This window comes from Microtetraspora fusca, from assembly GCF_001570365.1.
GTDB classification, from domain to species: Bacteria; Actinomycetota; Actinomycetes; order Streptosporangiales; family Streptosporangiaceae; genus Microtetraspora; species Microtetraspora fusca.
In genome coordinates, this window is the sequence record NZ_BBYK01000058.1 from 53,623 (window position 1) to 108,367 (window position 54,745).

58 protein-coding genes, 2 pseudogenes and 1 riboswitch (2 of these 61 running past the window's edge) are annotated in these 54,745 nt (G+C 70.8%); of the genes and pseudogenes, 34 read left to right on the forward strand and 26 right to left on the reverse strand.

All coding sequences use genetic code 11. The features are described 5' to 3' along the window. The 8 genes from AWQ68_RS26740 to AWQ68_RS26775 all read left to right on the forward strand — a co-directional run. Positions 1-293 carry the 3' portion of a GNAT family N-acetyltransferase gene (locus tag AWQ68_RS26740; protein ID WP_218007046.1) on the forward strand. 220 nt of this gene lie to the left of the window's left edge, so only the last 293 of its 513 coding nucleotides appear in the window; its start codon lies off the left edge, out of view; its stop codon occupies positions 291-293. 67 nt (positions 294-360) lie between these two features. Next, positions 361-540 carry a hypothetical protein gene (locus tag AWQ68_RS26745; RefSeq protein WP_066944928.1) on the forward strand — a complete coding sequence of 60 codons (180 nt, stop codon included), beginning with the start codon at positions 361-363 and terminating at the stop codon, positions 538-540. Between the two features lie 85 nt (positions 541-625). Beyond that, entirely contained in the window at positions 626-1,552 is a 927-nt protein-coding gene (locus tag AWQ68_RS26750; protein ID WP_218007047.1) for an ABC transporter ATP-binding protein, read from the forward strand. Next, on the forward strand, positions 1,549-2,334 hold the full coding sequence (locus AWQ68_RS26755; RefSeq protein WP_066944930.1) for an ABC transporter permease: 786 nt from the start codon (positions 1,549-1,551) through the stop codon (positions 2,332-2,334). Before AWQ68_RS26750 ends, AWQ68_RS26755 begins: the two co-directional genes overlap by 4 nt. Beyond that, a complete protein-coding gene (locus AWQ68_RS26760; protein WP_218007048.1) occupies positions 2,327-3,127 on the forward strand; it encodes an ABC transporter permease in 801 nt (266 codons plus the stop codon). The genes AWQ68_RS26755 and AWQ68_RS26760 overlap by 8 nt, the downstream gene beginning before the upstream one ends. A gap of 63 nt (positions 3,128-3,190) precedes the next feature. Then, positions 3,191-3,679: a MarR family winged helix-turn-helix transcriptional regulator gene (locus AWQ68_RS26765; protein WP_066944932.1), complete on the forward strand. Its 489-nt coding sequence runs from the start codon at positions 3,191-3,193 to the stop codon at positions 3,677-3,679. A 77-nt stretch (positions 3,680-3,756) separates the two neighbouring features. Further along, complete coding sequence (locus AWQ68_RS26770) at positions 3,757-5,217, forward strand: MFS transporter (RefSeq protein WP_066944935.1); 1,461 nt, start codon at positions 3,757-3,759, stop codon at positions 5,215-5,217. A gap of 32 nt (positions 5,218-5,249) precedes the next feature. Then, positions 5,250-5,732: a PPOX class F420-dependent oxidoreductase gene (locus tag AWQ68_RS26775; RefSeq protein ID WP_066944937.1), complete on the forward strand. Its 483-nt coding sequence runs from the start codon at positions 5,250-5,252 to the stop codon at positions 5,730-5,732. A gap of 128 nt (positions 5,733-5,860) precedes the next feature. On the opposite strand, the gene AWQ68_RS26780 is transcribed toward AWQ68_RS26775, so the two are convergent. Next, positions 5,861-7,066, reverse strand: a complete 1,206-nt coding sequence (locus AWQ68_RS26780; RefSeq protein ID WP_066944940.1) for a L,D-transpeptidase — start codon at positions 7,064-7,066, stop codon at positions 5,861-5,863. Between the two features lie 240 nt (positions 7,067-7,306). On the opposite strand from AWQ68_RS26780, the gene AWQ68_RS26785 reads away from it, so the two are divergent. After that, complete coding sequence (locus tag AWQ68_RS26785; protein WP_245656110.1) at positions 7,307-8,035, forward strand: ArsR/SmtB family transcription factor; 729 nt, start codon at positions 7,307-7,309, stop codon at positions 8,033-8,035. A gap of 9 nt (positions 8,036-8,044) precedes the next feature. Here AWQ68_RS26785 and recD2 read toward each other — a convergent pair whose 3' ends face one another. From recD2 to AWQ68_RS26800, 3 genes are all read right to left on the reverse strand, one after another. Then, positions 8,045-10,228, reverse strand: a complete 2,184-nt coding sequence (gene recD2, locus AWQ68_RS26790; RefSeq protein ID WP_066944945.1) for an SF1B family DNA helicase RecD2 — start codon at positions 10,226-10,228, stop codon at positions 8,045-8,047. Between the two features lie 351 nt (positions 10,229-10,579). Next, positions 10,580-11,047: an RICIN domain-containing protein gene (locus AWQ68_RS26795; protein ID WP_066944947.1), complete on the reverse strand. Its 468-nt coding sequence runs from the start codon at positions 11,045-11,047 to the stop codon at positions 10,580-10,582. 363 nt (positions 11,048-11,410) lie between these two features. After that, positions 11,411-12,307, reverse strand: coding sequence for an LLM class F420-dependent oxidoreductase (locus tag AWQ68_RS26800; RefSeq protein ID WP_066944950.1), 897 nt, complete (start codon positions 12,305-12,307; stop codon positions 11,411-11,413). Between the two features lie 98 nt (positions 12,308-12,405). Here AWQ68_RS26800 and AWQ68_RS41330 point away from each other — a divergent pair, with 98 nt between their 5' ends. After that, positions 12,406-12,801, forward strand: a complete 396-nt coding sequence (locus AWQ68_RS41330; protein ID WP_245656112.1) for an ArsR/SmtB family transcription factor — start codon at positions 12,406-12,408, stop codon at positions 12,799-12,801. 73 nt (positions 12,802-12,874) lie between these two features. Continuing rightward, complete coding sequence (locus tag AWQ68_RS26810; protein WP_066944953.1) at positions 12,875-14,224, forward strand: serine hydrolase domain-containing protein; 1,350 nt, start codon at positions 12,875-12,877, stop codon at positions 14,222-14,224. Between the two features lie 60 nt (positions 14,225-14,284). On the opposite strand, the gene AWQ68_RS26815 is transcribed toward AWQ68_RS26810, so the two are convergent. Further along, positions 14,285-15,418 (reverse strand): methyltransferase, encoded by a 1,134-nt coding sequence (locus AWQ68_RS26815; protein WP_066944955.1) that lies wholly within the window; start codon positions 15,416-15,418, stop codon positions 14,285-14,287. Positions 15,419-15,668: 250 nt separating this feature from the next. Continuing rightward, positions 15,669-16,253 carry a TetR/AcrR family transcriptional regulator gene (locus AWQ68_RS26820; protein ID WP_066944958.1) on the reverse strand — a complete coding sequence of 195 codons (585 nt, stop codon included), beginning with the start codon at positions 16,251-16,253 and terminating at the stop codon, positions 15,669-15,671. Between the two features lie 149 nt (positions 16,254-16,402). Here AWQ68_RS26820 and AWQ68_RS26825 point away from each other — a divergent pair, with 149 nt between their 5' ends. Beyond that, positions 16,403-17,542, forward strand: a complete 1,140-nt coding sequence (locus tag AWQ68_RS26825) for a zinc-dependent alcohol dehydrogenase (protein ID WP_218007049.1) — start codon at positions 16,403-16,405, stop codon at positions 17,540-17,542. Here AWQ68_RS26825 and AWQ68_RS26830 read toward each other — a convergent pair. Genes AWQ68_RS26830 through AWQ68_RS26840 form a run of 3 tightly spaced genes read right to left on the reverse strand, consistent with a single transcriptional unit; the run spans position 17,522 to position 20,768 of the window. Beyond that, positions 17,522-18,298, reverse strand: coding sequence for an ABC transporter permease (locus tag AWQ68_RS26830; protein WP_066944962.1), 777 nt, complete (start codon positions 18,296-18,298; stop codon positions 17,522-17,524). The genes AWQ68_RS26825 and AWQ68_RS26830 overlap by 21 nt on opposite strands. Next, positions 18,295-19,842 carry a DUF1349 domain-containing protein gene (locus AWQ68_RS26835; RefSeq protein ID WP_066944965.1) on the reverse strand — a complete coding sequence of 516 codons (1,548 nt, stop codon included), beginning with the start codon at positions 19,840-19,842 and terminating at the stop codon, positions 18,295-18,297. Before AWQ68_RS26835 ends, AWQ68_RS26830 begins: the two co-directional genes overlap by 4 nt. Continuing rightward, the gene (locus AWQ68_RS26840) at positions 19,839-20,768 is read right to left on the reverse strand and encodes an ATP-binding cassette domain-containing protein (RefSeq protein WP_066944968.1); all 930 of its coding nucleotides are present in this window, start codon (positions 20,766-20,768) and stop codon (positions 19,839-19,841) included. Before AWQ68_RS26840 ends, AWQ68_RS26835 begins: the two co-directional genes overlap by 4 nt. 110 nt (positions 20,769-20,878) lie before the next feature. Here AWQ68_RS26840 and AWQ68_RS26845 point away from each other — a divergent pair, with 110 nt between their 5' ends. Further along, the gene (locus AWQ68_RS26845; protein WP_066944970.1) at positions 20,879-22,072 is read left to right on the forward strand and encodes a sensor histidine kinase; all 1,194 of its coding nucleotides are present in this window, start codon (positions 20,879-20,881) and stop codon (positions 22,070-22,072) included. Next, positions 22,069-22,758, forward strand: coding sequence for a response regulator transcription factor (locus AWQ68_RS26850; RefSeq protein WP_084464438.1), 690 nt, complete (start codon positions 22,069-22,071; stop codon positions 22,756-22,758). Before AWQ68_RS26845 ends, AWQ68_RS26850 begins: the two co-directional genes overlap by 4 nt. Positions 22,759-23,021: 263 nt before the next feature. Here the strand turns inward: AWQ68_RS26850 and AWQ68_RS26855 are convergent, their stop codons facing one another. After that, positions 23,022-23,693: a hypothetical protein gene (locus AWQ68_RS26855; RefSeq protein WP_066944973.1), complete on the reverse strand. Its 672-nt coding sequence runs from the start codon at positions 23,691-23,693 to the stop codon at positions 23,022-23,024. A 151-nt stretch (positions 23,694-23,844) separates the two neighbouring features. On the opposite strand from AWQ68_RS26855, the gene AWQ68_RS26860 reads away from it, so the two are divergent. From AWQ68_RS26860 to AWQ68_RS26875, 4 genes are all read left to right on the forward strand, one after another. After that, positions 23,845-25,833, forward strand: a complete 1,989-nt coding sequence (locus AWQ68_RS26860; protein ID WP_157545758.1) for a sensor histidine kinase — start codon at positions 23,845-23,847, stop codon at positions 25,831-25,833. A 1-nt stretch (position 25,834) separates the two neighbouring features. After that, positions 25,835-26,494: a response regulator transcription factor gene (locus AWQ68_RS26865; RefSeq protein WP_066944978.1), complete on the forward strand. Its 660-nt coding sequence runs from the start codon at positions 25,835-25,837 to the stop codon at positions 26,492-26,494. Further along, positions 26,491-26,931 carry a glycine-rich domain-containing protein gene (locus tag AWQ68_RS26870; protein WP_066944981.1) on the forward strand — a complete coding sequence of 147 codons (441 nt, stop codon included), beginning with the start codon at positions 26,491-26,493 and terminating at the stop codon, positions 26,929-26,931. The genes AWQ68_RS26865 and AWQ68_RS26870 overlap by 4 nt, the downstream gene beginning before the upstream one ends. Before the next feature lie 149 nt (positions 26,932-27,080). Continuing rightward, a complete protein-coding gene (locus tag AWQ68_RS26875; RefSeq protein ID WP_066944984.1) occupies positions 27,081-27,335 on the forward strand; it encodes a hypothetical protein in 255 nt (84 codons plus the stop codon). A gap of 126 nt (positions 27,336-27,461) precedes the next feature. Here the strand turns inward: AWQ68_RS26875 and AWQ68_RS26880 are convergent, their stop codons facing one another. Then, positions 27,462-28,241, reverse strand: a complete 780-nt coding sequence (locus tag AWQ68_RS26880) for an NAD(P)H-dependent oxidoreductase (protein WP_066944987.1) — start codon at positions 28,239-28,241, stop codon at positions 27,462-27,464. A gap of 138 nt (positions 28,242-28,379) precedes the next feature. Here AWQ68_RS26880 and AWQ68_RS26885 point away from each other — a divergent pair, with 138 nt between their 5' ends. Beyond that, on the forward strand, positions 28,380-29,228 hold the full coding sequence (locus AWQ68_RS26885) for a helix-turn-helix transcriptional regulator (RefSeq protein ID WP_066944990.1): 849 nt from the start codon (positions 28,380-28,382) through the stop codon (positions 29,226-29,228). 128 nt (positions 29,229-29,356) lie between these two features. Here AWQ68_RS26885 and AWQ68_RS26890 read toward each other — a convergent pair whose 3' ends face one another. Continuing rightward, entirely contained in the window at positions 29,357-30,226 is an 870-nt protein-coding gene (locus AWQ68_RS26890; protein WP_066945153.1) for a GNAT family N-acetyltransferase, read from the reverse strand. Between the two features lie 164 nt (positions 30,227-30,390). Between AWQ68_RS26890 and AWQ68_RS42770 the strand changes: the two genes are divergently transcribed. Further along, a complete protein-coding gene (locus AWQ68_RS42770) occupies positions 30,391-30,552 on the forward strand; it encodes a hypothetical protein (RefSeq protein WP_157545760.1) in 162 nt (53 codons plus the stop codon). A gap of 199 nt (positions 30,553-30,751) precedes the next feature. Here the strand turns inward: AWQ68_RS42770 and AWQ68_RS26900 are convergent, their stop codons facing one another. Both AWQ68_RS26900 and AWQ68_RS26905 read right to left on the reverse strand, forming a co-directional pair. Next, positions 30,752-31,165, reverse strand: a complete 414-nt coding sequence (locus AWQ68_RS26900) for a glutaredoxin domain-containing protein (protein WP_218007050.1) — start codon at positions 31,163-31,165, stop codon at positions 30,752-30,754. 210 nt (positions 31,166-31,375) lie between these two features. Next, complete coding sequence (locus AWQ68_RS26905) at positions 31,376-31,747, reverse strand: TetR-like C-terminal domain-containing protein (protein ID WP_066945001.1); 372 nt, start codon at positions 31,745-31,747, stop codon at positions 31,376-31,378. A gap of 89 nt (positions 31,748-31,836) precedes the next feature. Here AWQ68_RS26905 and AWQ68_RS26910 point away from each other — a divergent pair. Both AWQ68_RS26910 and AWQ68_RS26915 read left to right on the forward strand, forming a co-directional pair. Further along, positions 31,837-32,148 (forward strand): annotated as a pseudogene (locus AWQ68_RS26910) (DUF4158 domain-containing protein); the annotation flags it as partial. A 148-nt stretch (positions 32,149-32,296) separates the two neighbouring features. Further along, positions 32,297-33,304, forward strand: a complete 1,008-nt coding sequence (locus AWQ68_RS26915) for an RNA polymerase subunit sigma-70 (RefSeq protein WP_066945004.1) — start codon at positions 32,297-32,299, stop codon at positions 33,302-33,304. A gap of 325 nt (positions 33,305-33,629) precedes the next feature. On the opposite strand, the gene AWQ68_RS26920 is transcribed toward AWQ68_RS26915, so the two are convergent. The 3 genes from AWQ68_RS26920 to AWQ68_RS26930 form a co-directional block, all read right to left on the reverse strand. Beyond that, positions 33,630-34,214, reverse strand: a complete 585-nt coding sequence (locus AWQ68_RS26920; RefSeq protein ID WP_066945007.1) for a dihydrofolate reductase family protein — start codon at positions 34,212-34,214, stop codon at positions 33,630-33,632. Between the two features lie 156 nt (positions 34,215-34,370). Beyond that, positions 34,371-35,054 carry a site-specific integrase gene (locus AWQ68_RS26925; RefSeq protein ID WP_174554150.1) on the reverse strand — a complete coding sequence of 228 codons (684 nt, stop codon included), beginning with the start codon at positions 35,052-35,054 and terminating at the stop codon, positions 34,371-34,373. A gap of 199 nt (positions 35,055-35,253) precedes the next feature. After that, a complete protein-coding gene (locus AWQ68_RS26930; protein ID WP_218007052.1) occupies positions 35,254-36,138 on the reverse strand; it encodes a DMT family transporter in 885 nt (294 codons plus the stop codon). A 31-nt stretch (positions 36,139-36,169) separates the two neighbouring features. Here AWQ68_RS26930 and AWQ68_RS26935 point away from each other — a divergent pair, with 31 nt between their 5' ends. Then, on the forward strand, positions 36,170-37,555 hold the full coding sequence (locus AWQ68_RS26935) for an aminotransferase-like domain-containing protein (protein ID WP_066945012.1): 1,386 nt from the start codon (positions 36,170-36,172) through the stop codon (positions 37,553-37,555). Between the two features lie 51 nt (positions 37,556-37,606). Further along, positions 37,607-38,005: a cupin domain-containing protein gene (locus AWQ68_RS26940; RefSeq protein ID WP_066945014.1), complete on the forward strand. Its 399-nt coding sequence runs from the start codon at positions 37,607-37,609 to the stop codon at positions 38,003-38,005. An 89-nt stretch (positions 38,006-38,094) separates the two neighbouring features. Here the strand turns inward: AWQ68_RS26940 and AWQ68_RS26945 are convergent, their stop codons facing one another. Further along, a complete protein-coding gene (locus AWQ68_RS26945) occupies positions 38,095-39,594 on the reverse strand; it encodes an MFS transporter (protein ID WP_066945016.1) in 1,500 nt (499 codons plus the stop codon). Positions 39,595-39,846: 252 nt separating this feature from the next. Here AWQ68_RS26945 and AWQ68_RS26950 point away from each other — a divergent pair, with 252 nt between their 5' ends. The 3 genes from AWQ68_RS26950 (at position 39,847) to AWQ68_RS26960 (ending at position 42,667) form a co-directional block, all read left to right on the forward strand. Then, positions 39,847-40,218: a YciI family protein gene (locus AWQ68_RS26950; protein WP_066945017.1), complete on the forward strand. Its 372-nt coding sequence runs from the start codon at positions 39,847-39,849 to the stop codon at positions 40,216-40,218. Next, on the forward strand, positions 40,215-41,426 hold the full coding sequence (locus AWQ68_RS26955) for an RNA polymerase sigma factor (protein ID WP_066945019.1): 1,212 nt from the start codon (positions 40,215-40,217) through the stop codon (positions 41,424-41,426). Before AWQ68_RS26950 ends, AWQ68_RS26955 begins: the two co-directional genes overlap by 4 nt. A gap of 424 nt (positions 41,427-41,850) precedes the next feature. Then, positions 41,851-41,989: riboswitch (cyclic di-AMP (ydaO/yuaA leader) on the forward strand. A gap of 15 nt (positions 41,990-42,004) precedes the next feature. Next, positions 42,005-42,667: a CHAP domain-containing protein gene (locus AWQ68_RS26960; RefSeq protein ID WP_066945021.1), complete on the forward strand. Its 663-nt coding sequence runs from the start codon at positions 42,005-42,007 to the stop codon at positions 42,665-42,667. A 188-nt stretch (positions 42,668-42,855) separates the two neighbouring features. Here the strand turns inward: AWQ68_RS26960 and AWQ68_RS26965 are convergent, their stop codons facing one another. Together AWQ68_RS26965 and bla are read right to left on the reverse strand one after the other, a co-directional pair. Beyond that, on the reverse strand, positions 42,856-43,827 hold the full coding sequence (locus AWQ68_RS26965; protein ID WP_084464440.1) for an alpha/beta fold hydrolase: 972 nt from the start codon (positions 43,825-43,827) through the stop codon (positions 42,856-42,858). 361 nt (positions 43,828-44,188) lie between these two features. Next, positions 44,189-45,154: a class A beta-lactamase gene (gene bla / locus AWQ68_RS26970; RefSeq protein ID WP_066945024.1), complete on the reverse strand. Its 966-nt coding sequence runs from the start codon at positions 45,152-45,154 to the stop codon at positions 44,189-44,191. Positions 45,155-45,450: 296 nt separating this feature from the next. Between bla and AWQ68_RS26975 the strand changes: the two genes are divergently transcribed. Continuing rightward, positions 45,451-45,681, forward strand: a complete 231-nt coding sequence (locus AWQ68_RS26975) for a hypothetical protein (RefSeq protein WP_066945028.1) — start codon at positions 45,451-45,453, stop codon at positions 45,679-45,681. A gap of 184 nt (positions 45,682-45,865) precedes the next feature. Then, entirely contained in the window at positions 45,866-46,780 is a 915-nt protein-coding gene (locus AWQ68_RS26980) for an SDR family oxidoreductase (RefSeq protein WP_084464441.1), read from the forward strand. Positions 46,781-47,082: 302 nt separating this feature from the next. Here AWQ68_RS26980 and AWQ68_RS45250 read toward each other — a convergent pair. Continuing rightward, positions 47,083-48,069 (reverse strand): annotated as a pseudogene (locus tag AWQ68_RS45250) (MFS transporter); the annotation flags it as partial. A gap of 274 nt (positions 48,070-48,343) precedes the next feature. Next, entirely contained in the window at positions 48,344-48,619 is a 276-nt protein-coding gene (locus AWQ68_RS45255; RefSeq protein WP_245656114.1) for an ArsR/SmtB family transcription factor, read from the reverse strand. 137 nt (positions 48,620-48,756) lie between these two features. On the opposite strand from AWQ68_RS45255, the gene AWQ68_RS45260 reads away from it, so the two are divergent. Beyond that, complete coding sequence (locus AWQ68_RS45260; protein WP_245656116.1) at positions 48,757-49,299, forward strand: hypothetical protein; 543 nt, start codon at positions 48,757-48,759, stop codon at positions 49,297-49,299. Here the strand turns inward: AWQ68_RS45260 and AWQ68_RS26995 are convergent. Beyond that, positions 49,238-49,624: a VOC family protein gene (locus AWQ68_RS26995; RefSeq protein WP_066945032.1), complete on the reverse strand. Its 387-nt coding sequence runs from the start codon at positions 49,622-49,624 to the stop codon at positions 49,238-49,240. The two genes, AWQ68_RS45260 and AWQ68_RS26995, sit on opposite strands and share 62 nt — an antisense overlap. Beyond that, on the reverse strand, positions 49,624-49,911 hold the full coding sequence (locus tag AWQ68_RS27000; RefSeq protein ID WP_066945034.1) for an ArsR/SmtB family transcription factor: 288 nt from the start codon (positions 49,909-49,911) through the stop codon (positions 49,624-49,626). Before AWQ68_RS27000 ends, AWQ68_RS26995 begins: the two co-directional genes overlap by 1 nt. A 566-nt stretch (positions 49,912-50,477) precedes the next feature. On the opposite strand from AWQ68_RS27000, the gene AWQ68_RS41340 reads away from it, so the two are divergent. The 4 genes from AWQ68_RS41340 to AWQ68_RS27015 all read left to right on the forward strand — a co-directional run bounded on the left by AWQ68_RS41340 (position 50,478) and on the right by AWQ68_RS27015 (position 52,990). Beyond that, complete coding sequence (locus tag AWQ68_RS41340; protein ID WP_084464442.1) at positions 50,478-51,080, forward strand: hypothetical protein; 603 nt, start codon at positions 50,478-50,480, stop codon at positions 51,078-51,080. Between the two features lie 255 nt (positions 51,081-51,335). Beyond that, positions 51,336-51,524, forward strand: a complete 189-nt coding sequence (locus tag AWQ68_RS43725; RefSeq protein WP_169808999.1) for a hypothetical protein — start codon at positions 51,336-51,338, stop codon at positions 51,522-51,524. After that, complete coding sequence (locus AWQ68_RS27010) at positions 51,509-52,051, forward strand: MFS transporter (RefSeq protein ID WP_066945035.1); 543 nt, start codon at positions 51,509-51,511, stop codon at positions 52,049-52,051. The genes AWQ68_RS43725 and AWQ68_RS27010 overlap by 16 nt, the downstream gene beginning before the upstream one ends. 102 nt (positions 52,052-52,153) lie before the next feature. Next, the gene (locus tag AWQ68_RS27015) at positions 52,154-52,990 is read left to right on the forward strand and encodes an SDR family oxidoreductase (protein ID WP_066945037.1); all 837 of its coding nucleotides are present in this window, start codon (positions 52,154-52,156) and stop codon (positions 52,988-52,990) included. Between the two features lie 114 nt (positions 52,991-53,104). Here the strand turns inward: AWQ68_RS27015 and AWQ68_RS27020 are convergent, their stop codons facing one another. Both AWQ68_RS27020 and AWQ68_RS27025 read right to left on the reverse strand, forming a co-directional pair. After that, complete coding sequence (locus AWQ68_RS27020) at positions 53,105-53,794, reverse strand: class I SAM-dependent methyltransferase (protein ID WP_245656118.1); 690 nt, start codon at positions 53,792-53,794, stop codon at positions 53,105-53,107. A 267-nt stretch (positions 53,795-54,061) separates the two neighbouring features. After that, positions 54,062-54,745 carry the 3' portion of an NADP-dependent oxidoreductase gene (locus tag AWQ68_RS27025; RefSeq protein WP_174554151.1) on the reverse strand. 339 nt of this gene lie beyond the right edge of the window, so the window shows 684 of its 1,023 coding nt (coding positions 340-1,023); the start codon falls outside the window, past its right edge; the stop codon is at positions 54,062-54,064.

The window sequence follows — 54,745 nt, forward strand, 5'->3', positions numbered from 1 at the left end:
GCGCCGCCATGCCGTACGTGGCTCCCGCGCCGGAGCCGGAGCTGTACGTGCAGAGCCTCGTGATCGACCGCCGGTTCTCCGGCCGGGGGGTGGGCTCCGCCCTGCTCGGCTGGGCCCGCGAGGAGGCGGCCCGGCGCGGCGTGGGCCTGCTGCGGGTCGACTGCTACGCCGGCGACGACGGCAGGCTCGTCCGGTACTACGAGAGCGTGGGGTTCTCCCGGACCGTCGAGTTCACCGTCGGGGAGTGGCCCGGCCAGGTCCTGGAGATGCGGATCTCCCCCGGGGACTCCTGAGCGTCGCACCCTCCGTGGTGCGGCGCCGGAGGGGCGACCGGCGGGAACACGGACTAGCCTGGACGGCATGTTCCGCCGCAAACCACTCGAAGAGCGCATCGCCGAGCGGGTCGCCAAGCGCCCGCCGCTCAAGGAGGGCAAGCACTTCGAGCACCGTCCGGCGCTGATCGTGTTCTGCGTCGTCGTCGCGATCGCACTGGTGAAGATCGTCGGCGCGTTCTTCCTGATGAAGTCCGGCCTCCGCTAACCGCTCGCGGGCGGGCCGGCCGACGAAAGGAACGACCGGAAGAAAACGGTTGCCGCTCGACATCCCTGGCATGAAGGATGTCTCCATGATCAGGGTCGAGTCGCTGACGAAGGTCTTCCGCCGCCCGCACGCCTTTTCTGGTCCCCTCGGGCCCCTGCGCACCCTCCTGACCCGCCGGTACGACGAGCGGACCGCCGTGGACGGCGTCAGCTTCGAGATCTCCGCGGGCGAGATCGTCGGCTATCTCGGCCCGAACGGCGCGGGCAAGTCCACCACGGTGAAGATGCTGACCGGCATCCTCACCCCCACCAGCGGCCTGATCGAGGTGGACGGCCGGGTCCCGTGGCGGGACCGGGAGGCCAACGCCAGAGCGGTCGGCGTGGTCTTCGGCCAGCGCAGCCAGCTCTGGTGGGACCTGCCCCTGATCGACTCGCTGCGCCTGGTCGGCGATCTGTACGACGTGCCCGCCGCCCGATTCACCGGATCGCTGCGCCGCATGCGCGACCTGCTCTGGCTCGACGACTTCCTGAACACCCCGGTCCGCCAGCTCAGCCTCGGCCAGCGGATGCGCGGCGACCTGGCGGCGGCGATGTTGTACGACCCGCCCATCCTCTACCTGGACGAGCCGACCGTCGGCCTCGACGTCATGGCGAAGCAGGCGGTGCGGGAGTTCATCGCCGAGACCAACCGGCTCGGCCGCACCACCGTCGTGCTGACCACGCACGACCTGGCCGACGTCGAGGCTCTGTGCGAGCGGATCATCCTCATCGACAAGGGCCGGGTGCTGTACGACGGCGGCATCGACGATCTCGTCACCGCCTATGCGCCGCCGCGGCGGCTGGTGGTCGAGCTGGCCGACGACGAGACCCGCACGTTCGAGATCGCCGCCGGGCAGTCGATCCCCGAGCTGATCGCCCAGGTCACCGCCGAGCACCCGATCCGCGATCTGTCCATCCGGGAGCCCGACCTGGAGAGCGTGATCACCCGCATCTACGCCGAGAGCGGGCGATGATCCGCCCGCTGGCCGGGATGGCCCGCGTCGGGCTGCGCTTCCAGCTCGCCTACCGCAGCGACGTGATCATGAGTGTGGTGGCGCTGGTCGCGCAGGTGTTCCTGCTGCGCATGATCTGGACGGCGCTGTACGGCGGCCGGGAGCACGACCCGCAGGGGCTCACCCTGGAAGCGCTGCTGGCCTACCTGAGCCTGGCCAACCTCCAGGCGTTCGCCACCACCCCGATCATCCCGAGGATCGCCCATTTCCGGATCCGCACCGGCATGGTGTTCTTCGACCTGTCCCGGCCGACCGGCTACCTGCCCCAGATGGCCGCGTTCCAGGCCGGGCACACCGCCGGAGGGCTGCTGATGCTCGCCCCGGCCGTCCCGGTGGTGCTGCTGGTCGGCACGATCACCCCCACCGAGCACCCGATCGGCTACGCGGCGACGCTGGCGCTCGGCTACGTCATCTCGGTGATGATGTCGCTGCTCATCTGCGTGATCGGCTTCTGGACGCTGGAGACGGCGGCGATCTCCATGCTGTACCGGCTGGTCAGCCACTTCTTCGCCGGGACGATGGTGCCGCTGTCGTTCTTCCCCGGGGCGCTCGGCGTCCTGGCCGACGCCCTGCCGTTCAAATACATGGGCTACGTCCCGGCGGCGGTCTACGTGGGGCACCTCTCGGGCGGGCAGATCGGCCAGGCGGTGGCCGTCGAGGTCGGATGGATCGCGGCGCTGGCGGCGCTGCTGTGGGCGATGTGGCGGCGGGCCCACCGCAGGGTGGTGATCCAGGGTGGCTGAGGTCGTGCGCACGCTGCGCCTGTACTGGCGGTTGCAGCGCGCCGCCATGCGCGGTGCGCTGCAGTACCGGCTGAATCTGGTGATCGGCGTCGCCACCGGGGTGGCCTACCAGGGCAGCGGCTTCGCCTTCGTGTGGGTCGTCATGCACACGTTCCCGGCCATCGGCGGCTGGAGCCTGCGGGAGATCGCGTTCCTGTACGGCCTGCGCCTGACCGCGCACGCGCTCTACGTCCTGCCGTTCAGCAGTCTCATCGGCCTGGACTGGCTGGTCCGCGAGGGAGAGCTGGACCGGGTGCTGCTGCGCCCGCTCAACCCGCTGGTCCAGATCATGGCCAAGCGCCTGGGCGTGGGGCAGCTCGGCGACCTGCTGGCGGGGCTGGTCCTCCTGGTGGTGGCGCTGCCGCCGCTGGGGCCGGCCTCGGCCCTGTTCTGCCTGGCGGCCGTCGTGGGCGGGGCGCTGGTGGAGACGGCCGTCTCGCTGGCCCTCGCGTCGCTGTCGCTGCGCACGTGGAACACGATCGCGGTGCGGGTGTTCGCCGACGACCTGTTCAGCAAGTTCGGGTCGTATCCCATGAGCGTCTTCGGCGGCGCCGCCCAGTGGGCGCTGACGTTCGTGCTGCCGGTGGCGTTCGTGGCGTACGTGCCGGCGAGCGTGCTGCTGGACCGGACCGGCGAGCTGAACGTGCCCGCGCCGGTGGCGTACGCGAGTCCGCTGCTGGGCGTGGCGCTGTTCGCTCTCGCCTACCGGATCTGGTCCCGCCAGCTCCGGCACTACCAGAGCACGGGAACCTGACCGACCCCCGAGGACGTCTGCCAGCGGATAATCCGCGACGGACCGGATTGTTATGCTGCGGCTATGACCGCCATGGCGCCGACCCGTACCGAACCGGACCTGTCGTACCTGCTCGACCACACCGGCCACGTCCTGCGGACCCGGATGGCCGCCGCGCTCGCCGAGATCGGGCTGACCGCGCGGATGCACTGCGTGCTGGTCCACGCGCTGGAAGAGGAGCGCACCCAGATCCAGCTCGCCGAGATCGGCGACATGGACAAGACCACGATGGTCGTCACGGTGGACGCCCTGGAGGAGGCGGGTCTCGCCGAGCGCCGCCCCTCCAGCACGGATCGGCGCGCCCGCATCATCGCGGTCACCGAGGAGGGCGCACGGGTCGCCCGGCGCAGCCAGGAGATCGTGGACCGGGTCCACGCGGAGGCGCTGGCCGCGTTGCCGGAGGACGAGCGCGAGGTCCTGGTCCGCGCGCTGAACCGCCTCGCCGGCGGTCACCTGGCCGCGCCGGTGGAGAGCCCCCAGTCGGTACGGCGGGCCCGCCAGCGCGGAAAGTAGAACCGAGAAAGATAGTCTGCAACAGAACTATCTGCTACGGTCCCTCTTGTCATCTCGTCTGACAGGAGGGACCTCCCATGTCCACCCCCTCATCGGCTCCGGCCCGGTCGCGCCGGATCGCCCTCGGCGTGATCGCCACCGGGACGCTGATGGTCGTCCTCGACGGCAGCATCGTGACCGTGGCGCTGCCCGTCATCCAGAGTGATCTCGGCTTCTCCGCCACCGGCCTGAGCTGGGTCGTCAACGCGTACCTGATCGCCTTCGGCAGTCTGCTGCTGCTCGTCGGGCGGCTCGGCGACCTGGTCGGCCGCAAACCGCTGTTCCTGGCCGGCACCGCGCTGTTCACCGCCGCTTCCGTGCTCGCCGGGGCCGCCACCACGCCCGCCGTGCTGGTGGCCGCCCGCTTCCTGCAGGGCGTCGGCACCGCGATGGCCTCCGCGGTCGGTCTCGGCATCCTGGTGACGCTCTTCACCGAACCACGGGAGCGGGCTCGGGCGATCGCCGTCTTCAGCTTCACCGGCGCGGCCGGCGCCTCGATCGGCCAGGTGCTCGGCGGCGTTCTCACCGACGCCCTCGACTGGCACTGGATCTTCTTCATCAACCTGCCGATCGGGCTCGCGACGCTGGCGGCCGGCGCGTACGCGCTGCCTGCGGTCCGCGGGATCGGGCTCGCGGCCGGGGCCGACGTCCTCGGCGCCGTCCTGATCACCGCCGGGCTGATGCTCGGGATCTCCACCGTCGTCACGGGCGGGGAGCGCGGCTGGACCTCAGGTGCCACGCTCGGCTCCGGCGCCCTCGCCGTCGCGCTGCTCGTCGCGTTCGTCGCCCGCCAGGCCACCGCGCGCTCCCCGCTCATGCCGCTGCGGATCTTCCGTTCCCGCGCCGTCTCGGGGGCCAACCTGGTGCAGGTCCTGATGGTCGCCGCGCTGTTCTCGTTCCAGATCCTCGTCGCCCTGTACCTGCAGAACGTCCTCGGGTACGGCGCGGCCGCGACCGGGCTGGCGATGCTCCCGGCGGCGGTGCTCATCGGCGCCGTGTCGCTGGGCGTCTCGGCCCGGCTCAACACCCGCTTCGGCGAGCGCAATGTCCTGCTGGCGGGGCTGGTCCTGCTGGTCGGCGTCCTCGGGCTGCTCGCCCGGGTCCCCGTGCACGCGGACTACGTGACCGACCTGCTCCCGGTGATGCTCCTCGCCGCGGGCTTCGGCCTCGCCCTTCCGGCGCTGACCGCGCTCGCCATGTCCGGCGCGGCCGACCGCGACGCCGGGCTCACCTCGGGGCTGTTCAACACCACGCAGCAGATCGGCATGGCCATGGGCGCCGCGGTGCTGTCCACGCTGGCGGCCTCCCGCACCGAGGGGCTGCTCGCGGAGGGGATGAGCCGGGCCGCCGCGCTGACCGGCGGCTACCGCCTGGCCTTCACCGTCGGGGCCGGACTGCTCGTCGCGGCCTTCGCCGTCGCCCTCGCCGTACTGCGGCGGCCGAGCGGGCGGCGCGGTGAGCCCGCCCCCGCCGTCGCCACCCCCACCACGACCGCCTGACCTCCTCCACGACCACACGAAAGGCCTGTCCGATGAACACGACCGAGCACAAGCCGGGCAGCGGACCCGAGCCCCGGGTTCTCACCCAGGAGGAACTGTCCCAGTTGTTGGGCGAGCAGCGGTTCGGAGTGCTGGCGACCGTCAGGAGCAGCGGCCACCCGCATCTGTCCACCATTGCCCACCACTGGAGTCCCGAGGAGCGGGTGGTGCGGATCTCCTCCACGGCCGACCGGCTCAAGGTGCGCCAGTTGCGGCGCGATCCGCATGCCGCCCTGCACGTGAGCCCGGATGTCTGGTCGTTCGTCGTCGCCGAGGGCGAGGCGGAGGTCTCCGAGGCGTCGACCGTTCCCGGCGACGCGGTCGGACGGGAACTGCTGGCCATGACACCAGGGTTCGCGGATCCCGCGGACGAGGCGGCCTTCCTCGAACAGATGGTGGCGGACCGGCGCGTGGTGATCAGGATCCGGGTGTCCCGCCTGTACGGAATGGCGCTGGACATCGCCGCTGAAGGCTGACCATGGCCACGACCAGGGCGGAGATTTCGCCCAACCGCGTGCGACGGCGGGGGCGAGCGCCGTGGCCGGGCGCGAAACGGCCCTGGGCGTCCCCTCTGCGGGGACGGCCAGGGCCGGTGAAGGTCGGACTATCCCTGGGACTGGGACGGGGACTTCAGGGCGCTGCCCTTCTTCCACTCGCTGTACGGCATCTGCCAGAAACCCCAGCCGTTGTTCCACTCGAGCGCGCGGGTGGTGCCGACGATCTTGACGACGTCGCCCCGGTGGAAGTTGTCGTAGTACCACTTGGCCTGCGTCGGGTGGGCGTTGATGCAGCCGTGGCTGACGTTGGCCCGGCCCTGGGAGCCGACCGACCAGGGGGCGCTGTGCACGTACTCGCCGCTGCTGGAGATGCGGACCGCGTGGTCGACGATCTCCTTGTAGTAGCCGGGGTCGCCCTCCTTCTTGCCCGGGGAGATCATGGTGACCGGATTGCCGCGTTCCATGGTCAGGTGGATGCCGCTGGTGGTCGTGTACTCGCGGGTGGTGCCGTTGCCCGCGCTGATCTTCATGGTCTGCACGGTCTTGCCGTCGCGCTTGACCACCATCATGTGCGCCTTGGCGTTGACGTAGCTGACCCACGCCGAGCCGATCTTGATCTTGGCGGTGTGGTCCTCGACGCCGTACATCTCCGGGCCGCCCTTGACGCCGGCGAGGTGGGCGGTGAACGTGACGGTCTGGTGGGCGGGCCAGAACTTCGCGGGCCGGTAGATGGCCAGCCTGTCGTTGATCCAGCGCCAGGCGCCGGGGACCGGCTTCTCCGCCTCCACCTCGAGGGCGGCCTCGACCGACGCCTTGTCCTGCACGGCCTGGTTGAACGTCACCATGATCGGCATGCCGACGCCGACCGTCTCGCCCTTGATTCCCGGGGTCACGTCGGCGACCGCGAGCTCCATCTTGGGCTTGAGGGTGGTGAACTTGCTCGTGGCGGTCGTCGGCCCCCCGTCGCCGCTCGCCTTGGCCGACACCGTGTAGTCGGTGGACGGCTTCAACGGCTGCTTGGAGACCCACTTGCTGCGGGTCTTGTCGAACTTCCCCTCGACCTGCTCCCCGTCGGTCTCAAGGATGACCTCTTCAAGCGAACCGTTCGCCGCGGTGACGACGACGGTCTTGTCCGGCCGCACCTTCACGCTGCCCTCGGCCGGGCTTATCTTGATCGTGGGCGCGGCGGCCGCGGTCGCTCCGGTCTCACCGGAGCCGTCGGCTCCCGACGCGCCCCCTGCGCCCGAACCCCCGGAACAAGCGGACAACACGACGGCCGTGGCGGCCGCGAGGCCGACGAGCGGCAATCTCATATGCGAGTTAGCGGTCAACGCAAACGTCTCCCCCATGATGGCAAAGTGCAACACAAGACTCTATTAGGAGTAACACCGGCCGTAGTCGTTCTTTTGGAGAGTTAGGTCACACTTTCGTTACGTAATACCCTGAACTTAGTTGGATGGCAGTAAAGTGCGCGTCAACCAAAATCATGATCGCCGTCAGAAAGGCGCGACACTTCGGCGACGGCCGCAATGTGCGGCACCGATGATGGACGGGTGACCTCCGATTCCCAGATCGCGCTGACCCGGCTGGCCGGGCTGCTCGCCGACGGCACCCGTGCCGCGTTCTGCCTCGCGCTCCTCGACGGGCGGGCCTGGACGGCCGGAGAGCTGGCCCGGCACGCGGGCGTCGCGCCCTCCACCGCCAGCGAGCACCTCTCGCGCCTGGTCGCCGGAGGCGTGCTGGCCGAGGAGCACCAGGGGCGCCACCGCTACATACGGCTCGCCGACCCGGCCGTGGCGCAGCTGATCGAGGACATGGCGGCGCACGACCCGCCCGCGGCCTCGCCGCCCGGGACCCTGCGCGTCGCCGGCGCGCGCCGCGCGCTGGCCTTCGCCCGCACCTGCTACGACCACATCGCCGGGCGGCTCGGCGTCGCGATCGCCGACGCTCTGTCGAGCCGCGGCCTGCTCGAACGGCGCGCGGGCTTCGCCTTCACCGAGGCCGGGACGGCCTGGCTGGACGACGTGCTCGGCGGCCTGCCCGGGGTCACCGGCCGACGGCCGCTCGCCCGGCAGTGCCTGGACTGGACCGAGCGCCGCCCGCACCTGGCCGGGGCGGCCGGCGCCGCCCTCTGCCGCCACGCGCTCGACCAGGGATGGGTCACCCGCATCGGCTCGGGGCGCGCCCTGGCCGTCGGCCCGGCCGGAGCCGAGGCGTTCTCCCGCCTGCTGGACATCGATGCCGCGGCGCTGCGGCTCTCCCTGGACGGTGGCGGCGCGTAGCCGCCGGGCTCACAGCAGGCGGTGGGTCAGCCCGGTGTGCCGCCTGCCCGCCCCCTTGGTGCGTACGGCCTGGCCCAGGGCACGGCGGGAGCCGACGATGACCACGAGCTTCTTGGCCCTGGTGATCGCCGTGTAGAGCAGGTTGCGCTGCAGCATCATCCACGCGCTGGTCGCGAGGGGGATGACCACGGCCGGATACTCGCTGCCCTGCGAGCGGTGGATGCTCACCGCGTACGCGTGGGCCAGCTCGTCAAGCTCGTCGAAGGAGTAGTCGACGTTCTCGTCCTCGTCGGTCAGGACGGTGAGCTTGCTCTCCTCCGGCGTGATGCCGGTGACGACGCCCACGGTGCCGTTGAACACGCCGGCGGCGCCCTTGTCGTAGTTGTTGCGGAGCTGCGTGACCTTGTCGCCAACGCGGAACACCCGCCCGCCGTACCGGCGTTCGGGCATGCCCTCGCGCGCGGGGGTGAGCGCCTCCTGCAGCGCGATGTTCAGCGCGCCCGCCCCGGCCGCGCCCCGGTGCATCGGCGCGAGCACCTGCACGTCGCGGCGCGGATTGAGCCCGAACTTCGCCGGAATGCGACGGGCGACGACGTCCACGGTGAGCGCGGCGATTTCTTCCGGCTCCTCGCATGGGAAAAGAAAGAAGTCGGGGAATTCGCGAACCAGAGGCGATTGGCCGGTATTCACGCGGTGCGCATTGACGACGACGCCGGACTGTTGGGCCTGCCGGAAGATCTGGGTGAGCCGCACCCTCGGGATGTCGGGCGCGGCCAGCAGGTCGCGCAGCACCTCGCCCGCGCCGACCGAGGGCAACTGGTCGACGTCGCCGACGAACAGCAGGTGCGCGCCGGGCGCGACGGCCTTGACGAGCTTGTTGGCCAGCAGCAGGTCGAGCATGGACGCCTCGTCCACCACGACCAGGTCGGCGTCCAGCGGGTTGTCCCGGTCGAAGGTGGCGTCGCCGCCCGGCCGGAGCTGCAGCAGGCGGTGCACGGTCGTCGCCTCGTGGCCGGTCAGCTCCGCCAGCCGCTTGGCCGCCCGGCCGGTCGGCGCGGCGAGGATGACCTTGGCGCGCTTGGCCCTGGCGAGGGTGACGATCGAGCGCACGGTGAAGCTCTTGCCGCAGCCCGGTCCCCCGGTCAGCACGGCCACCCGTTCGGTCAGCGCCAGCCGTACGGCCTGGGCCTGCTCGGGGGCGAGGTCGGCGCCGGTCTTGCCACGCAGCCAGTCCAGCGCGACCGGCCAGTCCACGTCCTCGAACGCGCGCAGCCGGTTCCCCGAGGTGGTGAGGAGGCCGCGCAGCGTCGCGGCGAGGGACGCCTCGGCCCGCTGGAACGGCACCAGGTAGATCGCGGGCACGGTGCCCTCGGCCGCGGGGATCTCCTCCCGGACGACGCTCGCCTCGCGGGAGTCGTCCGAGGTCAGCTCATCCAGGCAGGTGGTGACCAGCTCGGCCGGGACGTCGAGGATCTTCACGGCGTCGGAGACCAGGTTGGGCGCGGGCAGGTAGCAGTGGCCGTCGTCGGCGGCCTGCGACAGGGTGTAGCGCAGGCCCGCCTTGACCCGCTCCGGGCTGTCGTGCGGGATGCCGACCGCCTGCGCGATCGTGTCTGCGGTCTTGAACCCGATGCCCCACACGTCGTCGGCGAGCCGGTAGGGCTCCTTGCGCACCACGTCGATCGAGCCGTCACCGTACTGCTTGAAGATGCGGACCGCGATCGAGGTCGAGACGCCGACCCCCTGCAGGAAGATCATCACCTCTTTGATGATCTTTTGTTCCTCCCAGGCGGCGGCGATCATCTTGGTGCGCTTGGGGCCGAGCCCCGGCACCTCCACCAGCCGGCCGGGCTCCTCCTCGATCACCCGCAGGGTGTCGGTGCCGAAGTGGTCCACGATCCGCTCGGCCATCTTGGGGCCGATCCCCTTGATCAGCCCCGAGCCGAGGTAGCGCTGGATGCCCTGGACGGTCGCGGGCAGCACGGTGGCGTACGACCACACCTCGAACTGCTTGCCGTACCGGGGGTGGGAGGTCCACCGGCCGGTGAGGCGCAGGGACTCGCCCACCTGGGCGCCCAGCAACGGCCCCACCACGGTGAGCAGCTCGTTTCCCGAGCGCTCGGTCGCCACCCGGGCGATGGTGTAGCCGGTCTCCTCGTTGGCGTAGGTGATCCGTTCAAGTACTGCGCTCAAATTGGTAGCAGCATTTTCGGAACCCGCGTCCCGACTCCCCTCAGGCCTCACCACACCGACGAGACTAGGGCAGATCTTCGATCGGACCTTCACCGACGTACAGGACGCCTACCGGTACTACCGGGAGGGCTCGCCGTTCGGCAAGGTCGTCATCGAGCTCGGCTAGGCGTTGCCTCTGGTAGCGGGCCCGGCTGACCGGGGCGCTGGAGTCGTGGACCGAGCGGACGACGTCGAGCATCTGCTGGTACGGGTGACGTGCTGGATCAGTCACCCGGCCCTCTGGTGGCTCATGAACCTGGGACGATGATCCGCCGCGGTGTTCCAGGGCGTGTCCGCCGCCGCGTTCTGACGCTAGGGAGCGGCCTGGATTTGCCACAGTTGGCTGTCGGCGTCAGGGTAAGAGTTCACGAGATCCACCTGCACCAGTCGCGCGCCCGGATCGGTGGAGCCGCCCTTCACGGCCAGCACCTTGCCCGGGGGGTACTGGGAGACGATCCGGTAGAAGCCCCCCTCCGCGACCTCCTTGAGGTAGAAGCGCATGGCTTTGTCAGGTGCGTAGAGATTGTACTGCTGCACGTCTTCGGGCCAGTTGGGATGGGCCGACAGCGCCTTGCCGGAATGTTCGGCGATGAGATGGTAACCGTAATCAGGGGGGAGCCCGGCGGGCCTGGTGGTGGGCCTGAGTTCGAATCGCTGGTTGGCGTTTCCATTGGGAGTCCACTGCAGGGCGCGGGCACCTTCGTCAGGGTTTGCGTACTCGATGTCGATCGCCAGCCCTGACTTCTTATTGATCAGGTAGGCGCGAGCAGGAATGGCCATGTGATCCTCTCGAACCGATGATTGAGGCGACGCTGGGCCGCTCGCCTCCATAAGACCCGATCTTGGGCGGAAAGTCACCTTCCAGCCATGGCCACATCCGGACAGGGCTTCAAGCCTCCGCCACTTGGTCCACCGGCGGTGTCACCGCCCCTGAGGACAGGGCTACCGCCTGAGATAGGCGTTTCTCATTTTGCGGACAATGCGTTCAAGTACGGCGTCGAGGACCGCGCCCGGAGGGTTGCCGGGAGGGTTCGTCATGGGTGGCATTCTCCCGCAGCCGCCGGCCGGGCCGTGCCGCCGGAGCGGTCGGGCACGGCACGGCGCTCGGCTGAGGGCTCGTGTGAGGACTCGTGCGAGGGCTCCTCAGAGGGAGAGCAGGGCGGGCGCGAGCTCTCTCAGGTGCTCCAGCGGCAGCCTGCCGCCGGGAGCGAGGGGCTGGATCGCGACGTGGTCGGCACCCGCGTCCAGATGTGCCTGCACCCGGTCGCGGATCGCGTCCTCGTCACCCCAGGCGACGATCGCGTCCACCAGCCGGTCGCTTCCGCCGTCGGCGAGGTCGTCGTCGTCGAACCCGAGCGTGCGGAGGTTGTTGGCGTAGTTCGGCAGGGCCAGATAGGGCGCCATGTGCTCGCGCGCGTACGCCCGCGCGGTGGCGGGGTCGCGTTCCAGCACGACGGCCTGCTCGGGCGCGAGGACCGGCTCGTCCCCGAGCACCTCGCGCGCCCGCGCCGTGTGCTCGACCGGCACGAAGTACGGATGCGCGCCGTCGGCGCGGTCGCGGGCCAGTTCCAGCATCTTGGGACGGAGCGCGGCCAGCAGGAGGGGCGCCGGATGCGTGGGGGGCGTCGCGTCGTACCTCGCCTGGTCCATCGCGTCGAGGTAGCCGACCATCGCGGCCACCGGCCGCCGGTAGTCATGGCCGCGCGACTGGACGAGCGGGGCGTGGCTGACGCCGATGCCGAGCACGAACCGGCCGGGGAACGCTTCGGCCAGCGTGGCCGCGCCGGAGGCCATCGCCGTCGCGTCGCGGGCCCAGATGTTCGCGATCCCGGTGGCGACGGTGATCCGCCTGCTGGAGCTGAGCAGGATCGCCGCGTTGCTGAGCGCCTCCTTGGTCGTCGATCCCTCGCCGAACCACAGGGTGCCGTAGCCGAACTCCTCGATCTCGGCGACGGCCTTCCTGGTCGCCTCCGCCGACAGGCGGCCGATCGCGGCGTGCCATACCCCCACCCGGCCGATCCGGGTCCGCTTCTCGTCCATGTCTCCTCCTAAGATGTTCGATCGAGATGGAACATTACTCAGACGTTCGACGCGCATCGAACAGTGGGGGTGCCGGTCGAGGCCGGTCCCTCACCCACGTGCATCCCCAGGAGGCGACCCTGCAGTCCGCCCTGCACGCCCTCGCCGACCCGGTACGGCGGCTGATCATCCGGCAGGTGGCCGCCTCGCCCGAGTGGACCAAGGCGTGCGGCACCTTCGACATCCCGGTCGGCAAGTCGACGCTCAGCCACCACTTCGCGGTCCTCAGGGAGGCGGGGCTGCTCGAGCAGCGTGACGAGGGCACCCGTCGCGTCAACCGGCTGCGCGCGGCCGAGTTCGGCGCCCGCTTCCCCGGCCTGCTCGACCTCGTCCTGGCCGAGGACGCCGAGCCCGAGGACGGGCCCGGGGACAGGCCCGGGGACAGGCCCGGGGACAGGCCCGGGGACAGGCCCGGGGACGGGGAGGCGGCGGACGGCACGGACGGGGCCGGCTGAGCCGCCCCTGACCGGGCACGAGATCCGCCGATGCCGCGCGGGTCTGTCAGAGCGCGCCGCTAGCCTTGGACCCATGTCGAAGGTCGAGGAACGTACCGCTCGCGCCCTGCTGCACAGGCTGGCGGTCGAGCAAGCGGAGTCACGGGTGCCGTCACTGGCCGCGGCGCTGGTCCGAGGAGGTCAGGTCGCCTGGCTCGGTTTCCGGGGCAGGGTTGACGGCGAGCCGCCGACGGCGGACACGCAGTACCGCATCGGCTCGATCACCAAGAGCATGGTGGCGGTCGTGGTGATGCGACTGCGCGACGAGGGCGCTCTCGACCTGCTTGACCCGCTCGGCAAGCACATGCCCGGCACGCCCGCCGACGAGGTCACCGTCGCCCACCTGCTCTCCCACACCAGCGGGCTCACCGCCGAGCCGCCGGGGGCGTGGTGGGAGCGCACGCCCGGAGGTCCGGCCGACGAGCTGATCGCGGGTCTCGGCTCCGGCGTCTCCCGGCACCGCCCCGGCCGCCGCTACCACTACTCCAACCTGGGCTTCGCTCTGCTCGGTGAGCTGGTCGCCCGCAAGCGTTCGATGCCGTGGGCGCAGGCGGTGCGCGAGGAGGTCCTCGACCCGCTCGGCATGACCGGCACGACCACGCGCCCGCGCGTCCCCCACGCCCAGGGCTACGCGGTGCACCCCTGGGCCGACGTGCTGCTTCCGGAGCCCGAGAACGACCACGGCGCCATGGCCCCGGCCGGGCAGTTCTGGTCCACTCCGGCGGATCTCGCGCGCTGGACGGCCTTCGTCGCCGGCCACACGGCGGGCGTCCTGAGCCCCGGCACGCTCGCCGAGATGCGCGAGCCCGCCGCGGTCGACGACGGGGAGAGCTGGGTCTCGGGGTACGGCCTCGGCCTGCAGCTCACCCGGCACAACGGCCGCCGCCTGGCCGGTCACACCGGATCGATGCCCGGATTCCTGGCCACCGTGTGGGCCGACCCGGCCGCCGACCTGGGCGTCCTGTTCATGGCCAACACCACCTCGGGCGTGCAGTTCTCGCTTCCGAAGGACCTGCTCGACATCCTTGCCGCGCACGAGCCGGCGCTGCCGGCCGAGTGGCTGCCCGGCCCGGCCGAGGCCGACCTGCTCGCGCTCACCGGCCCGTGGTACTGGGGGCCGAGCGCCTACCTGCTGCGGTTGCTGCCGGACCGGGGCGTCTCGCTGACGCCGGTCGGCGGCCTGGGGCGCGCCTCCCGGTTCGTCGCCCAGCCGGACGGCACCTGGCTCGGCCTCGACGGGTACTACGCGGGCGAGACGCTGCGCGTGGTCCGCTCCCCCGAGGGTGGCGTCCACCTCGACCTCAACACGTTCATCTTCACGCGTGAGCCGTACGACGCCTCGGCGCCGGTCCCCGGCGGCGTGGACGAGGGCGGCTGGCGCTGACACCACCGGTCCCGCCGCCGCTACCACTGAGGACGCGGCGGTGGGACCGACCCGGCCGAGTCAGACACGACCCAGGCGCCAGAGCGAGGTGACCTCCGCCGCGCGGGCGGCGTGCAGCGGGTCGGCGCTGTCCCGCACGCGCGGATGCCGCGGCCTGGTCTCGATCCTGCTCACCACGCGGAGCCCGGTCGCCTCGATGACCGTCAGCAGCTCGCGCCGCGTCCTGAGCCCGAGGCGCTCGGCCAGGTCGGACAGGATGAGCCATCCTTCGCCTCCCGGTTCGAGGTGGGAGGCGAGCCCGTGCAGGAAGCCGTGGAGCATGGCGCTGTCCGGGTCGTAGACGCCCTGCTCAAGGGCGGAGGTCGGCCGGGCGGGGATCCAGGGCGGGTTGCACACGACGAGGTCCGCGCGGCCCTCGGGAAACAGAGCGGGACCGACGACGTCGACGCGCGCGTCGAGGCTCAGGCAGCGGACGTTCTCGCGGGCACAGGCCAGCGCGCGGGGGCTGATGTCGGTCGCCACGATGTGGCCGATCCCGCGGCGGGCCAGGACGGCGGCGAGGACGCCGGTCCCCGTGCCGACGTCGAACGCCGTCCGAGGACCGGCGCCGCGGCGCGCGGACGCGGGCAGCGCCGCCTGTGCGACCAGGTCGACGTACTCGCCCCTGACCGGCGAGAACACGCCGTAGTGCGGATGGATGCGCGCGCCGAGAGCCGGGACCTCCACGCCCTTTCTCCGCCATTCGCGCGCCCCGATCACGCCCAGCAGCTCCCGCAAGGACACCACCATGGGCTCACGCGGCGGGCCGTACGCCTCGGTGCACGCCTGACGCACGTCGGGCGCCCTGCGCAGCGCCAAAGAGTGGTCGTCGTCGAGGGCCACCAGGAGCCGGCCCAGAATCCGGGCACGATGGGCGCGGGCCCGCCGGTGCAGATGGAACGACTCGGCCGGGCCGCCGCCGGTGTGGGATCGGTTCCGGTCGATGCGGCGGCCCATCGCGTGCAGCAGCTGGCGCGCGTTGGGGAAGTCGCCGCGCCACAGCAGCGCTGTTCCTTCGCAGGCCAGGCGGTAGGCGGTGTCGGCTCTCATCCGGTCGTCCGCGACGGCGACCCGCCTGGGCGGCGGCGTCGCGCTCTCGGAGTGCCAGCGGGCGGATCGGGTGGTGCGGGCTTCGGTCCAGCGGATCGTGGACACGACGTACTCCTCGTGGTCGAAGGTGCGATGGCACGAAGAGCACTTCGACGAGGAGCAGGGGAAACGGCCCGTGCACAAGCACGGGCGCGAGTGTCAGGGCAGGTCGGGCTACCGCTCCCGCGTCGAAGCGCGAGAGGAGAAGTCACCGAGAACCATGCCGAGTGTCACGACCAGCCCTTTCCGCGAGATGATCGAACAGGCTCGCACACACCCCGCCACGCGGGCAAACCCGGTCCAGGCGGCGTCCCGGTCACGTCGTGACGGCGGCGTCGATGAGCGTCTCCAGTTGGGCGGCGATGTCGTCCAGCGGCCGGATGTCGCGTTTGGCGCGGCACATCGCGACGCTCCCCTCCACCGCCGCGACGACCAGGGTGGCCAGCCGCGCCGCCTCCTCGGGTGCGGCGCCGCGGTCGCGCAGCGACGCGGAGAGGAGGCCCTCCCAGGCGCTGAAGACCTCGGCGGCGGCCTTGATCGCTTCGGGGTCGGCGTCGTCCGGCGGCTCCTCGACCGCGACGGCCAGGACGGGGCAGCCCGCGGTGAAGTCGCTGTCGATGACCGTCTGCCGCCACAAGGCCAGGAACGCGCGCAGCCCGGCCACCGGACCGGCCTCAAGTTCCCGCTCCAGGACCCGCGTGGCGAGGTCGCCGGCGAACCGGACCGCCTCGGCGGCCAGTTGCTGTTTGCCGCGTGGGAAGTAGTGGTAGGTGGAGCCGAGCGGTGCGCCGGAGTGCGCGGCCAGGTCCCGGACCGTGCTCCCGGCCAGCCCGCGTCGCCGGATCAGGTCGGCCGCGCCGATGATGATCCGCTCTCTCGACCGCGGCTCCCGCTGTGACACCGGACACCTCCAATTGTTTATGACGCTCGTTATAGCCTACGGTGTCGTGCGGTTATAACGATCGTTATAACTCCAGTCGTCGTCCCTGCCAGGAGTTTGCTCATGCCGATGTTCCCCCGCCCGCGACGGCCGCGATGACCCACGGCAGCGTGCGTGAGCTCGTCTTCCTGCGCAGTGGTCGCCTCGCCTGGCGCGAATGCGCCGCACCACATCTGGCCGAGGCTGGCGACGCCATCGTCCGGCCGTTCCTCGCCGGCCGCTGCGACGGTGACACCGTTCCGATCCACCGGCCGGTCTCGCGGGCGCTCCAAGCCGGGATGGCGCTCGGCCTCGTCGACCCGATCGTGGGCTCCATCTGCGGGAAGGTCCCCTTCCACGGGCCGTTCCCGATCGGCCACGAATGCGTCGCCGAAGTGGTCGCCGTCGGGCCCGGCGTGCGGCGGATCCGGGTCGGCCAGACCGTGGTCGTCCCCTGGGCGGTCTCGTGCGGCACCTGCCCCCGTTGCCTGGCCGGGCTCACCTCCAAATGCGCCACCACCACGCGCGGCACCCTCGCCGCCTACGGCTTCGGCTCCGCCAGCGGCCCGTGGGGAGGCATGGTGGCCGACCGGATCCGCGTCCCCCACGCCGACCACATGCTCGTCCCCGTCCCGGACGACGTGCCGCCGCTGCGCGTCGCCGCGGCCAGCGACAACCTTGCCGACGCCTGGCGAACCGTTGTCCCGCTGCTCGCCCGCCGTGAGGGCGCGACCGTGCTCATCCTCGGCGGCGGCGCCAAGAGCATCGGCCTGTACGCCGCCGGACTGGCCGCCGCCCACGGCGCCGCGACCGTCCACTACCTCGACGACGACCCCGGGCGACGCCAGATCGCCGAATCCTTCGGCGCCGAAGCGCGGCCACTCACCGCCACAACGCGCGGCAGCTACGACATCGTCGTGGAAGCCACATCACGGGCCCCGGGCCTGCGCCGGGCGCTCACCGCGACGGCTCCCGGCGGCGTATGCACAGCCGTGGGCTACTACCTCGGGGTCGGCACCCGCGTCCCCGTCATGCGCATGTACGCCACCGACATCACGCTCCGAGTAGGCGTCTCTCACGCCCGTGCCACCCTCCCCGACCTGCTGGACTTCGTTCACCGCACCGGCTTTCCCGCCGAACGCGTCACCACCCTGCTCGCGGACTGGGACGACGCCCCCACCGCGTACGTCGCCAAGACCACGAAGGTCGTCCTCCGGCGGGACCGGCTCACTCGCCAGGCGGGAAGGGGCTCACGCGTCGCGCGCCCGTAGCAGCAGCCCGCCGCACAGGAGCGCGGCGGCGGCCCACGCCGCGAGCACGGCCAGGCCGGCCCACGGGCTGAGCGGCAGGTCCGAAAGACGCGCGGTGGCCTGGACGGCGAGCCCCGCGTTCATCGGAGAGATCTGCCACAGGAGCTTCTGCCAGCCTGGGTCGGAGACCATGAGGGGAACGGCCGAGAGGACGTAGAGCAGACCGAACACGATGCCCATGGCGATCGCCGAGTCCCGTACGGCGATCGCGACGCCGAGACTGAGCAGGGCGATGAGCGCCAGATAGAGGACCGAGCCCGCGGCCGCCCGGAATGTCGGGCCGTCCGCCAGGGACAGCAGCGGCTGGCCGTGTTCGGGGACGAACCCGTTGCCGGGCAGGATGATCCGCCCGGCCAGTACGGACGTGAGCACGGCGGCGGTCCCCGCGGACAGCGTCAACCCGGTCAGGACGGCCGCCTTGGCGGTCAGGACGGCGACCCGGCGCGGCATGGCGGTGAAGGTGGTGCGGACCAGGCCGGTGCCGTACTCGCCGGTGACCGCCAGCACGGCCAGGACGGCGACGACGGCCTGGCCCACCTGGACCCCCATGAGGCCGAGCTTGGGGACGTCATACGCGCATCCGGCGGGCGGGCAGGAGACCATCGCGGCCGCGGCGGCGCTCGCGGCGGGGGTCAGGGTGACGACGGCCAGCAGCAGCCATCCGATTCCTGGCAGAGTGCGCAGTTTGGTCCACTCGGCCGAGAGATGCCGTCTCACGCGTCCCTCCGGCGTATCCGGACGACCGCCAGCCCGAGGGCCGGCGCGGCGTAGGCACAGAACACGGCGAGGCCGGCCCACGGGGCCAGCGGGTAGTAACCGGCCGACGGCGCGTAGTGCGCGAGGACGTGCGGGTACTCGGGGATGCTCTGCTGGACGGCGAATCCGGCGGCCGGGGTGAGCCGGAGCAGCCACTGGGCCGCGCCGATCGGCAGGACGGACGTGGTCGCGAGGACGTGCGGCACGACGATGACGGCGACGGCCACGGTGACCGCGGCGGCGCTGTTCCGGAACAGGGCACCGAGAGCGAACGCGAGCACGGCGGCGACGGCCGGCAGCGCCGCGACCCCGGCGATGACGCGCAGTTCGGTGAGCGTGCTCACCGGGAGGACGGGGTTGCCGTTGGAGCGCAGGATCCGCGTGCCGACGGCGACCGTGATGCCGGCCGCGGCCGCCGCGGCGACGAACGTCACCGTGCCGATCACCGCGGCCTTGGCCGCCAGCACCCGGCCGCGCCGTGGGCCGGCAAGGAGGCTGGTGCGGATCAGGCCCCGCCGGTATTCGGCGGTGACGAACATGACCGCGACCACGATCACCCCGAGGAGTCCGGCCGGCAGGCCGGAGAGGGTGCTTTCGATCCGTTGTCCCTCCCCGAGCGGAGCGATGTCGCCGACCCCCGTCACGGTGTAGGTGTCGCCGGACTGCGCGAACCCGCCCGGATGGTGGAGAGACCCGTCGGGCGATACGGTCACGCCGATGTCGTCGCGCTCCCATGCGCCGCCGGACGTCCTGCCCTCCAGGGCGACCTGGTCGAAGACGGCGGTGGCCTCGGCGAACCGGACCTGCTGGATGCTCCCGCCGAAATCGGCCTGCCGGACCGTCAGATCGCCGGGAGAGGCGACGAAAAGCCCGATCTGCACCGTTTCCGGCAGCCCGGCCAGCCGGGCGGTGCCGACCGTGGTCCAGTGCCGGCCGTCCGCCGACTCGTAGCCGGTGAGCTCTTCCCCGGAGCGGGTCAGCCGCAGCCAGCGCGGGGAGTCGTTCGACACGCCGCCCGGAAGCCCGGCGATGTCGTGGGTGAAGTCGTACTGCATCCGCACCCCGTGGCCGCCGGTGACCATCGTCGCCGCGTACGCCGATCCTTGCCGGGTGCCGTCCTTGACGATGACTCCGGCCTTCGCCCACGGCACGACGCCGTCGACGACGTTACGCGCCCCCGGGGTGACGTCGGGTTTGCGGATGTGGCCGGTCATGGAGCTCACGCGCGCCGTGATACCGCCGTCGCCGGTCAGCGACCTGTGCACGAAGTAGAACTTGTCGTCCACCGCTTCCCCGCCCGGTCCCACCGGAACGGCGGAGCAGACATCGCCCGGACCGCCGCACGAGGTGTGGCTGCCCGAGGCGGAGAGCAGCCCGAGCGTCACGATGACGAGCGCCGCGACCGCCAGGCCGAGCACCCAGCCGCGTACCGTCCTGAACTTGGTCCACTCGGCGCGGAGCAGGCGCGCGAAGTCGCCGCGTCGCGGGGCCGTGCCTGCGCTCATCGGCCCGCCTCGGCGTCCACTGCGCGGAACTCGACCGCGTTCCGGGTGAGCTCCATGTAGGCCTCCTCCAGCGTGGCCCGGTCGGCGGCCACCTCCGAGAACGGCACGGCGCCGGTGGTGAGTACCGCCACGACACGCTCGGCCGTCAGCCCCGAGACGGTGATCACGTCGCGGTCGGCGACGGCCACGGTGGCCCCGGCCTGCGACAACACCGTCGTCGCCCGCTCCCGGGCCGTCGTACGGAGCCTGACCCGGTCACGGGACGCGGCGGCGATCAGCTCGGCCACAGTGGTGTCGGCCACGACCCGGCCCCGGCCCACCACCACGAGACGGTCCGCGGTGTCCTCCAACTCGCTCATCAGGTGGCTGGAGACCAGGACGGCGCGGCCCTGCGCGGCCAGCGAGCGCAGCAGGCCGCGGATCCACACGATGCCCTCGGGATCGAGGCCGTTGACCGGCTCGTCCAGCATGAGCACCGGCGGGTCGCCGAGCAGCGCGGCGGCGATGCCGAGCCGCTGCCGCATGCCGAGGGAGAGGCCGCCGGCCCTGCGGCGGGCCGCCGACCGCAGACCGACCTGCTCGAGCACCTCGTCGACCCGCCCGGCGGGCAGCCCCTGCGAGCGCGCCAGCCACAGCAGATGGTTGCGCGCGGTACGGCTGGGCTGCAGCGCGGCGGCGTCGAGCAGGGCGCCGACGTGGGTCAGCGGCGTGCGCAGGCTCCGGTACGGCCGCCCGCCCACCAACGCGGTGCCCTCGTCGGCCGCGTCCAGGCCGAGGATCACCCGCATCGTGGTGGACTTGCCCGCGCCGTTGGGCCCGACGAAACCGGTGACGTGTCCCGGGGACACGGTGAAGGACATCCCGTCCAGCGCCACGGTCGGGCCGAACCGCTTGCGCAGGCCGTGGACTTCGATGGTTGCGTGCATGGCTCCGGTTGTACGGACCCGGACCCAACACGGCCCGAACGAGCCCTGTCACATCGTTGTTAGGTCGGGCGCGGCATCCTGAAGGTCGGCACCGAGCAAGGAGATGACTGATGAGGACGCCGCGTCGTCTGGCCATGCGCGCCCGTACCGTGCGGTGGCGGTTCACCGCCTTGTACGGCGCCATGTTCCTCATGTCCGGTGTCGGACTGCTGGTCATCAACAACCTCGTGGGGCTGTGGGGGACGCAGTCCAGCCATGTCGTGTCGCCCGGCGCCGCGCAGGTCCAGCCGGCCACGTTCGAGACCGCCATGGAGCTCAACCGGCTCCTCCAGGCCGAGCTGTCGCAGGTGAGGGCGGCTCAGTCGCGTCAGCTCCTGGCCGGCTCCATCGTCGCGCTGGGCGTCATGGCCCTGGTGTCGGTCGCGCTGGGCCGGATCGTCGCGGCCCGGGTGCTGCGCCCGTTGCGCACCATCACCGCGGCCACCCGCCGGATCTCCGCCGACGACCTGCACACCCGCCTGGCCGTGGCGGGTCCCGCCGACGAGGTGAAGGACCTCGCCGACACGATCGACGGACTGCTGGAACGCCTGGAGGCGTCCTTCACCGCCCAACGCCGGTTCGTCGCCAACGCCTCCCACGAACTGCGCACCCCGCTGACGACCATGCGGGCCTCGCTGGACGTGGCCATGGCCAAGCCCGAGCCCGTACCGGCGCAGACGGCCGCGCTGGCCGACCGGCTCCGCGCCGAACTCGACCGAGTCGACCGGCTTCTGGAGGGCTTCCTCCTCCTCGCCCGCAGCCGGCACGGCGCGTCGTCCGACGATACGGCGTTCTCCCTCGGCCACGCGGTGTCCGCGGCCCTGGACGCCCGCGCCGCCGACATCTCCGACAAGGGACTGACCGTGCATGACGACACGGTCGACGACCGCGCGTGGACGCGGGGGAACCCGACACTGCTGGCCCGGATGATCGACAACGTGATCGACAACGCCGTCAAGCACAACCACGACGGCGGCTGGATCCGGTGCGCGACCCGGGCCGAGGACCAGAGGGCGCTCCTCGTCGTGGAGACGGGCGGGCCCGTTCTCGATCAGGGCCAGGTCGCGTTGCTGGCGCAGCCGTTCCAACGGCTCAGCGCGGACCGGACCGGCTCCGACAACGGCTCGGGGCTCGGCCTGTCGATCGTCGCCGCCGTCGCCGAGGCGCACGGCGGCGGCCTGGACCTGCGTGCCCGGCCCGAAGGCGGTCTCCGGGTCGCCGTCTCGCTCCCCCTGACGAGCGCACAGGCGGGTGTCCCGGCGTGAGAGTCCTGGTAGTGGAGGACGCGCGCGCCCTCGCCGCCGTCCTGGTCGAGGGGCTGTCCGACCAGGGCATGGCCGTGGACGTGGCGTACGACGGCCTGGAAGCCGCGGCCAAGCTCGACCTCAACGCCTACGACGTGGTCGTCCTCGACCGCGACCTGCCGGGCATCCACGGCGACACCCTCTGCCGGATGATCGCCGAACGTCACGACCGCGTCATGGTCCTGATGCTGACCGCGGCCGGTTCGCCGGGCGACCGGGTCACGGGCCTGACCCTGGGCGCCGACGACTACCTCGCCAAGCCCTTCCACTTCCCGGAACTGGTCCTGCGCATCCGCTCCCTGGCCCGCCGCCAACCCTCCGCCCGTCCCCGGGCCCTGCGTGCGGCGGGCATCGAACTCGACCCCCTGCGCCGCACCGCCACCCGCGACGGCGGGCCGCTGGACCTGTCGGTCAAGGAATTCGCCCTCCTCGAGGCCCTCCTGCGCGCCAGTCCCGCGTTCCTCAGCAGCGAAGACCTGCTCGAACAGGTCTGGGACGAACACACCAACCCGTTCACCAACACGGTCACCGTCACGGTCGGCCGGCTGCGCCGTAAGCTCGGCGATCCCCCGGTCATCACCACCACGCCCGGCGTGGGCTACCGCATCGCCGATCCCCCCGGGGACGGTGCGCCACCTGCCCGCTGAGGAAGGGGGCCGCCATCGGGCCGTCGCCGTGCCGGCCGGTTCTGGCCGGAGCCGTCGGCTGTCCCGCTAGGGGTGCGGCTGGTGGCTCTGGCCTGCGTGGCGGGCGTGCTGCTCGGGCTGAGCGCGCTGACGTGGCGTTTTGTGGAGACTCCAGCGCAACGGCTGGGCAAGCGCCTCATTTCGCGGCGCGTGAGTTAAGGCCGGACAGTCTGTGTCCGACCGGTGCGCCGCTGGGGCCGGTCGGTTGCGCGGTCGCCGCCACATCATGCGAGAGCCACAGACCCGGCCTCGGGCTCGGGCTCGGGCTCGGCGAGGAGCTTGGCGGCCAGCGGCACGGTGCCCGCCAGCTGGACCAGCACGCCCAGCACCGTGACCGCGGAGGAGAACTCCCCGCTGGACAGGACGAACCCCGCCAGCAGGAGCGGCGCCGTCCAGCGTGGGAGGACACCGGTGCGCAGGATCACGGCGATCTGTACGACCAGGCCGATCACGACCGAGGCCAGCATGGGCAGCATGACGCCGCCGAACCACGCGGAGTCCTGGTACCGCTCGTAGGCCGCGGCCGCCTCGGCGACCGCTCCACCTTCGGGCGCCAGGCCGAGTACGACCGGTCGCATGCCCGACACGATCAGACCGAGCACACCAGCCAGGGCGAGCAGCAGGCCGGAGATCGTCCCCGCCAGCGGTGCCCGGTCTCGCAGTGCTCGCATCATGGCCAGGCCGCTGGGGATGTAACTGCCGACGAAGGCCATATAGAAGACGGTGCCCAGAGCGTAGCCCTGCCGGTCGGCGGCCACCTGGGCGAGGTAGTCCGCCGCCTCGGATCGAGGGAGACCGACGGTATCGGCCAGATGCCAGACCACTCCGGCGAGCGGACCGGCGAGAACCGCCGCGGCGAGCAGATAGGGCTTACGGGGGGCGGGGGACGTGCTCATCGGCTGACTCCTCGGTAGAGCGCGGCCTTGTGCCGCACGCCGAAAACCCTGGCGGGATCGTGTCCCGGGCCGCCCGAGCCTGGTGCCCCTTTTGTGAATGAGGACGATTTGTCCCGTCCAAACGGGACATCCCATACCCACAATTTCTCCCATGCGTTCGCGTCTCGTACTGATCGGGGAATTGGTCGCGGGAGCCGCCGCCGCGGCGACCCTGGCCGGATTCGGGCTACGCCTGCTGTCATCAGCGGAGTTCGCCGACGACTACTGGCTGTGGATCTCGATCACCGCCCTGATGTACGGCGCGCCCGGTGCGTTCCTCATCCGGCGCGGCCGGATGATTCTGGGCTGGCTCTTCGTCGCCGTGAGCGCGAGCGCCGCGACGAGCGTCCTCGCCGGGGAGTACGCCGCCACCGCGGCCCGGCAGGACTGGCCCGGCCACTTGATCGCGCTCTGGCTGTCGGTGTGGACCTGGCTGCCGGCCTACACGATCGTGGCGGCCGTTCTTCCGTACTGGCTGCCGTCGGGCCGGCGGCCGACGCGGTTCTTCCGCCCCCTCATGTACGCGGGGTGTGCGGCCGTGGCGGCCGGATCAGCCGCGTGGGCGCTGCTGCCGTGGGAGCTCAGCGACGACCGAGCACTGGCCGACAGCGGGCTCGTCAATCCGTTGGGAGTGGCGGGCGCCGAGGCGCTGCTCCCGGTCTGCCTGGTCGTGATCGCGATCGCGGCGGTGGGCGGGTTGGTGTCCCTGGGAGTCCGCCTGCGCCGAGCCGACGGCGACGAGCGTGGCCAGTTGGCCTGGGTGACCGCCGGGATGGTGGGCGCGCTGATCCTGCTGGCGACCGCTCAGACGGTCGAGGCGAACCGGTCGGGGGTGCTGCTGGCGGCGTCAGCCGTGCCGTTGCCGGTCTCCGTTCTGCTGGCGATCCAGCGCTACCGGCTCTGGGACATGGAGACCGTGCTGCGCCGAGGACTGGTCTGGGCGCTCATGTCAGCCGAGATCGCGCTCTGCTACACGGTTGTGGTCACGCTGCTCGGTGATCTTCTCGGCCGTAGCGTAGGGGCGCCCCTTGTCGCCGCGGCGGTGGTGGCCATCAGCGTTGCTCCCGTACACCGGTTCCTGCAGACGGGGGTGCGGCGTCTGCTGTACGGCGACGCGGCGGATCCGTACGAGGCGCTGACGCGCCTGGGCGCGGCCTTGGAGACGGCGGCGGCGCCCGGGGAGGCGCTCGACCGGCTGGCCGGGGAGGTCGCCAGGTTCCTCCGCGTCCCGGCCGTGTGGGTTCTGGTGCTGGACGGACCAGAGTCCCGCCACGGAGACGATCTCGGTGTGGACCCGGTGCGTGTGCCGTTGGTGCACGCCGGGGAGACGGTGGGAGAGCTTGTGCTGACCCGGCCGCGCTCCGGGGATTTCCGGCCCGCCGAGGCCCGGCTGCTGCACGTTCTGGCCCGGCAGGCGGGTGCGACCGCGCACGCCGCCCGGCTCGCGGCGGATCTGGACCGGTCGAGGCGGGCGCTGGTCGCCGCGCGCGCCGAGGAACGCCGACGGCTGCGCAGGGATCTACACGATCATCTCGGGCCGAGCCTGTCCGCGGTGAACCTGCAACTGTGGGCACTCCGCGACATGACCACGACCGACCCGGCCGCGGCCGGTGCGCTCGCGGGCCGGTGCGCCGAGTGGCTGGCCGGGGCCGTCGGCGACGTCCGCCGGATCATAGACGGCCTCGGCCCTTCCACCCTGGACGACCTGGGCTTGGCCGAGGCGCTGCGCGCGCAGGCGGCGGCGTTCGACCGGCCCGGGTTGGCGATCCGTTTGCGCCTGCCCGAACAGGGCATCCCGCCGCTGCCGGCCGCCACCGAAGCCGCGGCTCTGCGCATCGTGAGCGAGGCGCTGGCCAACACCGCCCGGCACGCGCGCGCCAGCGGCTGCGACATCGAGGTGGAACTGGCACCGGACGCACTGCACTTCTCCGTACGGGACGACGGTGTGGGCCTGACCGGCTCCTCCCCCGGATGGCGCGTCGGCGTGGGGCTGGAGTCGATGTCGGAGGCCGCCGCCCAGCTCGACGGGAATTGCGAGATCCTGGCCCCGGCCGGCGGCGGCACCGAGATCCGCGTGCGGCTGCCGAGAGTCGAGGTGTGAGATGCGCGTGCTGATCGTGGACGACCATCCCATGTACCGGGCAGGGCTGGCCGCGGCGCTTTCCAGCCTGTCCGACATCACGGTCGTGGGCGAGGCGGGTGACGGGGAGGCCGCAGTGGAGTCGGCCCTGCGGCTCGCTCCTGACGTCGTCCTGATGGACCTGCACATGCCCGTCATGAACGGCGTCGAGGCCACGGCTCGCTTGCGGAAAGAGCTCCCGGGCACCGCCGTCGTGGTCCTGACGATGCTGGAGTCCGACGAGTCGGTGGCCGCGGCCGTACGAGCCGGCGCCCGCGGCTACCTCCTGAAGGAGGCAGGCCGGGACGAGATCCTGCGGGCGCTGGAAGCCTGCCGGGACGGCGGTGCCTACTTCGGCCCGAACGCCGCCAGGGCACTCGCCGGGCTGGTGGGCGCCGAGACCCGGCGGGCCGTCGCCAATCCCGTCCTGCCCGAGCTCACCGAGCGCGAAGTGGAGATCCTCGACCTGATGGCGCGGGGCCTGTCCAACGCCGCCATCGCCTCCCGGCTCTACGTCTCCGACAAGACGGTCCGCAACTACGTCAGCACGGTGTACGGCAAGCTCGGTGTCAGCGACCGCGCCGCCGCCGTGGCACGGGCCCGCGACGCCGGACTGGGCTCAGGACCGTCCGGCAGGCGGTGAGGGCTCGATACACCTTCGTCGTGCCCGCGGGCGTCTCCAAGATCAGGGCGGCCCTTACCGGGGCTGGAGGCGGCGGTGGCGCCAGCGCGTACGGCTCCCGGAACCGGCCCACAACCGGGGGCGCAGGCGGAGGCGGAGGAGCCACCGCCGCCTGCACTCTGGCCGTCCGCCCTGGCGACACCCTCACCATCGCCGTCGGCGCCGGAGGCACCAGCGCCGGCGCCCAGGACGGCAAGCCCGGAACAAACTCGACCATCAGCTACCCCAACGCCGGCGGAGCCAGCGCCGAGGGCGGCGGCGGGTACGTCAACCACCAGGGCGGGGCCGGAGGCTACGGGGCCACCTGGTGCGTCGGCACCGACGGCGGCCTAACCTTCGGCCAGGCCGGTACCAGTAGCGACGAACTCTGTCGCTCGTCTCCTCGAACGTGGCCCTGACGGCACAGTCGGTCGGGTTCAGCGAGAACGACGTGGGTCACGTGTCTCAACCAAGCAGGCCCATGCAGGTCAAGGTCTCGCGTCCGACCGACTTCGGTGAGACCGGCAATCCACGCTCGTGACCGAACACCTCGCATTAGCATCAAGATGTGCCGAACCTCGGTCCCGCCGAAATCATCATCATCCTCATCGTCTTCGCCGTAATCGCCGCGATCATCGTCGGCCTCCTCGTCATCGCGGTCCGTCTCGCCGCTGGCCGCAAACCCCAGCCTCGCCCCGCCGACCTCGCCACCCGCGCCCGCGCACTCAAAGCCGGCGGCCAGGCCGAACGCGCCACCCTCCTCGTCTGCAGCGAAACCGGCATGTCACACGACGACGCCGCCTGCTTCGTCCTCACCCTCTAACCCCCCCACCTGGCTGGAGGAACCCACCCTTCCACCCTGGCCGGTGTCGCTCATCCGCACCGCCGCCACGGCCCTCGGGCCGCTCCTCGGGTTCACGCCCCAGTTCGTCCTGTCCATCACCGGAGTTCAGCCGCACACATGCAGCCCGAAACCCGTGCGGCCCGCGGGCTCCAGCCCCTCCTTCAGCTGCAGCGAGGGGATCTCGTAGTCGCCGAAGTTCTGCCGCCGGAACGCGATCGGCTCGGTCGACTCCAGGGTGAGCAGGCGCTGCTCCCAGGCCTTGGCGACGTCCGGGTAGTCCTCGCCGGTCATCCGGTCGGCGCCGTACAGCACGAACGGCGGCAGCACCTCGATGCCCGGGTAGTAGAGGATGCCGTGGTGGATCGGGAAGAGCAGATCGTCGATGGGGCCGTTGATCCCGCGAGCGGCGTAATGCGACTCCGGGCCGCCGACGGTCACCGACAGCAGAGCCTTCCTGCCCGCGAGGGTGCCTTCGCCGAAGCGCTCGCCGTACCTGGTGCCGCTGTGCTCGCCGACGCCGTACGCGAAGTGGTAGGTGAACACCCGGTCCACCCATCCTTTGAGGATCGCGGGCATCGTGTACCACCACAGCGGGAACTGGAAGATCATCGTGTCGGCCCACAGCAGCTTCTCCTGCTCGGCGAGGACGTCCGGGGTGAGCGTCCCAGCGTCGAAGGCCCGGCCCGAGTCCCGGATGACCTTCAGCGGACTTGAGGCGGCGGGGCCGTAGTCCGCGGCGTCCACGACCGCCTTCCAGTTCATCGCGTACAGATCGCTCACCCGTACCTCGTGCCCGGCAGTCTCCAATGTGGACACCGCGAGGTCCTTCAGCGAGCTGTTGAGGGACTTCGGCTCCGGGTGGGCGTAGACGATCAGCGTTTTCATGAGAACTCCTTTGAATCGGGTGCCTTCGATCCTGGGCGCCGAGGCGCTCGGCGTTCAGGGACGCCTCTTCCATCGGACGGGACTTCCTGGTAATGGCAGGGCCACCTTCACGGGCACCGCCGCGGCCATACTGGAGGCATGGACGATCTTGCGGGCTTCCTGCGGACCCGGCGTTCCCGAGTCGACCCGGCGGCCGTCGGCATCCCCGCCGACAGCCGCCGCCGGGTCGAAGGGCTACGCCGCGAAGAGGTCGCGCACCTGTCCGGAGTCAGCGTCGACTACTACGTACGCCTGGAGCAGGGGCGCGCGACCCAGCCCTCTGAGCAGGTCCTCGACGCGCTCGCCCGCGTCCTCGGCCTCGACGAGACCGAACGCGGGCACCTCTACCGGCTCGCCCGGCAGCGCCGCCGCCGCGCGAAGGTGCCGGGCGGGCGGGTCCGGCCGGAGCTGCTGCGCGTCCTCGACCTGGTCGCCGACGCACCCGCGCTGATCATGGACCACCGCCTGGACGTGCTCGCCGGGGACCGTCTGGCCGGGCTCCTTTACGGCCGGCCGATGCCGGGCCTGAACACCGCCCGGCACATCTTCCTTGAGGAGGCCGAGCGTGGCCTTTACGCGGACTGGGAGAAATGCACCCTCGACGTGGTCGGGCACCTGCGCCTGGCCGCCGGCAAATACCCCGAGGACCCCCGCCTGGCCTCGCTCATCGGCGAGCTGGCGATGGGCAGCGAGCGCTTCCGCCGCCTCTGGGCGCGCGCGGACGTGCGCGCCCGCACACATGGACGCAAGGCGTTCCGGCACCCGCTGGTCGGACTGCTGGAACTGCACCAGGAGAACTTCGCGCTACCGGACGAATCGGGCATGGAGCTGCTGGTGCTGTCCGCGGCCCCCGGCAGCCCCGCCGAGGACGGTCTGCGCCTGCTCGCGGGCCTGGGCGCGGACAGCGGTGACGCGCACCTCACAGTGAGCGCTCAGGTCCACGAGTAACTCAACGACGCCCACCCACCACGAGAGCTCGATGCTCGCCCTGCACCTGCTTCAGTCCGCGTTGGTCCACGTCAACACCCTGCTGGTGTAGCAGGTCCTGGGCGTACCCCGACCCCACACCGAAGGACTCAGGAAGCGTTGCGGTACAGGTCCCGTCGCTCGGGCAACTGATCGAGGCCGGCCGACTGGTACGTGGCGACGGCGCCGACGTTGGAACTCGGGGAGCACACGACCACGCTGGACGAACCCAACTCCTGGAGAGCGCGTGCTGCGGCGACCGTGATCGCCCGGCCGTAACCGTGGCCGCGGTGTGCCCGGTGCACCCCCATCGGCTCGATCAGCCCTAGCCTGCCTTCACCCGCCGACCACACCGCCACGACCGCCACCGCCTCGCCCTGCTCATTGCGCACGACCAGGCACCGCGCGTCGACATACGGCGCACCTGCCGCCATCGCGTGCCAGCGCTCGTCGGTGAACGTCGACCCGTCGAACGACGCCCTCAGGACCGCGGCCCACTCGTGCGCCTGTTCCGGCCCGATCACCTCGACGCGTACGCCGGGATCCGGCACAGGCGCGCCGAGGTCACGCCGAAGTAGAGTCCATGGCTCGCCACTCTTCCAGCCGTCCTCGAACAACAGGTCCTGGACCAGCGCACCCATCGGTGCCTCGACGTACACCTTGCCCTCGAGGAGCACACCACGCTCAGGGGCCGACACGTCCTCGACCACCTGCCGCGCCAACTCCTCGTCCCGGAACGCCTCCGGGGCGAAGGCCAACCGCAGCAACTCCGCACCGTCCAGCAGCCCGACCGCCAGAACCTCTCCAGCCCGGCTCCAGGTCCGCGTAGCCTCCGCCGTCCGCTCCGCGCCGAACCGCCAGAACCACCCCACGTCCCCCGGATGCAACTGCACGGGCGCTCCGTCGTACTGCCACTCGGCCATCACGCGCACCAGGTCACCGAGCCCGTCGACGCCTGGCCTGCCCATCTCGATCGCCATCCCTTGATCACACACCACCCCACTGACCCTCCGCACCCGAATTTCCCGCCGGCAGTCAGTGATCGGCTCCGTGATCATGTACGCACCCTCCGCTCTGGGGTCTGGGTCATCGACAGCAAGGCATGGCACCGCCGTACGCGCATCTCCGGCTGAGCCGGAGCGATATGGATCGGCGGCCGCCGGCGTTCGCCGGTGACGCGGGCCGTCAGCCGGCGTTTGCCGACATCGCGTCCGCCGACCTCGAACCGGTCGAGCACCGGGCTCTCGATGGCCGGGTGCTGCTGGTGGAATACCGGCCCACCGGGACGGACATCCCGCGAGCCTGAAGCGATCACCCCTCTGCGTTCGCGAGGGCCTCATCGGCGGTGGACCGGCCGATCTGCAAGGTGCGGGCGGCCTCAGTGAAACTGACACCGTCGTCCACCAGCCCGCGCAGCGTCGCCAACTCGGCGAGGCCGATCGCGGGGTCGGCGTGCTTGTGAATCCCCTCCGCCGCCCCGGGCGGCCGGGGGTGACCGCTTCCGATCAGGTGGATTGGGGAAGCTGTTCGCGCACCCACCCAGGATCCGGGTTGATGTACGGCCGGCCCGCCAGCACCACGGTCGGCACCGTCTCGTCGCCACCTGTGGCGGCCCTCACCGCCGCCGCGCCGGCCGGGTCGCGCCAGATGTTGACCCAATGGAGCCGACGGGCGTCGCGGCCCAACCGGATCCGCAGCCGCAGGCAGTACTTACAGCCCGGCCGCCAGTAGACGATCGGCCGACCGTCGACGGCGCTGCGGCGTTGCGCCTCCACCGCACCGATCGACCTCGGGAACGCCAGCGGAGAGTACAGTCCGGCGAGCAGCACGAACGCCAGCAGCGCTATACCGCCAGCGACTGGGGACCCTGCGGCGATTCGCACGGCCGCAACGACTACGCCGACCACCACGAGCAACATCGGCAAGATCAAAGCGCGCCACAATGACAGAGGCTATCGGTGGCGCAGGCGCGACGGATCACCGGTTCCGGCTTTGTCCGGTGCGGCACGCGAGGCGGTGCAGTGTCAGAGGGGGTCGTCCGAGGAGCAGGTGGAGCGGATGATCCTCGGAGAACAGCAGGGACGAGTTGATCCGTTACTTCACACCGACGGCGGCCGAACCGGCGGGAATCAAGCGTTGGGCGGGAGCACGTCGAGGCCCAGGGCGCCGAAGTACCCCTGGGTCGCGAAACGGACGACCGCCTCGGCCATCTGGCGCGCGGGCAGGGGGCGGTCGTGCTCCAGCCACCAGGTGATCGCGCCCAGGGCCAGGTTGGCGGCGAACACCAGCTCCAGTTCTTCCGGTGGCATGTCCCGCCCGGCGTCCGGGGCGATTTTGCCGTGGACGCTGTGGAGCCGGTCGCGGGCCAGCGCCACACAGCGTTCCCGTAACCGCGCCGTGAACCATGGGTCTCCGCGCCGCCCCAGCAGCGCCGCGTACAGCCGGTGATGCCGGCCCACATGATCGAACAACTGCTCCCAGCCCACGATCCGGCTCTGCACCGATATGGCCCGTGAGGAACAAGTCCGCGAGATCCGGCGGTAAGGGCCCTCGTTGTGGGCTATTCAGGCAGGTCTGCGATCATGCCGCCGTGATCAGCCAGGGGCTGGAGGGCTACGGCCGGTTCGGGTCGCTGTCGCGGGTGGAACTGGAGCGGTTCTTCCATCTCGATGACGAGGATCGGCGGCTGATCGGCAAACGACGTGGTGATCACTCGCGCCTGGGCTTCGCCCTCCAGGTCGTCACGGTTCGGCGCCTGGGCATGTTCCTGGCCGATCCGTTGGACGTGCCGGTCGAGCTGGTGGACTACCTGGCCGAGCAGCTGGGCATCGAGGACCCGTCCTGCGTCAAGCAGTACACCGAACGGGAGAAGACCAAGCTCGAACACGCCTGGGAAATTCAGCAGGACGGCTGCGGCCACGTCCCCTGGATCGACCCGACCCCGTCCGGCCTGACGAACGGCCCGGTGTCGGCGGCTTCACCGCTCAGAAATCCTCCGCCACGTCGTCAGTTCTGGTAGCCCCTCGCCACCCGCGGAAGGATTGACGACCATGACCGATGCCAGACTGCTAGGCGACGACGAGGCCGCGTTCATCGCGGCGGCCCTCTCAAATGACGCAGCACAGTTCGCGCTCATCACGGAGCGCTACCGGCGTGAGCTGCAGGTGCACTGCTACCGGATGCTCGCGAACTACGAGGACGCCCAGGACATGACGCAGGAGACGTTCCTGCGGGCGTGGAACAAGCGGGAGTCGTTCAAGGGCCACGCTGCGCTGCGGACCTGGCTGTACCGGATCGCGACGAACGCCTGCCTCGACTTCCTGGAGAAGCGCAACGACCGCACACCGGTGCCTGCCGAGCTGCCGGGCGCGGGCTGGGAAGTGCGCTACCTGCAGCCCTACCCGGACCGGATGCTCCCGGAGGACCCGCAGGAGTCGGTGGTGGCGCGGGAGACGATCGAGCTGGCGTTCATCGTCGCCGTCCAGCACCTGCCGCCGCGGCAGCGGGCGGTGTTCATCGTGCGCGACGTCCTCGGCTGGCCGGCGTCGAAGGCCGCCAACGCCCTCGAGCTGACGGTCGCATCGGTGACCAGCGCACTGCAGCGGGCGCGCGTGACGATGCGCGAGCAGCTGCCCGACCGCCGCCTCGACTGGCGGAGCCCTGCCACGCACGAGCTGTCGGATGACGAGCGCGGCGTGGTGAAGTCGTATATGGACGCCCATGAGCGCAACGACCTCGACGGGCTGATGGCCCTGCTGCGCGACGACCTGCGCTTCGCGATGCTGCCCGACCCGGGCACCTTGATCGTCACGGCCGAGGACGCGGTGGACGGCTGGGTCTCCAATGGGCTCTTCCAGCGCGGCTACGACGACTGGCGCTGCATCGCCACGACGGTCAACCGCATGCCTGCCGCCGCGCTGTACCTCCGCACCCCCGACGACCCGGAATACCGTTTGTTCACCATCGCGGTCCTGCACATCGTCGACGGGAAGATCGCCGAGCTCACCGGATTCGACGCCACCGACAAACCATGGCTGGGCCTGCCCGCGACGATGTGATCAGGCAAGTCCCCATCGTCGACGAGTCCAGCGCACGGGCCGGCGTTACCGAAGTCACCGCGGAGTGAGCACCCCGACCAGCTGAACACCAACGCGGCAACGCGAACACCACCGCCCCGCCGGCGTTGCCGGCGGGGCATCTTCATGCCCGAAGAACATTGTCACGATCAACGAAGCCGTCGTCCTCATCTTCAGCGAGTCGGTCAACAGCTCACTCGGAACGCAAGGAAGGGCCGGGAAAAGGTTCCCTCATCGCCGAGGGTCACGGTGAGCACGCCAGGAAGGATTTCGACCTGGCCTTACGAGCCGCGCATTTGGCCCATGCTCATCGCCGCGTCTCGTATCGGGTCAGCACCACGCCGCCGGGAAACGTCCGGGTCTCCACCAGACTCAGGTTCACCCAGTTGTCCAGGGCTGTGAAGAACGGCGTGCCGCCTCCCACCAGGACCGGATGGGTGACGATCACGTACTCGTCGATCAGCCCGGCCCGCATGGCCGCCGCGGCGAGTGTGGCACCGCCGATGTCCATGGGGCCGCCGTCGCCGGCCTTGAGCCTGGTGATCTCGGTGACCGCGTCGCCGGTGACCAGACGGGTGTTCCAGTCGACCGTGCTGGTCGTAGAGGAGAACACCACCTTCGGCATGTCCCGCCAGCGGCCGGCGAACTCGATCACCGCCGGTGTGGCACCCGGTTGCTTGTCGGCGGTCGGCCAGTGGGAGCTCATCGCCTCCCACAGCTTGCGCCCGTACAGCGCCAGGCCCGTCGCGTCCACCCGGTCGGACCACCACTGGAACAGCTCGTCGCTCGGCGACGAGTCCGGTCCCTCCCCCCCACTCCAGCCGAGGTCGTCGCCGGGCGCGGCGATGTAGCCGTCCAGGGTCACGTTCATGCCGAAGATCAGTTTCCGCATCGTGCCAGCCTCCCGTGAGTCGATCTCACACGTACAGACGGGCGCGGCGCGGAAACCTAATCGGTGCTCAATCTGCGTCCGCAGGTAGTCCTCGCGTTCCTGACTCAGCACCCGGCGTACTCGGCGGGCTCGAGCACCACCGACCGGATCTCGATTTCACCCTCGCAAACGCCTGGTCACACAGCTACAGCGCCGGGCCCTCTCACCGCGCTGGAGATCGCCAAGCAGTTCCCAAAACACCGGGCCGGTCTTGCGCCCAGCCAGCAGCCGGGGCAGCAGCCGCGCGGTGCCGGTCTGCCACACGATCACATCGCGGGCGCCGCCCTTTCGGGTCACCACCGCCCGCCGGTTCGCGGCGTCCAGGTCCGGCACGTTCAGCAGCAGTACCTCCTCGGCGCGGGCGGTGGACTCGTACAGCAGCGTCCACAGCACCCGCTCCCGCAGCGGCACGTCCAGTTCGAGCATCGTGGCCACCTGCGGGCGGGTCAGCGCCTTGCTGTTGTCTGGCGGCACCGGCCGGGGCCGCAGCCGCACCAACGGATCCCCGGCCAGCCACTCCTGCCGGCGCCAGTAGCCGCACGCCGAGCCCAGTGCGGTCAGCCGGGTGTTGAACGTCTTGGCCGAGCAGCCGCCCCATGCGAAGGTGAACCAGCCGGTCACCCGGTCCGGGTCCAGCTGCGCCACGTTGGTGTCCGCGCCGAAGTCGCGCACCATTCGGTCCAGCGGGACCGCGTAGCCGTGGCGGGTGTTCGCCACCGCGATCGTGTCCAGGAACGTGGCCACCGCGTCCGCCAGCCGCACGCTCGCCGCCGGCACCGGAAGCGCCCGCACCGTGACCATCCGACCCGCCTCCCGCGCTACCGCACATCCGCGTACGCCGGCAGCGCATTGACCTCGCGATGCCGTACGGAGCACCAGGCTGGGCGGTCCCGGCCTGCGGCGCGCCAGTGAAAACGATCGTGGGCACCACGGGATCGACCAGGCCTGTCTGCGGGCCAAGTCCGGCGGCTCAGCCTGCGCGTCGGCCGGAAGGGCCGGGTCAGCGGACGCGCTGCCCGGCGGCGACCAGCGCCGCGACCACGGTGCCGACGACGAAGGTCAGCGGGTCGAGCGTCTCGACGAAGAACAGGCCGGACCAGCAGATGGTCAGGATCGGCTGGATCTGCTGGACCTGGCCGACGCGGGCGATGCCGCCCCGCGCCAGGCCCGCGTACCAGGCGAAGTATCCGAACAAAGTCGAGACGACGGCCAGATAGAACATCCCGACGGCGCTCTGGACGGTCCAGGCCGGGTCCTGGACGATCGCGGTCACGATCCCCGAGGGGATGCTCAGCGGCAGCAGCGCGACCAGGGTCCAGCACATGCTCTGCCAGGCGCCGTACACCTTCGCCCGGTCGGCCCCCAGGACGTACGCCACCGCCGAGCAGCATGTCGCCCCGAACATCGCCAGATCGCCCGCGCCGAGCGCGAGGCCGCCGGTGCCGCCGCGCGTCGTGAGGTAGGCGAGCAGCACCACCAGACCGGCGCCGCTGATCGCCCAGAACCGCGGCGACGGCCGTTCCCGGCCGAAGAGCGTGGCGAACGCGGCGGTGAGCGCGGGCAGCAGGCCCAGGATGACCGCCGCGCGGGCCGGGTGGATCGTCGTCAGCGCGATCGAGGACAGCAGCGGGAACCCGACCGCGACGCACAACCCCGACGTGACCAGGAGGGGCCAGGAACGCCTGTCGGGGATCGGCGCCCGCACCCGCCACAGGAGCACGGCCGCTAACAGCCCCGGGATCAGGGCGCGCCAGACGGTGACCGCCATCGGGTGGAATCCCCGCACGGCCCACGCGTTCGCGGGCAGGGCGAAGCTGAAGATCAACACGCCGAGCGAGCCCATGGCCCAGCCGGCGTAGCGCGAACCACCGTTATCCGTGACCACGTCGAAGGCGATAACGCTATCTTTGTTTGACATGTATGACGATAACAGCCGAAGAGCGCTCGCGTCCGCCCTCCATGAGCTCATCAGGGACGCGACGCCCGGAACCCGGCTGCCGTCCGTCCGCGAACTTCAGCGGCGTTACCAGGTCTCGCCGCTCACGGTCCAGCACGTCGTACGCGAGCTCGCCGCGAAGGGCCTGGTCACGGTACGGCCGGGAAACGGCACCTTCGTCGCCACCGCGCCGTCGCGCCGGCCGCCCGCGGACCTGGCCTGGCAGCACGCCGCCCTGGGCGGCCACGTCCCGCAGGACACCGCTCGCCACCTGGCGCTTCTCGAGGTGCCGCACGCGGACACCGTACGCATGTCCGGCGGCTACCTCGACGAGACCCTCGTGCCCGACAAGGCGCTCATCGCCTCCATGACACGGGCCATGCGACGCGCCGGGGTATGGGGCCGCACGCCGGTCGAGGGCCTCGCCTCGATGCGGCAGTGGTTCGCCCACCAGATCGGCGCGTACAACCCGGCGGAGGTCCTGATCACCTCCGGAGGGCAGAGCGCGCTGTCGATCGCGATCCGCGCGCTGACCCGGCCCGGCGACGCCGTCATCCTCGAGACGCCGACCTATCCCGGATACACCTCGGTCGCCCGCGGGCACGGCCTCGAGATCCACCCGGTGCCGACCGACCGGCACGGGCTGCGCACCGATCTCCTCGAGGACGTCATCCGCGCCCGGGTCGCCCGCCTGATCGTCGTCCAGCCGCTGTACGCCAACCCCACCGGAAGCGTCCTCGCCGACGACCGGCGACGCGAGCTGCTCGACCTCGCCCGCAGGCACGGCGTGTTCGTCCTGGAGGACGACTACGCCCGCGACCTCACGATCGACGGCCCGCCCCCGCCGACCCTCGCCTCGGCCGACGAGGACGGACACGTCGTCTACGTCCGTTCGATCACCAAGCCGGTCGCGCCCGCGATCCGCCTGGCCGCCCTCGCGGCCCGCGGCCCGGCGTTCGCCCGGCTGAGAGCCGCCAAGATCCTCGACGACTTCTACGTGTCCGGGCCAATCCAGGAGGCGGCGGTCGACTTCCTGTCCTCCCCCGCCTGGCAGCGGCATCGCCGCGCGGTCGCGCGTGAGATCGGCCGCCGCCGCGACGGGCTGGTCGGCGCGCTGCGCTCCCGGCTGCCCGGCGTGGAGATCACGCACATCCCGAGCGGGGGCATGCACCTGTGGGTGCGGCTTCCGGACGGCTACGACGACACCGAGGTGGCCGCCCGCGCGCTGGGCGCGGGGGTCATGGTCTCCCCCGGGTCGGCCTGGTTCACCGCGGAGCATGACAGCCCGTACCTGCGGCTCACCTACGGGGAGACTCCGCTGCCCCAACTGGTCGAGGGGGTACGCCGTCTGGCGTCGGTGATGTGACAGGCGTACCCCGCTTTCGAGAAGCGGGCCGGCTCACGCCAGGATCGGTACATGACGAACATGCCCGTCGATCTGCGCGCCGCGCTGGCCGGTTTCGACCAGTTGTGGAGCCCGCGGATCGTCACCCGAGTGAACGACTACGACGTACGGGTCGCCAAGGTGGCCGGCGAGCACGTGTGGCACGCCCACGACGACACCGACGAGTTCTTCCTCGTCATCGAGGGCGAGTTGAGCATCGCCCTGCGCGACGCCGACTCCGGGGAGCGCGTCGTCGAACTCCCCCAGGGGTCGGTCTTCGTGGTGCCGCGCGGCGTCGAGCACCGGCCCTCCTCCCCACACGGAGCCTCGATCCTGCTGTTCGAGCCGACCGGGACGTCGAGCGTCGGCGACCGGCACGACGAGATCCCCGACCACGTGGACGCCACGACCGGGTACCCGCTCGTCTGGTGAAGGACACTGAGGAGGCCGAGGCGTAGCCCCGGCCCCCTTCGGGCGTGTCCGGGGCAGATGACGACGACAGCATCGGCCTCGGCACTGTTCTATGAGTGAGCCGCCTCGTAGCCGGGGGTTGCGGCCGGGGTGGTCCGGGTCGCCGGGCGCATGGCCAGGATCAGTACGGCCAGCCCGGCGAAGAGGACCGCGGCGACGCCGCCGGTGACGTGCAGGGCGGTGGTGAACGCCTCCCGCGCGCTGTGCAGCAGTTCCGCGCCCTGGCCGGCGGGAAGGCGCCGGCTGGCGGCGACCGCGCCGGCCAGCGAGTCGGACGTGCCGTCCATCCGGCTGCGGTAGATCACCGCGGCCGTCACGCCGAGCAGCGCGAAGCCGAGCGAGCCGCCGAAGTAGTTGCCGGTCTCCGACATCGACGCCGCCGAGCCGGCGCGCTCCGGTGGCACGGACCCGACGATCAGCCCGGTGCCCAGGGCGAACAGGGGGCCGGTACCCAGCGCCAGTACGGCGATGCCGATCATCACCAGGGGCAGGGCGCTCGCACCGCCGACACTGACGCCGACGAGCAGCAGGCTGCCCAGCGCCGACCCCACCAGCCCGCCGGCGATGGCGGTCGTCTGCTTCATCCGCCGGGCCAGCACCGGCGCGGCCATGGTGCCGACCGCCGAGCCCAGGCCCATCGGTGCGAACAGCAGCGCCGACGCGACCGGCGAGTAGCCCAGAACGCTCTGCAGGTACTGGGTCACCAGCAGACCCGTACCGGCCATGGCGATGCCGGCGAAGACCAGCCCGATGAGCACGGCCGTGAACGGGCGGTTGCGGAGCAGCCGCAGGTCCAGCAGCGGCGTCTCCAGCTGCAGTTGGCGGCGTACGAACAGGAACCCGACGACGGCGCCGACGACGAGGGCCACCCCCGGGACGACCGGCACGCTCTCGACGGTCAGCTGCTTGATGCCGTAGACCATCGACAGCACCGCCACGAGAGACAGTCCGACGCTGACCAGGTCCAGCCGGCCGGCCTGGTCGTCGCGGAACTCCGGCAGCAGGATCGGCCCGGCGAACAGGAGCAACGCCATCGCCGGCACGGCGACCAGGAACACCGACCCCCACCAGAAGTACTGGAGCAGGAATCCGGCGAGTACGGGTCCGAGCGCGCCGCCGGCGAACTGGCTCGTCGCCCAGATCGCGATGGCCTGCCCGCGCTGCCGTCGGTCATGGAACATGTTGGTGATCAGGGCGAGTGTGGACGGCGCCAGTGTCGCTCCGGCGACGCCCAGCAGCACACGCGCGACGATCAGCATCAGCGGACTGACCGCGAAGGCGGCCACGACCGACAGCACCGCGAACGCCGCCCCGCCGATCATCAGCAGCCGCCGGCGGCCGATCCGGTCGCCGAGTGTGCCCATCGTGATAACCAGGCCGGCCACTATGAATCCGTAACTGTCGCTGATCCACAGCTGCTCGATGTTGGTGGCCCCCAGGTCGGCGCTCAGTTGTGGCAGCGCGAGGAGCAACGCCGTCGTGTCGATCGCGACGAGCAATGCCGGCAGCACCAGGACGACCAGTCCCAGCCATGCCCGGTTGACTCGCATATCTGGAAACTCCTTGTTCTCTCGACGTTTCGCCGGTTGGTCGGAGCGGCCGCGAGCTTCTTGACATCCGGACGGAAGGAGATCTCTCGCGGTGGCCACGGCGGGGCGTCACATGGACGACATCGCGGTCCGGGCGATGCGATGGCGACGACTCGTGAAAAAGTTCTGGCGGGGATGTCAAGACGACGCCGACGGCTCCGACCAACTGGCCGAAGAGCCCGACCGGGGCTCGCGAATCACGAGGAGCAGGACATGCAGTTCCTGATCAGCATGCACATCAACCCGGCCGTACTGGACGCGCTGACCGACGAGGAGAAGGCGGCGATCGGCAACGGCCACGGCAAGTTCATCGAGGCGCTCAAGAAGTCCGGCGAGCTGATCACCACTCAGGCGCTGGTCGACCCGTCCCAGGCCGCCGTGGTGACCGTACGCAACGGTCAGCCGGTGGTGACCGACGGACCTTTCCTGGAGTCCAAGGAGTATCTGGGCGGCTTCTACCTGATCGACTGCGAGGACAAGGAGCGGGCGATCGAGCTGGCGGCGCAGATCCCGGACGCCGCGATCGAGGGTCTGGGGGTCGAGGTGCGGCAGGTGATGTTCGCTGACGGACAATTGGAGGCATGACAGCACCAGCCATCGAGGACCTGCTGCGTGAGCTCACGCCGCAGGTCCTCGGCGCGTTGGTGCGTCGGCACGGCCAGTTCGAAGGATGTGAGGACGCCGTACAGGAGGCCGTCCTCGCCGCCACGGTGCAGTGGCCAGCCGAGGGAGTGCCGGACAACCCGCGCGGCTGGCTGATGACCGTCGCGTCCCGGCGGCTCATCGACCAGATGCGCAGTGACCACGCGCGCCGCGAGCGGGAGTGGGCGACGGCCACCGAGGTGGTGCCCGAGGACGTGCCGGACACCGACGACACGCTCGTCCTGCTGTTCCTGTGCTGCCATCCGACGCTGACGGCGGCCTCCCAGACCGCCCTGACGCTGCGGGCGGTCGGGGGCCTTACCACCGCCGAGATCGCCCGCGCGTTCCTGGTGCCGGAGGCCACGATGGCGGCCAGGATCAGCCGGGCCAAGCAGCGGATCAAGGCAGCCGGCAGCTCGTTCAACCTGCCGGACGGCGCGGAGCGCGAGGAGCGGCTACGGGTCGTCCTGCACGTGCTCTACCTGATCTTCAACGAGGGCTACACCGCCTCCTCGGGCAGCGAGCTCCACCGCCCCGATCTCGCGCACGAGGCGATCCGGTTGGCCAGGATGGTGCACGCGCAGCTGTCCGAGGACGGCGAGGTGACCGGGCTGCTCGCGCTGATGCTGCTGACCCACGCCCGCCGGGAGGCCCGTACGACGGCGGCGGGCGATCTGGTGCCGCTGGACGAGCAGGACCGTACGACGTGGGACAGCGGGCTGATCGACGAGGGCGTCAAACTGGTCAAGACGTCGTTGGCCGGACCGGAGCTGGGGCCGTACCAGCTGCAGGCCGCCATCGCCGCGACGCACGCCGACGCGGCCACGGCGGAGGAGACCAACTGGGGGCAGGTGCACGCCCTTTACCTGATCCTGGAACGGATCGCGCCCAACCCGATGGTCACCCTCAACAGGGCGATCGCGCTCGCCGAGACCGAGGGCCCGCCGGCCGGGCTGGCCCTGCTGTCCACGTTGGACGGTGACGAGCGGATGGCCGGGCATCACCGGTTGCTGGCCGTACGGGCGCATCTGCTGGAGAAGACCGGCGACATGGCCGGGGCGTACGAGCACTACCGGCGCGCCGCGAAGGCCACCGCCAGCATCGCGGAGCGGCGCTACCTGGAGTCCCGGGCCGGCCGGGTAAAGGCATAGTGCTCCAGCGCTGCGCACCGGCCAGGAGAACATCGACGCCGGAGGCCCAGGTCTACGTGTCGGTTGGTCCGTCGCTGGGTGGCGGCACCCCGATGACCAAGGAATCCCCATGTCAGGCCCAGGTCGTTCGTAAATCTTTACGGGGCCGCCGTCGCGCACCGGCGCCCGGCCGCCGATCTCCGCCTGCGGCACCGGGACCGCCGTACCCGTAGGGGGTTCCGCGCCCGACCGCTGATCGCCGATCTCCCTGACCGCGAGGCCGGAGCCCCCTTAACCGATCATTACGGAAGTATGTCCTAGTTTGTCCGCACTTGACCGATTTGAGTTGGTCTATTACCGTTTTGGGAACACGGGGCATACCTGATTTCTGCGAGGTATGCCTGCCCCATTAACCGATCATGCGGTCGTCCTTTTCCTGGACCTGACCGTTCGACCGCTGAGTCCGCGTCGTCGCGGAGCCGGGGACCCACCATCACTCTGGGGTGAATCGGTACAGCCGTGCCGTAGGGCGACTTCCACGCCCGAACCCGTCAGCTAACCCGGTAGGCGGCTTGGAAGTAAGGGAGTAGACCCCCGTAATGCGAGCCCCCAAGACCTATCTTCGTGCTGCCCTGGTCACCGGAATCCTCGCCGTCTCAAGCGCCGCCGTCCCCGCGACGATGGCCGCGGCCCACGCGGAGACCCTTCCTGCCAGCGCGCAGGCGGCCAGCGTCAGCCCCCTCATGAAGCAGGCCGCCTCGCTGCCCAAGGTGAGCCCCCAGAAGCTTCTGACCATCGCCCAGAGCCAGGTCGGCGTCAGTGAGAACGCCAACGGCGGCGGTACCAAGTTCCACGAGTGGTACATGAAGTCGGAGCGGGCGAAGGAGACCGTCGCCCGTGACGGCGGCAGCGTCAACGCCTACGCCAACGCCCCCTGGTGCGACATGTTCGTCTCCTGGGTCGGCGAGCAGGCGGGCCTGCGCCCCGTCCTCGGCTGGGACGCCTACACCGTCCAGCACGCCAAGTGGTTCCAGGACAACCACCGCTGGGGCAACACGCCCCAGCCCGGTGCGGTCGTGTTCTTCGACTGGCACGGTGGCAAGGACATCTCCGGCATCGACCACGTCGGCTTCGTCATCAAGGACAACGGCGACGGCACCATCAAGACCGTCGAAGGCAACACCGGCAACGGCAAGGTCGAGATCCGCACCCGGCCGATGACCCAGGTGACGGGCTTCGGCTACCCCGTCTACACCGCCTGATGTCCGTCTGACAGACGCGACCCCACGGACGCCCCCGGCAGACCGCCGGGGGCGTTCCGCTGTCCGGATCAGGAGACCGCCGAGCGTGTGGGCGAATCCGATCTGAGCCTGCTCCGCGATCAACGGGCCGGCATCACGGGCAGTCGGTGCCGGATTGGGAACCGTACAGGCAGCCGCAGGGCCCGAGATCATCCGCCATCCGTCGGGTGTTCTGCCGAAATGGTGGCGTGGGTCGCGGCGAAGGCCAGGAGGAGGGTGGCGGTCCGCGGCGGATCCTCCAGCATGGGCGAGTGTCCGACACCGGGCAGCAACTCGACTCTCGCGCCCGGAACGGCGCGGTATTCGGCGGCGGATGAGGACCGCCATCTCTGGTCCTCCTCACCGAAGATCACCAGCAGCGGCTTGCCGAGGGGCGTCAGCCGATCCGGGAGCGCCCGCTGCTCCAGGTAGTCGTCGACCGCCTGCGACGTCGTGGTGAGCGCGTGGTAAGTCATGCCGCGCACATCGTCCACGAGCTGTTGTGGGATCTCGTAGCCGCGGCGGCTGAACGCGGTGCCCAGACCCTGGCGGACAATCGTGTCGGTCCGCAACCGCCACAGCAGTTGTCCGACGACGGGGACGAACAAGAGGCGGCCGACGAACCCGTCCGAGATGAAGGCGTCCGTGCGGGGCCCGGAGTCGATGAGCGCGAGCGCGGTCACCAGGTCGCGTCGTTGCTCGGCGAGAGCGGTGGCGACCGAGCCACCGGTGGAGTGGCCGACCACCATGGCCTGCTTCACGCCGAGCCGGTCCAGTGCCTCGCCGACCCGGCGTCCCTGCTCGGGGATCGCATAGCCCCCGCCGGCGGGCTTGGCTGACCGGCCGTGTCCGAGCAGGTCGATCCGGATGACGCGATAGGACTTCGCGAGCATCGGAGCCAGCGGTTCCCACCAGTTGGTCGACCCGGCGAGGCCGTGGATCAGTACGAGCGCCGGGGCATCGCGGGGGCCGTCCTGGCGCACGTAGACGCTCCCGCCGTCAAGAGGCAGGGTCGAATCTCCCGTGGCCTCGGCGTCCTGCCGCGACACCACCATCGCGTTCGCCACGAGCAGCCCGACGATCGCGAGGAGGATGGCCGGGCCGATGATGTGGCGCTTCCGGCGGCTTCCCGCGCGTCTCATGCCCGGCTCCCCGTCAGGAGACCGCGGATCGGCGTCGTCCAACCGGCGGGGTTATCGACCCCCGTAGAAGTAGTCATGGGCCCACTGTCGCCGTTCGTGCCGCCGGTGGATTGGACGAATGTTCCGCGTCAGCCGGCCCGCCAAGCAGGTGGGAACGGCGGTGACCTTGCTCGTCCGCATCAGGGAGTGGAGCGGCTCGCTCATCGTCAAGGACCGCACGGCCTGAGAAGGCGTATCCGGTCGGCACCGGCCACCCGGTCGTCGGCGGCATCCCCGCGCTACTCGCTGACGGCCACCTCGTCATGGCCTCGGCCGACAGATCGCCGCGCCGGCCGCCCTTGCGGGCGGCCGGCGCGGCGGCTCAGGTGAGGACGGAGACGGCCTGGCGTGCGGCTTCGGCGATCAGTGCGCTCTCCTGCGGGGCGTTGAATCCGCGGCGGTCGGACATGACGGCCAGCACGAGCGAGGCGGCATGCGGCGGCCACACGACGGCGATGTCGTTGACCCTGCCGTAGTTGCCGGTGCCGGTCTTGTCGGCCACCTTCCATCCCTTGGGCAGCCCGGCGCGGATGCGTTCGCCACCGGTGGTGTTGCGTACGAGCCAGTCTTTGAGCAGGGCGCGCTTGTCGGGGGTCAGCGCGTCGCCGAGCACGAGCTTCTGGTAGTCGGACGCGATCGCCCGGGGAGTCGTGGTGTCGCGCGGGTCCTTCGGGCGATCGCTGTTCAGCTCGGGCTCGTAGTTGTCCATGCGGCTGACGGTGTCTCCCAGCTCCCGCAGGTACGCGGTCAACTTCCGGGGGCCGCCGATGTCGCGCATCAGCAGGTTCCCGGCCGTGCCGTCGCTGTACCGGATGGCGGCGTCACAGAGTTGCCTGATGGTCATTCCGGTCGCGATGTGATTCCGGGTGATCGGCGAGATGGAGTTGACGTCGGCCTCGGTGTACGTGACGCGCGTGTCCAGGTGGCTGAGCGGGTTCCGGTGCAGGACCGCCGCCGCGGCGAGCGCCTTGAAGGTGGAGCAGAACGCGAACCGCTCGTCCGCGCGGTAGGCGACGGTGATGCCGGTGCCGGTGTCCAGGGCGTACACGCCGAGGCGAGCGCCGTGCCTGCGTTCGAGCGCCGCGAATCGCGAAACGTCCGGCGACTTGGCAGGGCGGGGAGTCGGGAGCGGGGACGGCTCGGCGGCCCGAGAACCGGTGGAGGGGCGACTGGGCGCCGGGGACGACGCGGACGCCGAGCGGTCACCTGCGTCGCACCCCGCCACCGGCAGGAGAGCCGCGGCCACCAGCAAAGCGCGGCGCGACAGGCCGGACTGCTCCTCGGACATTCGGTGGTACCTGCTTTCGCTCGCCCAGGCTTCTGCACGATCTCCGTTGGATCGGATGCCGCCCAGCAGACCAGAGCCGATCACGCGATGTCCAATATTGCCGTCGGTTCCGAATCGATCGGGGAATCAATATCGCGGCCGGTCAGACGGTATGCGGCGACCGGTGAGGTGATACGAAAGTCGCGGCTCACACGTCTTCGGTCGCGGACAAGGCCGTCGAAACGGCGACTTCCGGCGGAGTGAGGAGCGTCCGCGGGCCGATCCGCCGCCTCGCTGCGGCCTCCTAGCGTTGCCCCATGCGTCATGCCGTCCAACTCTTCGGGCTCTATCTGGTCGTCGCGGGCATCAGCGGAACGATCGACCGCCTCGCCGCGCAGCCGGTGATGGGCGCGTTCCTCAACTTCTTCAACCGCGTCATCGTCCCGCGGGTGGACCTGTTCACCGGGTACGAGGTCTACGCGAACCTGGGGCTGGCGCTCCTCGGCGGCGTCATCATCGTCGCGGCGGACCGTCCCGGGAAGGCCTGACCAGGCCGGTCGGCGTTTGCCGCACTCCCCCGCGTGCGCTTTAATAAATGAACAGCCATTTATTAATAACGAACGGTCTCCCCTGGGCGCTCGGACGCGAGGGCGCGCTCGACGAGCGGTTCGGGAAGGAGATCCGCGGCGTGCTGTCCCCTCACACCCCTGCCACCCCGGATCTGGAGGAATCATGACGAATGCCCAAGCCCGACCCCTCGCTGGGAAAGTGGCCCTGGTCGCCGGCGGTACCCGAGGCGGAGGGCGCGGCATCGCCGTCGAACTCGGGGCCGCCGGCGCGACCGTGTACGTCACCGGCCGGAGCAGCGCGGCCGGGCGCTCGGAGATGGACCGCGCGGAGACGGTCGAGGAGACCGCCGAGCGGGTCGCCCGCGCGGGCGGCGTGGGCATCCCGGTCCGGACCGACCACAGCCGCCCCGAGGAGGTCCGCGCCCTGGTCGACCGGATCGCCTCCGAGCAGGACGGGCGGCTGGACATCCTGGTGAACTGCGTGTGGGGAGGCGATCCCCTGACCGACTGGGAGCACCCGCTGTGGGAGCAGGACCTGGACACCGGCCTGCGGCTGCTGCGCCAGGCCGTGGAGACCCACGTGATCACCAGCCGGTACGCGCTGCCGCTGATGGTGGCCCGCCGCGGCGGCCTGGTCGTCGAGGTCACCGACGGCAACACGGCCCGCTATCGCGGATCGTTCTTCTACGACCTGGCGAAGTCGGCGGTGATCCGCCTCGCCGTCGCGCAGGCGGCCGAGCTGAAGCCGTACGGCGTCGCGGCGGTCGCGATCACGCCCGGCTTCCTCCGCTCGGAGGCCGTGCTCGACCACTTCGGGGTCACCGAGGACACCTGGCGGGACGGCGCGGCGAAGGACCCGAACTTCGCCCACTCCGAGAGTCCGGCGTACCTGGGCCGGGCGGTCGCGGCGCTGGCCGCCGACCCGGACATCATGCGCAAGACCGGGCGGGCGCTCGCGACCTGGGGCTTGTACAAGGAGTACGGCTTCACCGACGCGGACGGGACGCAGCCCGACTTCGCCGCGTACTGGGCGGCCGCACTGGAAGCCGAGCACGGCCCGCTGGGCGAGCCGCTCTGACACCGCCCGCCGTCTAAGGCGTGCTCCGCCAAGTCATATGGCGGATGGGCTCCCCGATCATGACGCTTCGGCAGAAGTGGCGCGCTCAGCGCCGGGGCCGCGTACCGTCCGTCCTGGTACGCGGCCCGGCCGGCGCACCTTGTGGGTGAACGCCGTGAGGACTCCGGGGTCGGTATGTCGGCTACGGCCGACGGCGTGAGATCGCCCGGTCGAGCAGAACGGCCGGCACCGTGACCGCCGCCAGCCCCGCCCCCAATCCACGCGACGGACGTGATGCCGGCGCCCGCGTTCAGGGCGACCCCGGCGAGCGCGGGGACGAGGCTGATGCCGAGCTGGAACGCGGAGACGGTGGTGGCCCCGGCGAGCGTCGGCGCCTCCGACGCGATGGTGAACACCCGCCCGTAGATGGCCGGGTTCAGTACGAATCCGGCGATCCCGAGCGCCAGGACGAGGGGTACGACGGCCGACGCGTACGGGGCGAGGACCGCGAGCAGCACCGAGGCGGCCGCTATCCCGATCGCTCCGACCAGCAGCGCGTGGGTGGGCCGCCGATCGGCGATCCGGCCTCCGATGGAGAGGCCGATGAAGGCGCCGACGCCGAACAGCACGAGGATCGCGGGCACCCAGACGGCGGGGATGCCGGTGACGTCGGTCAGGAACGCCGCCAGGTAGTTGAACGAGATCATGTAGGCGGCGGTGCTGAGGAGGGTGGCCGCGTAGACGACCCAGAGTTGCGGCCGTCGCATGGTGCGCAGCTCGCCCCGTACGCTCGGCTCGGTCCTCGCGCCTGTCGCGGGCAGCGCGAGCAGGACCAGGACCGCGCCGAGGACGGTGAGGGCGGCCACGCCCCAGAACCCGCCCCGCCATCCGGTGAAGTAGCTGAGCATCGCTCCGGCCGGACCGCCGGCGATCATGGCGAGGCTGAGGCCGCTGACCACGACGCCGGAGGCGCGCGCGGTGCGGTCGGGGGTGACGAGGCTGATCGCGGTGACCGCCGCGACCGCCCAGTACCCCGCGTACGCGAGACCGCAGACGAAGCGGGTGGCCAGCAGCACCACGTAGCTGTCCGTGAGCAGGCCGATCGCCAGGGAGGCGGCGAAGACGGCCTGGGTGGCCACCAGCGTGGTGCGGCGCGGCCAGCGCAGCGTCAGGATGGCCAGGGGCGGCCCGCCGATGACCACCCCGACGGCGAACGCCGAGATCAGCGCGCCGGCGGAGGACAACGAGATCTGGAGATCCTCCGCGATCGCCGGCAGGACCCCGGCGAGCAGGAACTCCGCGCTGCCCATGGCGAACAGGCTGAACGCGAGCAGGTAGACGCCGAACGGCAGCCTCCCACGGGAGGCCGGCGCCCGCTGTGCGGTTTCGACGCTCACCGCCGCCCGCCCCCGCGGCTCGGACCGGTCGCGCCCGCGTTTATGACCTCTACATCACGATGTCTCTGCATCGTCGTCACCTCCGCCCGGGACTGTGACATCCGCGGTGGGCGAAGCGGAACATTCGTTGCCGAAACCGGGACGTCCGGGGCGGCCCTGTGTGCACGGCCGGCCGGTCCCCCTCCCGTCAGACCCGGGAGGCGACGCCGGCCAGCCGGTCCCCCAGGGAACTTCGCCGGTACAGGACCTGCCGTCCGTCGCGCGCCCGCGTGACCAGACCCGTGGCGTACAGCACCCGCAGGTGTTGGGAGACGGCGCTCGGCGTCACTCTGAGGCGGCGGGCGAGTTCGACCGTGGGCAGCGGCTCTTCGAGGAGGCGGAGCAGCCTCGCTCTGGGCGCGCCGAGAAGCGACACGAGGGCGGGCTCGTCGGTGGCGGGCGCCGCTGTCCAGAGGGTCGCCACTCCACGGCTGGGATAGACCAGCGACGGAGGTTCCTCGGGGCTGAGCGGAGGCGCGGGCTTGTGCGCGGAACACGGACGGCATGAGCAACAGACCTCGACCGGTCGCCGCCACGCGGTGATGGCTGATCATCTTGTCGATGTGCAGCACGCCGTCGTGCCAGCGCAGGCTCAGGTGCATTCCGGCGAACAGCGGCCAGTTGCCGCGCGCGGTACGTCATGTCGGCTTCCAGCACGAGGCGCATCTGCGGCCACATCGGCTTGACGGCGATCTCCCAGTACTGCCGGAGAAGTTCGCAGACGGCGTCGCGGAGGCGGACGACGGACGCGTCGTCGGCGGTGGCGTCACGGTCACGACCGCGTCCTCCCGCCGGCCGTACCTGTCGCTCCTGGCCGAACCACTGCGCCTGTTGCGCACCGAACCGGACCTGCGCCGGTCCTGCCTCTACCAGGCGGCCGTCTTCGCCGGGTTCTCCGCCGCGTGGACCTGCCTGGCGCTTCTGCTCACCGGTCCCGACTACGGCCTGGGAGCCGAGACCGCACAGGGCATCCCTCAACGGGCGCCACTGGAATGCGAGAAACGGGCCGCGGCCCAGGCCAAGGACAATCCGGCCGATCTGATCAGCCCTGGTGGGCGATCTGGATCAGGTTGCCGCAGGTGTCGTCGAACACCGCCGTGGTGACGGGCCCCATCTCCGTCGGCTCCTGGGTGAACCGCACCCCGAGCGCGAGAAGGCGCTCGTACTCCTCGTGGACGTCGTCGACGGCGAAGGAGGTGTAGGGGATGCCGTCCTTGACCAGCGCCTCCTTGAAGGGCTTGACGGCGGGGTGGCTGTCGGGCTCGAGGACCAGCTCGGTGCCGTCCTGGTCTTCCGGAGAGACCACGGTCAGCCAGCGGGCATCGCCGAGCGGGACCTCGGTCTTCTTCACGAAACCCAGCACCTCGGTGTAGAAGTGCAGGGCTTTGTCCTGGTCGTCCACAAGGACACTGGACAGGTGGATCCTCATCAGTCCTCCGGTTGGTCGCGCCTGATCCACCGCTCGGCGATGTGCTCCAGCGGTGCCGTGTTCAGGTCATGAAACTTGTAGCGTCCCTCCCGCCGGCTCTCGACCAGGCCGGAGGCTTCCAGCACGGCAAGGTGCTGGGAGACGGCCTGGCGCGACAAGCCGAGCTGGTGCTTCATGCTCAGCCGGGCGCAGATCTCGAACAGGGTCTGCCCCGACCGCTCGGCGAGTTCGTCGAGGATCTTCCTGCGGGTGGGGTCGGCCAAGGCTTTGAAGACGTCTTCGGCCATGCCCCCACTATAGGCAAGTGTCCACTTGCCTATCAAGTGAAGACACAGGTGGCTGACAACGTCGATGACACGACCGGCTTCGGCAGCGCGGTGAGCCGCTGCGCCGGCAGGTGGCCCCGTCGCCGATACCACCGCATCCCCTCGTAGTCCCCCACACGGACCTTGACCATCGCGAGCACACAACCGCTCGCCCGGAGACGTCCGCCCATGGTTGTCGGTGACGGCTGTCAGGATGGCCCGCATGACGATCACGGGGAACAGCACGCCGGCGGCCCAGGCCGCCGACCTCGCGCACGCCATGCTGACGGGTCCGGAGACACGTCTGGTCAGGAGGTCGCCACGATCCTCACCCATGAGCCGGATGCGGATCTCGTGCGCCGCCGGGAGGCGTTCCGGCCAGTGTACGAGGCGATCGTGGCACGCGTCGGCCAGCCCACGCTGCTCGGCGGCACCGCCTACGGGCCGAGCGTCCGCTGGTGCACGCGGGAGCGGATCCTCCTGCTGTCGGGCGATCACCGGCACGCGGCACTGTCGGCTCATGAGGCCCATACCTTCGCCAAACAGGAATGGTTCCCTTCGACACCACACCCCATAGCCGTCCGGACGGCACGCACGGCTTCGGGGACATGCCGTACACGTGGCAACTCGACCGTGGTGGCCCCGGCGTCGCACCCACATTCACCCACGACGGGAAGCCGATCGCCGAAACGTGGGAGCACGCCCAGAGCGCATTCGAGCTGATGCTCGCCTCATGGGCCGAGCAGATCCCGGTGCAGGCGCCGGGCGACTGGGTCGGCTTCAAACTGCGCGCCTCGCGCGACTGGCAGCGCGACATGATCATCTCCTACACCCACGGAGACCGGGGCCGCGAGTTCCGCGCCGCGGTCCCCGACCGGGACAGCCGTCAGACGCCGGAGCGGGCGGTCCAGATGCGCGAGCGCGGCTGGCGCATACTGGATCAGCATCAGTGGTGGCGCATCGAGTTGCCCGAGACGGATCCGCAGTCTCCCGCGGAGATCGCACGAGTGGTCATCGCGGACGTTCGGGCGCGTGGGGCAACGTGCCCAGACGAGCTGACCGCATGGGACATCAGCGCGGGTGATGACGGAGAGCTGTGGGCCCCGGGCCTCGGAGTGCTGACCCACCCCTCCCGAGGGGAGCACTACTGAACGCGCAGCAAGGCAGCAGTCGGCCGCGGACCGACCGCCACCTGAATCTGCCGACCTGCCGATAACCGGAGGCCGGGGACGCTGTCGGCGCAGGCCGGGCTGGGCCCGCCGGCCGAATTCTCCGGTTACGTGAAGTTCCTGTATCTTGTTGATCGTAAGGTGCAGCGCTCGTTCACGGGCGCGTCGGGACATTCGGTCGGCACGACAGCCTCAGTACAGGCTGTCTGGACCTCTCAGTGGAGAGTGTGCCCCGCCATGTCCACAACCTTCTCCCCACGCGCATGGGCGATCTTCTTACTCGTGGTCGCCGCCGATGTGCTCGACCTGCTCAGCACCACGGTGACCAACGTGGCCGCCCCCACCGTCGTGCGGGACCTCGGCGCCTCCTGGTCACTGGCTCCTGGCTCGGCGCGAGCTACACGCTCCCGATGGGCTCCCTCGTGATCGTCGGCGGCCGCCTGGGAGACCGGTTCGGTTGCCGGCGACTGTTCCTCATCGGGTTGGCGGGATTCACCCTCTGCTCGCTCGCGGACGCCCTGGCCGGCTCACCGTTCGAACTTGTGGCCTCCCGTACCGGACAGGGGGTGTTCGGCGGCCTGCTCATCCCTCAGGGGTTCGTCCTGCTGATGCGGGTGATCCCTCGTGAGTCGATGGGCAGGGTGTTCGGCCTGTTCGGGCCCCTGATCGCGGTGTCGTCGCTCAGCGGCCCCGTGGTCGCCGGGCTGTTGATCGAGGCCGATCCGTTCGGCCTGTCCTGGCGCTCGGTGTTCCTCCTCAACGTCCTGTCCGGAGTCCTGACGCTGGCGGCAGGGCTGCGGGTCATCCCGCCCTTCGGCGGCGATGGGTCGATCCGCATCCGGCCGGCCTCGTGTCGACGGTCTACCTGGCCACCGTCACGCCGAGCGTTCCGTCCAGCGGCGTTCTGCCCTGCCTGCTCCTCGCCCTGGGCATCACTGCGGCATGCGCGATGAGCATCCCGCTGCTTCCCCGCCGGGGAGCGCACGCCCACTGAGCCTTCCACGCCCCCGGAAGGCATCCGCATCCATATCCGTACCAATCACAGGAGTATTTCCATGATTCTCATCACCGGGGGCCGCGGCGCGGTCGCCACCCACCTGCTGGCCCTGCTGCTTCAGGCCGATCGCCCCGTACGCGTCGCCTCCAGCAATCCCGCAGAGCTGCAGGTCCCCGACGGCATCACAGCCGTCACCTGTAATCTCAGGGATCCTGCCACCTTCCCGGCCGCTCTCTCCGGGGTCACCGAGGTCTTCCTGTACGCCGAGGCTTCGCACATCGCCGAGTTCATCGACGCTGCCGTCACGGCCGGTGTCGAGCACGTCGTCCTGCTGTCCTCCGCCAGCGTGCTGAATCCCGACGCGGCCGATGATCCGCTGGCCAAGTCCCATCTCGACGTCGAGACCGCACTGCTCACCTCACCGCTCACCACCACGATCCTGCGCCCCGGTTCCTTCGCCGGTAACGCGGCCGGCTGGGCCTGGCCCATCAAGGCCGGCCGCCCGGTGAGCCTGCCCTACCCGGGCTCCTACACCGACCCCATTCACGAACGGGACATCGCCGAAGTGGCCTTCACCGTGCTCACCGACCCATGCCACCAGGGCCGGTGCCTCCACCTGACCGGCCCGGAAACCCTCACGTTCAGCGAACAGATCGAGCAACTCGCCGAGATCACCGGCCGGCCGATCACCATCGACCACGTCACCCCCGAGGAATGGAAGCAGGAAATGGCCGACTACATCCCCGGTCAGTACGCGGACGCCCTGCTCGACTACTGGCAGGCCCATGACGGCCGCCCCGCGTCCCTGACCGACACCGTCGAGCAGCTCACCGGCCATGCTCCCCGCACTTTCGCCACCTGGGTGCGCGACCACGCCACGGCCTTCATCGGGTAGCACCCGAAAGCACACGACCGGGCACGTCCTCACGGGCGTGCCCACCCATCCAGCCGGTGTCGCCTGACGCGGAAATGGGGCCCGGCTGGTCAGTGGCCTCTACGCGGCGGGGTGTCAGGCCCCGCCGCGTCCGCTGGGGGCGTCGTAGACCAGGGTGTATCGCCAGAACAGGCGACGCCGGATCCGGGCGCCGGGCAGCTCCCGTGCGGCCGCGGCTCGGATCTCGGCCAGGGTCTCCCGGGGATCGGCGGTGGGCGCCGTCATGTGCGACGGCAGCGCGTCGGCGCGTACCGGGTGCTTGATCAGCCCCATGACCGGGTTGGCGACCATGGCAGGCAAGGCGGCGAGCACGTCGGCGGGGCCGGCCTCCCGGTAGCAGCCGACGACCACGAGGCGTCCGCCCGCGGTGAGACAGCCGCGCAGTTCGCGCAAGGTGGGCACCAGCGGAAGGTGGTGCAGGACGGCGACGAGGGTGACGGCGTCCCAGCGCCGCTGCGGGTCGCGCCCGGCGAAGCCGGTTTGGACGATGGTGACCGCGGGGTCGTCGGCGAAGCGCTCCGCCGCGGCACGGGCGGTCGCGGGATCGGGTTCGAGCCCGGTGACGGTGACGGTGGCGGCGCGGCGGCGGAGCAGAGCGGCGAGGTTGCCCGTGCCGCACCCGACGTCGAGGACGTGGCGGGCCCCGGACGCGGCCACCCGGTTCGCGACCCAGCGGCCGTAGTGGTCGTTGTGGCTCCACGGGTGCCGGCGGTTGAAACGATCGAGGTGGGACAGCAGCGCCATGACGGTCACCTTAGCGATCACCGTTCACGCTCGTTCTTGCTCGAGTTCGTCGGCAAGCAGGTGCCCGGCGACAGCGGTGGATCGGGTGGCGGTGCTGTGGGAGCCCCCAAGATCAATGAAAGGCGGAGTGCGGGTGTGAGTAGTTGGCGTACAGAGGCCGCACTATCTCACGTGAACGATGCCGCCCTTCAGTTCTCATAAATGAGCGTTTTCTGAAGAGGCTGTTGGGGTGCCGCACCGTTCGGCTTTTGCGGGCCGGTCACCCTGGGGCCTTTCCGGTGCGGCCTGTCACTCTCCCGCACGGACGATCATCTTCCCCATGTTTTCACCCCGCAGCGCCCCCAGGAAAGCGGCGGCCATGTTCTCGAAACCGTCGACCACCGTTTCCTGTGGCACCAGTGCTCCGGAGCGTATATGCGGGACGGCGAAGTCCTCCAGGAGCGACTGGGCGTCATTGTGGTCACGGACCAGCACGCCTTCCAGGCGCAGGGACTTTCCGACCACGTCGAAGAGGTTGCGCGGGGCGGGCGGGGGTGTGTCGAGGGAGTGGTACTGGGCGATCGCCCCCACCCAGGCGATGCGGCCGAAGTCGCGCAGCGAGCCGATGGCAGCCTCCAGGTGGTCACCGCCGACGTTCTCCACCGCCGCATCGAGACCGTCCGGGGCAGCCGAAGCGAGCAGGTCGGAGACGGGGCCGTCGTGGTAGTCGAAGGCCGCGTCGAAGCCCAGGTCCTCCACCAGCCGCTTGACCTTCACCGGTGATCCCACGCTGCCCACGATGCGACCTGCGCCCATCAGCCGGGAGAACTGGCCCACCGCCGTGCCGACGCCGCTCGCCGCGGCGGAGACGAAGAGGTCCTCCCCCGGCTGCAGCCGCAGGGTGCGAGTCAGAGCCACGTACGCGGTCAGGCCAGTGCCGCCCAGGACGGACAGGTAGGCGGTGAGGGGCACGCCGGCATAGCGCGGCAGCAC

Excerpts from the sequence above, each read along its gene's own strand:
- AWQ68_RS26745 (WP_066944928.1), top strand. The coding sequence starts at position 361 with ATGTTCCGCCGCAAACCACTCGAAGAGCGCATCGCCGAGCGGGTCGCC.
- AWQ68_RS26750 (WP_218007047.1), top strand. The coding sequence starts at position 626 with ATGATCAGGGTCGAGTCGCTGACGAAGGTCTTCCGCCGCCCGCACGCC.
- AWQ68_RS26755 (WP_066944930.1), top strand. The coding sequence starts at position 1,549 with ATGATCCGCCCGCTGGCCGGGATGGCCCGCGTCGGGCTGCGCTTCCAG.
- AWQ68_RS26765 (WP_066944932.1), top strand. The coding sequence starts at position 3,191 with ATGACCGCCATGGCGCCGACCCGTACCGAACCGGACCTGTCGTACCTG.
- AWQ68_RS26770 (WP_066944935.1), top strand. The coding sequence starts at position 3,757 with ATGTCCACCCCCTCATCGGCTCCGGCCCGGTCGCGCCGGATCGCCCTC.
- AWQ68_RS26775 (WP_066944937.1), top strand. The coding sequence starts at position 5,250 with ATGAACACGACCGAGCACAAGCCGGGCAGCGGACCCGAGCCCCGGGTT.
- AWQ68_RS26780 (WP_066944940.1), bottom strand. The coding sequence starts at position 7,066 with ATGAGATTGCCGCTCGTCGGCCTCGCGGCCGCCACGGCCGTCGTGTTG.
- AWQ68_RS26795 (WP_066944947.1), bottom strand. The coding sequence starts at position 11,047 with ATGGCCATTCCTGCTCGCGCCTACCTGATCAATAAGAAGTCAGGGCTG.
- AWQ68_RS26800 (WP_066944950.1), bottom strand. The coding sequence starts at position 12,307 with ATGGACGAGAAGCGGACCCGGATCGGCCGGGTGGGGGTATGGCACGCC.
- AWQ68_RS26810 (WP_066944953.1), top strand. The coding sequence starts at position 12,875 with ATGTCGAAGGTCGAGGAACGTACCGCTCGCGCCCTGCTGCACAGGCTG.
- AWQ68_RS26835 (WP_066944965.1), bottom strand. The coding sequence starts at position 19,842 with ATGAGCGCAGGCACGGCCCCGCGACGCGGCGACTTCGCGCGCCTGCTC.
- AWQ68_RS26840 (WP_066944968.1), bottom strand. The coding sequence starts at position 20,768 with ATGCACGCAACCATCGAAGTCCACGGCCTGCGCAAGCGGTTCGGCCCG.
- AWQ68_RS26845 (WP_066944970.1), top strand. The coding sequence starts at position 20,879 with ATGAGGACGCCGCGTCGTCTGGCCATGCGCGCCCGTACCGTGCGGTGG.
- AWQ68_RS26855 (WP_066944973.1), bottom strand. The coding sequence starts at position 23,693 with ATGAGCACGTCCCCCGCCCCCCGTAAGCCCTATCTGCTCGCCGCGGCG.
- AWQ68_RS26860 (WP_157545758.1), top strand. The coding sequence starts at position 23,845 with ATGCGTTCGCGTCTCGTACTGATCGGGGAATTGGTCGCGGGAGCCGCC.
- AWQ68_RS26865 (WP_066944978.1), top strand. The coding sequence starts at position 25,835 with ATGCGCGTGCTGATCGTGGACGACCATCCCATGTACCGGGCAGGGCTG.
- AWQ68_RS26880 (WP_066944987.1), bottom strand. The coding sequence starts at position 28,241 with ATGAAAACGCTGATCGTCTACGCCCACCCGGAGCCGAAGTCCCTCAAC.
- AWQ68_RS26885 (WP_066944990.1), top strand. The coding sequence starts at position 28,380 with ATGGACGATCTTGCGGGCTTCCTGCGGACCCGGCGTTCCCGAGTCGAC.
- AWQ68_RS26890 (WP_066945153.1), bottom strand. The coding sequence starts at position 30,226 with ATGGCGATCGAGATGGGCAGGCCAGGCGTCGACGGGCTCGGTGACCTG.
- AWQ68_RS42770 (WP_157545760.1), top strand. The coding sequence starts at position 30,391 with ATGGATCGGCGGCCGCCGGCGTTCGCCGGTGACGCGGGCCGTCAGCCG.
- AWQ68_RS26900 (WP_218007050.1), bottom strand. The coding sequence starts at position 31,165 with ATGTTGCTCGTGGTGGTCGGCGTAGTCGTTGCGGCCGTGCGAATCGCC.
- AWQ68_RS26915 (WP_066945004.1), top strand. The coding sequence starts at position 32,297 with ATGACCGATGCCAGACTGCTAGGCGACGACGAGGCCGCGTTCATCGCG.
- AWQ68_RS26920 (WP_066945007.1), bottom strand. The coding sequence starts at position 34,214 with ATGCGGAAACTGATCTTCGGCATGAACGTGACCCTGGACGGCTACATC.
- AWQ68_RS26925 (WP_174554150.1), bottom strand. The coding sequence starts at position 35,054 with ATGGTCACGGTGCGGGCGCTTCCGGTGCCGGCGGCGAGCGTGCGGCTG.
- AWQ68_RS26935 (WP_066945012.1), top strand. The coding sequence starts at position 36,170 with ATGTATGACGATAACAGCCGAAGAGCGCTCGCGTCCGCCCTCCATGAG.
- AWQ68_RS26940 (WP_066945014.1), top strand. The coding sequence starts at position 37,607 with ATGACGAACATGCCCGTCGATCTGCGCGCCGCGCTGGCCGGTTTCGAC.
- AWQ68_RS26945 (WP_066945016.1), bottom strand. The coding sequence starts at position 39,594 with ATGCGAGTCAACCGGGCATGGCTGGGACTGGTCGTCCTGGTGCTGCCG.
- AWQ68_RS26950 (WP_066945017.1), top strand. The coding sequence starts at position 39,847 with ATGCAGTTCCTGATCAGCATGCACATCAACCCGGCCGTACTGGACGCG.
- AWQ68_RS26955 (WP_066945019.1), top strand. The coding sequence starts at position 40,215 with ATGACAGCACCAGCCATCGAGGACCTGCTGCGTGAGCTCACGCCGCAG.
- AWQ68_RS26960 (WP_066945021.1), top strand. The coding sequence starts at position 42,005 with ATGCGAGCCCCCAAGACCTATCTTCGTGCTGCCCTGGTCACCGGAATC.
- AWQ68_RS26965 (WP_084464440.1), bottom strand. The coding sequence starts at position 43,827 with ATGAGACGCGCGGGAAGCCGCCGGAAGCGCCACATCATCGGCCCGGCC.
- bla (WP_066945024.1), bottom strand. The coding sequence starts at position 45,154 with ATGTCCGAGGAGCAGTCCGGCCTGTCGCGCCGCGCTTTGCTGGTGGCC.
- AWQ68_RS26975 (WP_066945028.1), top strand. The coding sequence starts at position 45,451 with ATGCGTCATGCCGTCCAACTCTTCGGGCTCTATCTGGTCGTCGCGGGC.
- AWQ68_RS26980 (WP_084464441.1), top strand. The coding sequence starts at position 45,866 with ATGACGAATGCCCAAGCCCGACCCCTCGCTGGGAAAGTGGCCCTGGTC.
- AWQ68_RS45260 (WP_245656116.1), top strand. The coding sequence starts at position 48,757 with ATGTGCAGCACGCCGTCGTGCCAGCGCAGGCTCAGGTGCATTCCGGCG.
- AWQ68_RS26995 (WP_066945032.1), bottom strand. The coding sequence starts at position 49,624 with ATGAGGATCCACCTGTCCAGTGTCCTTGTGGACGACCAGGACAAAGCC.
- AWQ68_RS27000 (WP_066945034.1), bottom strand. The coding sequence starts at position 49,911 with ATGGCCGAAGACGTCTTCAAAGCCTTGGCCGACCCCACCCGCAGGAAG.
- AWQ68_RS41340 (WP_084464442.1), top strand. The coding sequence starts at position 50,478 with ATGGTTCCCTTCGACACCACACCCCATAGCCGTCCGGACGGCACGCAC.
- AWQ68_RS43725 (WP_169808999.1), top strand. The coding sequence starts at position 51,336 with ATGTCCACAACCTTCTCCCCACGCGCATGGGCGATCTTCTTACTCGTG.
- AWQ68_RS27010 (WP_066945035.1), top strand. The coding sequence starts at position 51,509 with ATGGGCTCCCTCGTGATCGTCGGCGGCCGCCTGGGAGACCGGTTCGGT.
- AWQ68_RS27015 (WP_066945037.1), top strand. The coding sequence starts at position 52,154 with ATGATTCTCATCACCGGGGGCCGCGGCGCGGTCGCCACCCACCTGCTG.